Here is a 57671-nt window from a genome sequence, read left to right on the forward strand (position 1 = left end):
CTGGCTCCATACAAACTCATGATGTCGATAATGCCAACCCCACGAATTTCTAATAAGTGGCGCAAGATTTCCGCAGGCTCGCCCCAAAGGGTCACATCATCTTTAGCATAGACATCCACACGGTCATCTGCTACGATCCTATGACCCCGTTTGACCAACTCTAGACCTGTCTCACTCTTTCCAATTCCAGAGTCACCCTGAATCAAAACACCCATACCATAAATGTCCATCAAGACTCCATGAACGCTTGTCCGCTGAGCCAAACGGCTATCAAGAAATGAGGATAATTCTCCAGATAATCGGCTGGTTGCAGATTGGCCTTGCAAAACAGCAATACCTTCTTCTTTTGCGGCTCTGTACATTTCCTCTGGAATTTCCAAACCGCGCGCCACAATCACAACAGGGGTCTGGGGTTGGAACATTTGTCGTAGAACCTGGTAGCGGTTGTGGGCTGTCATAGCCATCAAATAAGACCACTCCTTCATCCCAATTAACTGGATTCGTTCTGGGGAATAATAGTCAAAATAACCCGTCATTTCCAATCCTGGACGTGAGATGTCCGATGTAGAGATTTCTTTTTGCAACAAAGCTTCCGTCGAGTACATGGGCTGAACACGAAGATTTTCAAGCAAATCTTTCACAAAAACTGTCATAAAGCCCTCCTTTTCTTTTTTCCTATTATAACATAAGCTCGCTTGACTTGAACAGTTGGAGGGACCCTTCTGGAAGTATTTTTCAGAAAGAAAAGCCCACATCCGTTTCAGATGGGGCATCTCTGTATCAGCTCATTCGTCGCCTTATTTTTCAGACGACAGGGACTCAGCTTCTTTTATTTTTCGAGGTCCCAAGCCATACTGTTCTGCTTCCCAATCCTCTCTATAAGGAAGGGCAAAACCCAAAATTAGATAGGTCAACAGTAGGCCCATTCCCAGTCTGCCCGAAAAAGCAACTAAAAACACAAAAGCCCAGCGTAGGACGGATACATTCCATGAAAATTTATCTGCCAAGCCTGCCAGAACTCCTCGCCAAACCTGACCTGTCCTTTTTCTAAAAAGCTTTAACAATCTCTTTCCCTCCTTTTAGCGTAATCGGGCTCCGATCCGTTTGAATACGGACAAAGGCAGTCTCCTGACCAGATTGATTACAAATTAGCGGACTTGCTACTTTCTTTCGATTTAATATCAACAGACCGCTTTTAGCTTCTATCTTTCCCTTGATTCCTAAATGCTTGCCAAGGTTTAGATGAATGGGAGCCATTCTGACTTGGATAGACAGGGCTTGTGAGCGACTACCATCCAAGGTCAAACGGACGTCCTGTTGTTTTTCGTCCATTTGACTATGTACTGCTATATCTTCAAAGGGAAGATAGTCCAGTCTCGCCTCCGCTTTTCCTAAATCCAAATCTAAAATGGACAACCAGGCCTCTGGCAAGGAAACCGTTAATTGGCAACTCACCGCAGAAGAATAGAATAATCCCTTATTTTCAACAAAAAATTGTGGCAAGTCCTCTTCTCTGGTCTGGCTAGGATAGACAATCTTGACCTGCAAATCATCTGATTTGGATTTACCAAAAACTACTTTTCCACTGGTCAAACGAATAAAGAGGGACTCAATTCCTTGAAACTGGTAAGCCTGTTGGCGCTTGGTCGATGAAAAGACCTTTAAACTCGGCAGAGAAAAAGATAGTTTGGTTTTTTCTTCCACAAACAACTGATTAGGACGCTCATCAAAGGTCAAAAAACAAGCCTTGGCTTCTTCCTTGGTTAAAACCCCTTTTTCATAGAGCTCCATCAAACGCTCTCTCTGTTGATAACTCATGATGTCACCTCAATTCCCTTCTAGTATACCATATTTGCCCACAAAAAAATCAGCCCAAGGACTGATTCTTACTTGTCTTGCTTCAAAGGTCCTTTACAGCGACCACATCGGTATTTTTTTAGGTCAATGCGGCGCTTGCGCTGGTAGACTTGTCCACAGGACTGGCAGCTATATACCAAACTAGGCTTAACAGCTTGTTCTATTTTGGGAGCGTAGCGCAGGCCTCCCACCGATTCCAGCAGTTGCTTGAAGTCCTTGTCCCCATGCCGATAGCCTTTCTTCTCATAGTAGAGATGGTAATGGCAGAGTTCGTGACGGACAATCTTCCGAAAGACTTCTAGGCCTTGCTCCTCCAAATGCTTGGGATTAAAGTCCAAGTGGCCATCTTTAGGAAAAAAGCGACCACCCGTTGACCTCAATCGTCTGTTCCAGACTGCGACATGCCGGAATTCCTTACCGAAGTCTTGCAGGGAAACTTCCTGCACATACTTATTCAGATCCATTTGGTTTCAAGAGGCTAAGACCGATACGGTTGCGTTTGATGTCCACTTCAGCCACCCAAACGGTTACAATTTCCCCAACGGCTAAGACTTCGCTTGGATGTGGTAAGGCTTGTTGGCGTCCATTTTTATCCCGTTTGCGTTTGATCATGCGTGAAATGTGGACCAGACCATCCTCGTGGACACCGATATCTACAAAGGCTCCAAAGTCCACAATATTACGGACCGTGCCTTGCAATTCCTGACCGACTACCAAGTCCTTGACATCCAAGACATCTTGACGAAGAACTGGTGCTTCAAAGTCATCCCGTAAATCACGACCAGGCTTGAGCAAGTCTGCGATGATGTCCTTCAAGGTTTCCTGACCGACACCGATTTTTTCTGCCGTATCTGCGATGGCAACCTGTTTTAATTTTTCCTGCGCAGCCTCATCTAAGTGGTCAATTTCTAGCAGTGCCAACAAGTTCTCTACAGCCTTGTAAGACTCAGGGTGCACGCCAGTATTGTCCAAAAAGTTAGTCGCATCAGGAATCCGCAAGAAACCAGCTGCCTGCTCAAAGGCCTTGTCACCCAGACGTGGAACCTTTTTGAGCTGCTGGCGAGAGGTCAGGGCTCCATTTTCCTCACGGTACTTGACTATGTTCTCTGAGATGGTCTTGTTAAGACCAGCCACATGAGCCAGAAGGGCTGGACTGGCCGTATTGACATTGACCCCGACCTGGTTGACCACCGTATCGACCACAAAGTCCAGGCTCTCAGACAGAGATTTCTGATTGACATCGTGCTGGTACTGGCCGACACCGATAGACTTGGGATCGATTTTGACCAGCTCAGCCAGAGGGTCTTGCAGACGGCGGGCGATGGAAATGGCAGAGCGTTTTTCCACAGGGAGGTCTGGGAACTCATATCGAGCCAGTTCAGAAGCTGAGTAGACAGAGGCTCCGCTTTCATTGACGATAACGTAAGAAACATCTGGGAAGTCCTTGAGCAAATCAGCGACGAAGGCCTCCGATTCACGGCTGGCCGTTCCATTTCCGATAGCAATGATTTCCACCTGGTATTGCCCAATCAGGTCTGCCAAGTCTTTCTTGGCCTGAGCAATTTGTCGCTGACCAGCCGGCTCCACAGGATAGATGACTTGCGTAGTCAAAAGTTTTCCAGTCTGATCTACCACTGCTAGCTTGGCCCCTGTTCGAAAGGCAGGGTCAAAACCAAGGACCACTTTGCCTTTGAGGGGAGATACAAGGAGCAGATTGCGGAGGTTTTTAGAGAAGAGCTGGATTGCGCCTTCTTCTGCTTCTTCTGTCAATTCTGTCCGGATACGGCGCTCCATAGCAGGAAGAATTTTCTTCTTGATGGCCTGCTGGATCACATCCTTGATATAGCTATTAGACTGTGGAAAACGCAGTTCGAAGAAACGGATCATTTTATCCACATTGTGTTCAAAAGAAACCTTGAGAACACCTAATTTCTCACCACGATTAATGGCCAAGGTCTTATAACCCTGCATCTTCGCCACTTTCTCAGAAAAATCATAGTAAATCTGAAAGACTTCTTTCTCATCTGCTTCTTGATCTTTTAGCTCTGAAGTCAGGCTCGAATTGGTTTGTACTTCATGATAAACCCAGGCCCGAAGCTTATTGTCTTCTGAGATAGCTTCCACCAAAATATCCACAGCACCAGCCAAACAAGCCTGAGCAGTGTCAAAGCCCTCGCAGATAAAGCCAGCAGCCTGTTCTTCCAAGTCAGCCACATTCTGCAAAATCAACCGAGCCAGTGGGAAGAGTCCAGCCTCACGCGCCACCGTTGCCTTTGTACGACGTTTTTCCTTATATGGCAGGTAGAGTTCTTCCACATCTGCCAACTTTTCCGCTTCCTCGATAGCCTGACGCAGCTGATCGGTCAACTTGCCCTGCTCTTCAATCTTGGCAAGGACAGTAGCCTTACGTTCTGCCAGTGCTGTCAGGGACTTGTCTCGGTCAATAATAGCCTTAATGACCACTTCGTCCAAGTTCCCCGTCACGTCCTTCCGATAACGAGCAATAAAGGGAATGGTGTTGCCTTCAGCCGTTAAAGATAGAACTGTATCAATCTGTTTTAAACTTACGCCCAATTCCTGAGCAATTTTCAAAAATTTTTCTTCCATAGCTTCTATTATATCATGAATGAGGAAGGTTGGAGATGATAAAAGAGTATGCTGCAATGACAACATACTCTTTTATATTAAAATTCTGCCAAATCAGGATCCAACTGTCCTTTTAGACCTGTCAATGTATCCAACTGAGCAACTGCTTCAGGACTAATCACCAAATCTTCTATCTCCAAATTAGCCTGGATATTTTCTGGGCTGGTTGATTTTGGTAAGGGTAGGAAGCCTTTTTCCAAGGACCAAGCTAGTGCTAGTTGGGCAACGCTGCAGCCTGCTTCCTTGGCTAAGTCTGCGGCTTCTTGACTTTGGAAGAGGGTTCCTGTACCAAATGGACTATAGGCCTCCAAGAGAATGCCCTTGGATTTACAGTAGTCAACTAATTCTGTCTGAGGAGTTCCTGGAGCCAGCATAATCTGGTTGACCATGGGTGTGATTTCAGCCGTTTCAAGCAAGCCTTTCAGGTGATGTTCCATAAAGTTAGACACCCCGATGGCCTTGACCTTCCCTGCTTTGTAGAGAGATTCCATAGCCTGCCAGACCTGTGCATTGCGAGTCTTCCAGCCGATGCTGTCGCGAATAGCCTTTGGATTTGGCCAGTGGATAAGGAGCAGGTCCAGATAATCCACGCCCAGCTTAGTCATAGACTCCTCAACTGATGCCAGTGTGTCCTCCACGCCAATCTTGTCATTCCAGACCTTTGTCGTCAGGAAAATGTCCTCACGTGCCACACCGCTATCTGCCAAGGCCTGACCGACACTGGCTTCATTGCCATAAATCTGAGCCGTGTCAATGTGGCGGTAGCCTGCTTCCAGAGCGTAGAGTACAGCACGGTGAGCCGCTTCTCCGTCTGGAATCTGCCAGGTCCCAAAACCAATTTTGGGAATGGTGACGCCATTTGTTAATTGATAGGTTTCCATAGAAAGCCTCCTCTTTTTTTCTTATTCTAGTATACCTTAAAATTAAAAGCCTGACAAAATTTTAGTCATATCAAAATAAGACACCCGAAGGTGTCTGCTCACATTTATCACAAAAACTTATCTCTCGAAATTGATTTTTTTCGCTAACTTATCAATTACTACTGCACCAACCAATAGGGACAGCAACTCTCCACCTGCAGTTGTCAACCAGGTCAAGAAGAATGGCAAATCATACAAGACTTTCAATTCCAAGGCAATGGTAAACATGGTCGCCGCGAAAAAGAATGAGAAATAGAAGAATGCCTTGTTAAACAAGCCACCAAATAGGTAGTCTTGCTTGTATTTTTCAAAGAGGATCACCCCAAGGCTAACAAAGATAAGGGTTGAAAGTCCACCTACAAAAAGGTCAATGACACCAAATCCAATCAAGTTAGAAATCATACAGCCGATGGTCACGGCGATGATATACTTGCGATTATAAAAAGCCAAGAAATTGAGCATTTCTGACAAGCGAAACTGAATGGCTCCGAAGGAAATGGCGTTCAAGGGCGGTGTCAGGGTAAGAGCGACATAAATAGCCGCAACAAGAGCAATCTCTGCCATATCTTTGGCAGTCCATTTAGATGTTTTCATAAAAATTCTCCTTTAGCAAGATGCTTAAAATATGCTTGGGTAAAGTGAGCAAGCCCCAAGGGTCATTGATTTCTCAACAACGTTGTCTAGTATAGCATATTTTCCCTAAAAATGATAGACTAGTTCTTATGAAAAAACTATTTTATCAACTCATACATAATGAAGTCATTCTTTATTTGATTGCAGGGGTCGCTGCAACCCTGGTCTATATGGTCACGCGAATGGGACTATTTCTAGTCATCCCGTCCATTCTCCTCGTTACCCTCTTGGCAAATGCTGTTGCCATTCTCTTTGCCTTCTGGACCAACGACCGTTTTGTTTTCAAACAAGATAGCAAGGGTTGGCCACAGCGTCTTGTCAAATTTGTATCTGCCCGTATCCTAACGCTGGTTTTAGATATGTTTTTAGCCTACTTACTGGTGCAGGCCTATCCTCAATGGATTGGACAATTCGTCAACAATGATCTTTCACTGATTAACGCGATAGCAACACTCTTTTCTCAAGTGCTGGTTATTGTGCTCAATTATTTCTTGAGTAAGTTGTTCATTTTTACAAAAAAATAGACTGGATTCTCCCAGTCTATTTTATGTTTCATCAATCTTGGTAAACCGTGTCTTTATCCTGTTATATATTGAAACAACATCTCCATCCCGCGGCGTGAATTCTTCTACTTGTAAACTTTGAAAGCTAGCATTAATGACCGCTCCGATAATGAGCACTTGTGACATAAATATAAACCAGAGCATGAAAACGAGGAAGATAACTGCTGTAACCATCCGAAAATCCAATAATTGATTGGCATAATTGTCCACATATATTGAAAAAAACTTCCCTACTGAAAACATAGTCAGTTGGACAAATGCCGCACCTGGCATTATATAGCGAATTTTTGACACCCGAACATTTGGCAAGAAAAAATACAGCATGACTAATGAAGCAAACAAAGCTAGGAAACCAACCAGCTGGGTTTGGCTAAGTAGTCCATTTAGCAGTTCATTTTCAATTTGAATAATCTGTTTTACAGAAGCAAGAATAGTTTCTCCAAAAGTTAACAGGGTCATACTTAAAAAAATGATGAATTGTAAACCAATTCCCAAAAAAATTCCAATCAGACGTCCGATAATGAAATCTCGGTGTTCGTTGATACCATAAGCTTTATTGACCGCTTTCTGTAAAATGGTCATACTTCGCGATAGTGTCCATAGAGTCGTCACAATTGAAATCCCCAACCATGATGAGGAAGGCTGGGTCAAAACAGATGTAATAAATGCCGAAACAGATGGATAAAGCCGATCTGGCACAAATTCCTCAACCACAGTCAGGATGGCATCAATATCAAAAGGAAAATAAGGCAGTAAATTAGCTAATGTTAGTAATATAGGAAAAATCGAAATTAGCAGGTAATAAGCCACCGCCACACTGGTCAAATCGATATCTGCATCACGATAAAAGGAAAAAAAAGTCGAAAAGAATGTTTTTAGACTTGCAAATAGTTTACTTTTCTTCATTCCCTCTCCTTAATATAGCCACTGATTAGTAGCTACCTTCTTCTCCTTGGCTAGTCAAAATAACTGGTCCATCCTTGGTAATGACAAACTGGTGTTCGTACTGGCAAGACAAACCGCCATCAAGTGTTTTGTGTGCCCAGCCTGTCTTCATATCGGTGTCAATTTCCCAGCTACCAGTGTTAATCATCGGCTCGATTGTTAGAACCATGCCCTCACGCAAGCGAAGACCGCGACCTTTTGTTCCATAGTGAGGAACCATTGGTTCTTCATGGAAGGTTGGACCAACACCATGACCAACCAAGTCACGAACAACACCATAGCCAAGACCTTCAGCATATTCTTGGATCGCCGCACCGATATCACCGATACGATTGCCAACAACTGCTTGCTCGATACCGCGGTACAAACATTCCTTGGTTACATCCATCAATTTTTGTACTTCATCTGAAACCTGTCCGACCGCATAGGCCCAACAAGAATCCGCACAACCGCCACGATAGGTTTGGGTGATTTTCTTCATAGCCTTGACATCATTGAAGTTTAGCTTAGAAACATCAATAACTGACTTGTCCAAAGGCTCACTGAGAACCATATCGACCTTGAGCAAATCACCTTCTTTAAGCTTGTAGTGACGTGGAAAGGCATGAGCCACTTCGTCATTCAAACCGCAACAAGTCGCATATGGATAGTCCATCAATTCACCATCAACACCAATTTGAAGTGGCAAAACATTCTTTTCCTTACACGTTTTACGGACATATTCCTCCACTTCCCACATATCCACACCTGGTTTGATAATCTCTCGCAAACCAATATGGATACCCGCTAGCACATCTCCAGCACGGTTCATTGCATCAATTTCTCGTTGTGATTTAATGGTAATCATCTTTTTCCTCTATTTCTTCTGTCAGTTGCTGATACGTTGCTTTACTTAGTCTAAACAAGCAATACTTGCGCACCTTATGACTATAGCGGTCGCTTCCCTTATAGGAACGAATGAATTGAAAACCAGCACGTTTGGCAACAGCCTGACTGGCTCGATTCTCTTCATGGGTCACCAGAGTCAATTCCCTCAATTGCAGGGAGTTAAAAGCTAGAAAGACTACTGTTTTAAGAGCTTCTGTCATCAAGCCCTTTCCTCTGAAGTCTTTCCTAAGCAAATAACCAATTTCAGCCTTGTTCCTGCCTTCCTGGATTTTTTCAAACCGAATCATCCCAATTAAGCACCCTGTTTCCTTGTCTTCCATCCCCCAGACTCCAAGAGGTGCTTGCATTCCCTCACAAACAAGGGCCTCTGTCGCTTCTTCGATATCAGGAATGGCTGGAAATACAAAGGACAGATTTTCGGGATCCGAAACCAGCTGATAAAAATCATCTACATCCAAAAACCGTAAGGGACGAAGATAGAGGCGCGGAGTCTCCATCTCTGCAAAGGCTGCAAGTTCTTTCCAAATTGTCATCTTCTACCTAAGAGGCTGGACCAGAGTCCAGCCTCAAATTTTTCTTTTGACTTAGTCTTCAATCAACTGGATATCCGCACCTAAGTCTTGTAATTTTTCAATAATGTTTGAATACCCACGCAGGATAAATTCGATATTGGTGATTTCCGTTTGGCCTTCTGCCATCAGACCAGCAATGACCATAGCAGCACCTGCACGCAAATCAGTCGCCTTCACAGATGCTCCTTTAAGTTGGTTTGGACCTTGGTAGGCAATATGGTTGCTGCGTGTACGGATATCTGCTCCCATCCGTGCCAACTCTTGCACGTGACCAACCCTCTTTTCATAAATGGTATCTGTAATACTGCCACTACCCTCTGCTTTCAAAAGAAGTGGCGTCAGAGGCTGTTGCAGGTCTGTCGCAAAACCAGGATATGGTGCAGTTTTCACGCTAACAGCTTTCAATTTCTCCTGTTTTTCAACGAAAATACTATCCTCAGAAATCGTCATCCGAACACCCATGGCTTCCAACTTAGCAATAAAGCTTTCCAAGTGTTCGTAAAGTACATTGTCAATCTGGATGCCTTCTCCAACAGCAGCAGCCAAAGCAATATAAGTTCCTGCTTCAATCCGGTCTGGAATTACCTGGTGGCGAGTACAGTGTAGGCTATCCACACCTTCGATGGTAATCACATCTGTACCAGCGCCACGAATATGAGCTCCCATGTTATTCAAAAGTGTTGCCACATCAATGATTTCTGGCTCTCGCGCAGCATTTTCAATGACCGTACGACCTTCTGCTTTCACAGCTGCCAAAATCGTATTTATAGTTGCTCCAACACTGACAACATCCATAAAAATATGGGCTCCGTGAATACGACTACCGTTGGTCGAAAGACGCATATTAGTGCCTTCATAGGTTACCTCTGCTCCCATGGCTTCGAAGGCTTTCAAATGCAAATCAATCGGACGAGGGCCGAGATCACATCCTCCTGGCAAGCCGACAACGGCTTGACCATAACGACCTAATAACGAGCCATAAAAATAATAGGAAGCGCGTAGGCTATTGATTTTACCGAAAGGCATAGGCATGTCTTTCACACCACGAGGATCGATTTCAAGAGTTTCACCATCACGCTCGACACTTGCTCCCATAGTTTCCATAATATCAATCAAACTATCCACATCCGAGATAGCCGGAACACCATCTAGAGTGACGATCCCATCTGCTAGAATAATGGCTGGAATCAAAGCAACAACTGAGTTCTTAGCTCCACTCACCGTTACATTTCCTTTTAAGGTGCGACCACCATTGATAACAATCTTTCTCATACTTTCGAATCACTTTCCTGTTTTTGCCCAAAAGGGCATACATTTCATTTTATCACAATAATACCGATTAAGCTAGATTAATGCATAAAAAGGCAACGTTTCCATTGCCTTTTTTCTTTTTTAAATGATAGTTTCAATCACCTTTTCAGCATGTTGTAGATAAGTTTCAAGTTGGTCACGCTCCAAATATGGAACACGACCATAGAAGATATGGCCCAAAACCTGACAGTCATTACTATTAAACAGCCAATCGGAAGTCAAGGTCTTCATAGCTTGGTCAATAGGCGTCAAACTGCCATCTTCATTTTGCGGTTGACCTGTAGGGGTGAAAAAGAGGGCTTTTTTCTGGGCAAAGCGTTTACGGGGCTCATCCGATTCAAAGCTATAGGCAAAACCATGTTGAAAGACACGGTCAATGTAGCCTTTCATAATTGCTGGCATACCATTCCACCAAGAAGGGAAAATATAGATGAGCAAGTCACTTTCTTCAATCAAGTTCATTTCAACTTGAACATCAGCTGGATAGGACTCTGCCTGTCGGACAAAGCGCCCATCCTCGATATGGATGGTATCTGGCCCCTTTAAAATGGGATCAAATTCCAAAGCATATAAGTCGCGAACAATCACTTCTGCTCCGCCTTTTTTCAAAACCCCTTCGACTCGTTTCACCAAGGAATGGGTAAAGCTTTCTTTTCTCGGATGTGCAAATACAATCAAGGCCTTCATCAATTCTCTCCTACTGCCCAGTATCTTATGCCTGAACGGCTGCTAGTAATTGATCTACCTTGTCCAATTTTTCCCATGGTAGGTCAATATCAGTACGTCCCATGTGACCATAGGCTGCCGTTTGTTTGTATATCGGACGTTTGAGGTCCAACATTTGAATAATACCAGCTGGACGGAGATCAAAAATCTGACGAACAGCTGCTTCTAATTTGCTTTCCGCTACTGTGCTCGTACCGAAGGTATCGATGCGAACTGAAACTGGATGAGCAACACCGATAGCATAGGCCAATTGAACTTCAGCCTTCTTAGCCAAACCAGCAGCAACGATATGTTTTGCGATATAACGCGCCGCATATGATGCGGAACGGTCCACTTTAGTCGCATCCTTACCAGAGAAGGCACCACCACCATGACGAGAGTAGCCACCATAGGTATCCACAATAATCTTACGACCTGTCAGACCTGAGTCCCCTTGCGGACCACCAATAACAAAGCGACCTGTTGGGTTGATAAAGTAGTTGGTTTGGTCATCCAGATAATGAGCTGGAATGATTTCCTTGATCACACGCTCAATCACATCCTGACGAATTTGCTCCTGGCTAACTTCTGGATCATGCTGGGTCGAAATAACGACTGTATCCACACGAACGGGTTGATTGTCTTCATCGTATTCAACTGTTACCTGTGACTTGGCATCTGGACGGAGATAAGCAATTTCACCAGATTTTCTCAACTCGGCCAAACGACGCACCAATTTGTGACTAAGTGAAATTGGCAAGGGCATAAGTTCAGGTGTTTCATCTACTGCAAAACCAAACATGAGCCCCTGGTCACCTGCCCCAATCAAATCCAGTGGATCTTGACTAGCATCTTGACGCGCCTCTAAAGCTTCATTGACACCTTGGGCAATATCTGGTGACTGCTCCACAAGAGATGGATGAACCCCAACCGACTCAGCTGAAAAACCATACTCACCCTTGGTATAGCCGATTTCGGCAATGGTATCCCTTACCACACGGTTAATATCCACATAGGCAGTGGTGGAAATTTCACCAAAGACATGTACACTACCTGTATAAACAGCTGTTTCAGCTGCCACATGGGCATCTGGATCTTCTGCTAAAATAGCGTCCAAAATCGCATCTGAAATCTGGTCAGCAATCTTGTCTGGATGTCCTTCCGATACTGACTCAGACGTAAACAACTTACGTTCTGACATAAAAATGTCCCCCTTAAAATAGAATATATGCTAGAAACTAGCGGGTTACTAAGGTTACAAAGAACTAGTCAAAGACTAGTTCTTTGCGAAAGACTCCTGTCTTAAGCAAAGGAAAATCCTATTTGCGAAAGACTCCTGTCTTGAATAAAGGAAAATTTCCAGATACTCAACGAGAAAGACAATACCAGACTGTATGAAATTAGCCTTATTTAAAGAAAATGGTTACTGAAGTGTGGTAAAGTTTTTACACTTACTACGATGTTACCAGCTTCTTTAATTGTGTTTCAAGTATTTCTGCAAATATTAACTAGTCTATAAACTACCTTTTCGGGACTTAATAACTCTTCTAGTATAGCATACTCCTTTCATTCCTACTATGCATTTAGCGAAGATATTTTAAAAAAACTTATAATATTCCTAGAAAAAAAGCCTATTTTCTATTATAATGGTTTCAATACATTTTTTAGGGGAGTGTTATGAAAGTAAAAAACGCTATTTTCCTCGCTAGTAGCTCACTAGCCCTTTTTACGAGTCCACTCGTTGCAGCTGATCAGACCAGTCAAACACTTCAGTCTGTTGAAAATGCAGCCATTTCTGTAACTGTTTCGAGCCAACAAACAGCAGACACTGTTCAATTGAGCTTATCAGGACCTAGTGATGGCAGCTTGACCAACCTTGCAACACGCTTGGTATCAACGGATGGTCAGTCAATCCCTGTCAACTTTAGCTTAGATGCCAGTGGTTTGTATGTCGCACAAGTCAGCACCAGCCAATTGACAGCGAGCGAATGGCTGCTTTATGCTACTGCAACTGACCAGCAGGGACAGGCACTTTCTTTCCAGCCAGCTGCCATTTCAATCCAATTGAACCAACCACTTGCTAGTCCTGAAGCTACGAACACTGAAACTACGGGCAGTACTTCTACTACAGCTAACGCTTCTACGTCTTCAACTACTCAAACTACTGCAACAAGTACAACGACTCCATCTTCGAATACTACAGTGGCAAGTGTTAGCACTTCTACTACTCCTGTTATTACCGAAGGCGAAAGTTCATCAACTGCAACTGGTGCAAGTCAACTTCGCACTGCTGCTCAAGCTCGTGTCGCAAGCTCTACGACAACCAGCACGTCTACAACATCTACTAAACCAAGTGGCACACTCGAAATCGTAAACCAGGACAATACTGCTGGGACATTTGAAGTAAAAGTCAGCAATGTTTCGAGCCCATTGGGACTGCAAAAAGTCCGCATCCCAGTTTGGTCAGATACCAGCGGCCAAGATGATATCAAATGGTATGATGCTAGTAAACAAGCAGATGGCAGTTACAAGGTTAAAGTGGATATTGCGAATCACAAAAATAACCGTGGCCTCTACCATGCCCACCTTTACTACCTACAAGCTGACAATAAGCTAGTGGGAGTTGGTGCAACTACGACAAATGTGGAGTACCCAAAACCTACTGGTAAGATTTCCATCAGCCAAGTCGATACCACTGCTGGGAGCTTTAAAGTGACCATCACCAATGCCTTCAGCCCAAGCGGTATTTCAGAAGTCAAAGTTCCTATTTGGGCTGCAATCAACGGCCAGGATGACATCATCTGGTATACTGCAAACAAGCAGGCAGACGGTTCTTATACGACAAGCGTAAAAGCTGCTGACCATAAAAACTCAGAAGGAACCTATCATGTCCACCTCTATTACAAACAAAACGATGGGAAATTAGTTAGTGTCGCTGCTGCAACGGCTGATTTGACCAAGCCAAAACCAAGTGCAAACGTCTCAATTGAAAATCTGGACCAAACCAAGGCTCAATTTGACGTGGTTGTAAAAAATATCGTTAGTCCGAACGGAATCAAAGCCATCCGTGTTCCTGTCTGGTCTTCTGAAAATGGGCAAGATGACATCGTCTGGTATCCGGCAATAAATCAAGGAAATGGCACCTACCGCGTAACAGTTCAAGCCAAAAACCACAAGAATTCCCTGGGAACCTACCACGCCCATGTTTACCTAACACCTCAGACAGGCAAGCAGGTCTTTATCGGATCTAGCAGCACAGTCTTGGAAGTTCAAAAGGCAAGCGGAACTGTGACCGTTTCAAGTCCTGATCCAACAACTGGTACCTTCAAGGTGCAGATTACTAATCTTAAGACTCCAAACGGAGTACAATCCGTTCTCATTCCAACCTGGACGGACGCCAAGGGCCAGGACGATATCGTTTGGCATCAAGCCACCAAGGCAACTGATGGTAGCTATTCTGTCACCATTTCACCTAGCCAACACAAGTCTGAAGATGGCAAATATATCATCCACGCTTATGTGAAAAATAGCCAGGGCAAAATGGAATTCATTGGTAGTCAGACTGCAACCATCAACCGACCAAAACCAAGTGCTAACGTCTCCATTGAAAATCTGGACCAAACCAAGGCTCAATTTGACGTGGTTGTAAAAAACATCGTGAGTCCGAACGGAATCAAAGCCATCCGTGTTCCTGTCTGGTCTTCTGAAAATGGACAAGATGACATCGTCTGGTATCCGGCAATAAATCAAGGGAATAGCACCTACCGCGTAACAGTTCAAGCCAAAAACCACAAGAATTCCCTGGGAACTTACCACGCCCATATTTACTTAACTCCTCAGACAGGCAAGCAGGTCTTTATCGGATCTAGCAGCACAGTCTTGGAAGTTCAAAAGGCAAGCGGAACTGTGACCGTTTCAAGTCCAGACCCAACAACTGGTGCCTTCAAAGTGCAGGTTACTAATCTTAAGGCACCAAACGGAGTTCAGTCGGTACTCATTCCAACCTGGACGGAGGCCAAGGGCCAGGATGACCTCGTTTGGCATCAAGCCACAAAGGCAACTGACGGCAGTTATTCTGTCACCATTTCTCCTAGCCAACACAAGTCTGAAGACGGCAAGTACATCATTCACACTTACGTAAAAAATAGTTTAGGAAAAATGGAATTCATTGGTAGTCAGACTGCGACTGTCAAACTACCAGTTGTCAAAACAACTGCATCCGTAGAAATTACAAACCTCGACCACGAAAGAGGACAGTTCGATGTCATCGTATCCAATATCACAATTGCCAACGGTTTGAAAAAAGTACAAGTTCCTGTTTGGTCTGGTATAGGTGGCCAGGACGATATCCAATGGTACGAAGCAAGCCTTCAAAGTAATGGAACCTATCTAGTAACTGTCCGAGCAAACCAGCACAAGCACTCTGCTGGTAACTATCATGCCCATGTTTATCTGACAGATACGATTAATCAGCGAACCTTTGTTGGTGCTACTAGTATCGAATTAAACTACAAGCAGCAACCATCACGGATTTTCATCGATGTAAGTAGCCACAATAATTACTTATCTGTAGAAGACTATCAGAAACTCTCTGCAAATGGAGTCGCTGGGGTTGTTGTAAAATTGACAGAAGGAACCAGCTATAAAAATCCATTTGCCCAATCTCAGGTCTCAAATGCATTAGCTGCTGGACTGAAAGTTTCAGTTTACCACTATTCTCACTTCACTTCAGCAAGTGGTGCCCGCGCTGAAGCAACCTATTTTGTTGAAGAAGCTCGAAGACTCGGTTTGCCAAACACAACCCTGATGGTCAATGATATTGAAGAATACAAGACTCGTGCAAATATCAATTCCAATATGAAGGAATGGGAAAAGAGAATGAGAGAACTTGGCTTTACCAATACCATTCATTATACAGGGGCGAGTTGGTTAGATAAAAACTCACTTGGAATTGTGGGCCCTATTGACACTTCCTTATTTGGAGCAGAGAATTTTTGGGTCGCTCAGTATCCCTATATCAATGGAATGTCACCAGAAACTGCTATTCAAATGAGCCTGCATTCACAGACTGCAGCTTGGCAGTTTACCTCAAAAGCAAAACTCCTACCTACTCATTCCAATTTCGATTTGAACCTAGACTACTCTGGACGCTTCACAAGATAATCGAACTAGACTCTATAAAAAAAGCCCCTTGGGCTTTTTTTATATAAATTCTGCTTCTGCAATCGCTTTTTTAACAGTTTCCAGTGGTAAATGAACCAACTCGCATCCTTTTTCCTTATAAAGATACTGGGCATAGTCGTCCATTCGGTATTCATTGATATAGACGACACGTTGGCAACCAACCTGTAGCAATTGCTTGGAGCAGTTGAGACAGGGAAAATGGGTAACATAGGCTGTAAAGCCATGCGGAATTCCCCTTTCCGCTCCTTGTAAAATGGCATTGACTTCCGCATGCAGGGTCCTAGCACAATGACCGTCAATCATGAGGCATTCCTGATCCAAACAATGCTCGGTTCCTGAAACAGAACCATTATAGCCCGTCGCAATGACCTTATTATCCTTAACCAAAACCGCACCGACCTTGGCCCGCTTACAGGTCGCCCGATTGGCAATCAAGAGAGCTTGGGCCGCAAAATATTCATCCCAGGCTAAACGATTTGTTGACATGACATTTCCTCTCTTCTCAATCCATCATTCCCAAGATTTCGGCTATGTCTTGGGCTGTGATAATTCCCACCAGATCTTCAGGCGAATGAATCTTTCCACTAGCTTGACGAGTAACCAAAACAGTTGTCCGTTTTCTTCCTTCAAAATGATTAATAAGCTGATAAAGACTTGTTTTAGTTGGTAAAATAAGCACCTGAATACTATCCTCCTCGCAAGCCAAGACATCAGCCAGACTGGCTTTTTCTAATTTTTCACGGATAGAGCCCGTTTCCTTGCTTGCCTTGGCCAACCAATTTGCCAGCCCCTTATCTGACACCAAACCCTGATAGGTGGTACCTGAAAAGATAGGAAATTTGGAAACATGCTCACGTTCCACAATTTCCAAGGCCTGGGTCAACTTATCCCGACTATCAAACAGAATAGGCTTGAGTTTCTGAGTCTTTTGCAAATAGGTTTCAATGGCCAGAGGTGCTTTGTACTGGGCAATAACCTTTTCCAAAACTGAAATCAACTCCTGCGAAGGTTGAGCCACTTCTTTCAAGCCAGTTCGTCTTTCATGGACCATGAGATTGCGTAACTGCCGAGCTACATAGAGATTGTCCCAGTTGGCTTGGATAGGATTGACTGGGCTTAAGTCCTTGGCCTTGGCCAACATGGAACCAACGTCCGCATGTTCCCCATCCTCAACTTGACAGACCTTGCGCAAGACCTTATCCAGGTCATTAAAGAGCTCTAAAAAACGATTTTCATTCATCTTAGTCTACCATAGTTGATTTCAAATATGCATCCACCATTCGCTCAGTCGCCTGAACAGAATCCAGATGGGTGCGTTCATAAGAATGGCTAGACTCAATCCCCGCACCAAGTAGGGCGTGCTTGACATCTGCACCTGCTCGCATAGCCGCTGAAGCATCCGATCCATAATATGGATAAATGTCTAATTTATAGGGAATACCATCTCTCTCTGCCAAGGCTACCAAGTGCTGACGGAGTTCGTAATGATAAGGTCCTGAACCATCTTTGACACAGATAGAAACTGTATACTCATCTGTCTGCTGGTCATCTCCCATTGCCCCCATATCCACCGCCAGATACTCAACCACCTGAGCAGGAATGCTGGAGTTAGCACCGTAGCCAATTTCTTCATTATTGGAAAAATAGAAATGGGTCGTGTAAGGCAGAGTCACTCCCTCTTCCTTATAAACCTTCAAAAGATGGAGCAAGATAGCAGCTGAAACCTTATCATCAAGGTGGCGGCTCTTGATAAAGCCTGTTTCTGTCACAATAGTCCTTGGATCAAAGGAGATAAAGTCACCGACTTCAATCCCTAAGGCCCGAGTCTGATCGGCACTGGTCACTTTTTCGTCCAAACGAATTTCCATATTGGACTGGTTCCTCTCGGCTGTGCTGGCATCTCGATAGACATGGACAGAGGTCTGATGCATCAAAATCGTACCAGTAAAGGTCTTGCCATTTTTTGCACAATGGATGAGGCAGTTTTCTCCTTCAATAGAAGGATAGCCAAATCCCCCTACCAAATCCATCTTTAGTCGACCGTCTGGCTTGACTGCACGGACCATGGCACCCAGTGTGTCCAGGTGAGCAGTCAGCATGCGGTGCTGCTGGTCATTTTCCCCAGGAACTGTCACCAAAACGCCACCCTTGGCGGTCTTGATAGCCTCATAGCCGAAACCTTCCACTTCTGCCTTGATGTAGTTCATTATGTCCGTCGTAAAGCCTGTTGGCGACGGTGTATTGGTTAGTTTAACGATGTAATCAAGTGTCTTCATGAAAACCTCCTTATTTGTAATCTATTATATCATGTTTTAGGACATTTTTTTGCTATAATAGGGATATGAAAACCTACCAGAAGATTTATTTACTGTTAAAAGAAAAAGATGACTACATCAGCGGAGAAGATTTGGCCCAGATATTAGGGATTTCACGGACTTCAGTTTGGAAAGCCATTCGCCAGTTAGAGGCACATGGTCTGACCATTGAGGCCGCCCGCAATCGTGGATACAAATTGGCCGAGGGAGACTTGCTTCTACCAGACTTGATTGCCGAAGAACTCCAACTCCCTGTCCACATGAAATCCGACAGCGATTCGACCCAATTGGATGCAAAACAAGGGATTGAATTGGGACATAGTAGCCCAGCCCTCTACCTGGCTCCCCATCAGAACAAGGCCAAGGGCCGCTTTGGGCGTCCATTTTATGCCTCTAAGTCAGGTGGTATCTATATGTCCCTCCGTCTTTCTCCAAATGTCCCCTTCCTTGAATTTAAGCCCTACACTATTCTGGCTGCCGCTGCAGTTGTCAAGGCTATCCAATCCCTTTGTGACCTGGATGTACAAATCAAGTGGGTCAATGACATTTATCTAGGACAGAAAAAGGTAGCTGGCATTTTGACAGAAGCCATCTCTTCTATGGAAAACCAAAGAGTGACCGATGTGATCATTGGAGTTGGTATCAATGTCCATATCGATGATTTCCCAAAAGAGCTCCAGCAATCCGCAGGCAACCTCTTTGACGACCAGCCACCATTTACCCGCAATCAGCTGATTACAGCCATCTGGAAAGCCTTTTTAGAAACCGATGAAAAAGAATTGATTGCCCTTTATAAAGAAAAATCACTTGTTGTGGGGCAACAAGTGAGCTTTGTAGAAAATCAGGTTGAATTCAGGGGAACTGCCATTGCCGTCACCGACACAGGCAATCTAGTTATCCAGCTAGATAACGGTAAAGCAAAAATGATTTCCAGTGGGGAAATTAGTCTCCTTTCTTGGTAGTTTTTTCTACCAAATGGAGAAATTTCGTCACCTTGTAGGAGAAATAAAGATTGCGACCAACAAAGACAGCATAAATAGCAGCAAAAAGATAGTCTCCTGCCAATAATGATGCATTCATAAAATAAGTCGCAAAAGCCGTCACAAGGGCTAAAAAAATAAACTGTGGAATTCTCATAGGACTAGTATAGCAAAAAATCAGCTCAAGGGCTGGTTTTTTGTTAGTTCTGAAAACAATTTCAGAAGAATGGACCAACTTTAGATACAAAAAATCACCAGCAGTTACTAGTGATTTCTAGGAGATTATGAAAAATATTTAGGATTAAATAGAGTATATCTCAATTCTAGCCTACCCACATCCGACTTAAGACGGATATTGCAACAAATCACACAAAAAAATTACGAAAACATAGAAAAATCTGAATAAAAGTTGAAGGTGGGAAATTAAGCGAACTTAGTTCGCGTCAATATGGTCCCTCGGACCTACTTCGCTTTTATATTTCTGGGCGGAGGCTTCAACAGTCTGGGAGACTGTTGAAGGTGGGGAATTAAGCGAACTTAGTTCGCGTCAACAAGGTCCCCCGGACCTACTTCGCTTTTATATTTCTAAGCGAAGATTAAAAAGGTCCGGGGGACCTTTTTAATCATATATAATTTCAACCTGTTCTGCCAAGAAGCTAAATTCTTCCGGGATTGGGCTTTCTTCTTTTTGTTCTGCCTGTTCTGGTCGTTGGCCTTTGGCTTTGAGGGAGAACTCGGCTCGAATGGTTTGCCATTCTTCCATAGCAATGGCTAAGATTTGTGGTGAAAAACCTGCTGCCTTGCTGAGAATATTCCCAAATATGGTATTAAGATTATCTCTCTTCATGGTCTGTTCCGCATTAAAGGAAGATTCAAAAGCTAGAATGGCGTGGTTTTCATTGGCAGCGACTGGTTGGGAGCCTGTTAGGAGGGCCTTGTCCGCACCTGCCAAACTTTCAATCACTTCTCCCCAAGCATTTTGCAGGCGGGTTAGATTTTCACGCGCCAGTGCTGGATTTTCCATAGCCTCTTGCAAAATGGCATGTACCTTTCCTGTATCTACTCTATACTTTTTGGCGGTTTGAGGCTTGCGAGAAACAGGCTTGACAGTCTGCGGTTGTGCGGATAGTTGAGCAAGCTTCTGCTTAAGACTGGTCACTTCTTTTTGGAGCGACTGGATTTGCTCGAGCAAGTCAGCTGGTAGCTCTGCCATTGCCCCCGAAACTGGACCTTCTTCTGCCAAGGCAATGGTCATCATCTCAGCATAAATTTTAGGCTGGGGACTAGACTTGATATCAGTTAGGGACTTGGTCACCTGGTCAATCATAGCGAAAATCCGTTGCTTTTCCAAGGACAGGTTATCCAGGAATACAGGGCTAGTGTGGGTATTTTCCCCTCCTGTCTGGACAATCAATAGATCGCGGAGGTAGTGGAGGAGGTCTGTTGCAAAACGGATCATGCTCTTTCCATTGTCGAAAATGGTAGTCAGATGGCTCAAAGCTGCTGCCGTATCTGCTTGCCGAAGGCTTGCTACATAGTCATCCAGGGCGCGCAAGCTGATTGATCCTGTGATTTCTTCTGCTATATCCAGCGTGACGGACTCTTCTGCACTCAAGCTGAGTGCCTGATCAAGGATGGACAAGGCATCCCGCATTCCCCCTTCTGCTCTTCGAGCAATCAAGGTCAAGGCCTGCTCATCATAGGAAATCCCCTCCTTGTCCAAGATAGCCATCAAGTGCTGCTGAATATCCAAAACCTTAATGGACTTGAATTCAAATCGTTGGACACGGGATAAAATAGTAGCTGGTATCTTGTGCAACTCCGTTGTCGCAAGGATAAAGACTACATTCTCCGTAGGCTCTTCCAAGGTTTTCAAGAGGGCGTTAAAAGCCCCTGTTGACAACATATGAACCTCGTCGATGATATAGACCTTATATTTGGCAAGGCTGGGAGCGTAGGTGGATTTGTCCCGAATATCTCGAATTTCATCGACACCATTGTTTGAAGCCGCATCGATCTCGATAACGTCTTCCAAACTACCTTCCGTAATGGCCTGACAGATGTAGCAGTCATTACAAGGCTCTCCCGCCTCCTGATTAGGGCAGTTCATGGCCTTTGCAAAAATCTTAGCAGCAGATGTCTTACCTGTACCTCTTGGACCTGAAAAGAGATAGGCGTGGCTAATTTTCTCCTGCTCAATGGCCTGCTTGAGTGTGGTTGCGACCACCTCCTGCCCTACCATCTCCCCAAAGGTCTGGCTGCGGTATTTCCGATATAAAGCTTGGTACATTAGCGTTTTTCTCCAAACATGGTAAAGTTCCAGTCCGTCTTTTCAACCAAAAGAGCCACAAATCTTTCTAGATATTCTTGGTCAATGGCATCATAATCGGCTACCAAGCGAGAGTCCAAGTCCAGAACACCCAAAAGCTGGTCATTCTTCGTCATAGGTACCACGATTTCAGACAAGGCTGCCGCATCGCAGGAGATGTAGTTGTCATGTAGACGAACATCGTCTACGATAATGGTCTGGCCATTGGCAGCCGACTCACCGCAAACACCTTTTCCTAGAGCGATATGAACGCAGGAAACGCCACCTTGGAATGGACCCAAAATCAATTCCTGACCGTCATACAAGTAGAAACCTGTAAAAACCGAGTTAGGCAGAGCTTGATTAAGAAGAGCCGATGCATTGGACAGGTTGGCAAGAGCATTGGTTTCGCCTTCTAAGAGAGCCTTTAGTTGGGCGAGTAAAAGTTGATAGGATGAGATTTTTTCTTGTTTAGTCATAGACATATTATAGCATATTTCTAAGCAAAATTAACATCTTTCAGGACTATCTGCCTGTCAATTTCAATAGAAAAGAAAAAACACGTAGTCTTACGTGTTTCCTTCCTGCCAATAAGATGGACGATTGCGCTCGTATTGGGTGATTAAATCCTCATACTGAAGGGTAATGCCAATATCATCCAGACCATTGATGAGTTTGTACTTCCACTCTTCCTCGATAGCAAATGCAAACTCCCCAACGTGGGTTATAATTTTTTGGTTGGGTAGATCGATAGTAATCTCCTCATCTGGCGCCAGCTGGGCCAGTTTCTGTCTAACCTCCCTCGGTTGAACGATAGGAAGCATACCATTGTTAAGCTCATTGTTGTAATGGATATCTCCAAATGATCCCGCAATTACAACCTTGAAGCCAAAGTCCGCCAAGGCCCAGGCAGCATGCTCACGAGAAGAACCCGCTCCAAAATTATCACCTGTGATGAGAATAGTTGCTTGTCGGTAGTCCTTTTTGTTGAAAATAAACTCAGGATTTTCAGTATACAGATGGTCTGTATAGCGCCAGGCATACATGAGATATTTTCCGAAACCTTTTTTATCAATCAACTTAAGAAATTGTTTGGGCAAAATCTGGTCTGTGTCAATATTGTCATTCATCAAGGGAACTGTCCTGCCCTTGTAAATAGTAAATGGCTCCATCTTTATCCTCCTACGATTTCTGTCATGGTGCGTACATCCACAAAACGCCCTGCTATGGCTGCAGCGGCAGCCATTGCCGGACTACACAGGTGGGTTTTTGCACCAAAACCTTGCCGATCTTCGAAATTTCGATTGCTGGTTGATGCACAGTGAACTCCGCCTGGGACCTTATCAGGGTTCATTCCTAAGCACATGGAGCATCCTGGATCCCGCCATTCAAAACCTGCATCTAAAAAAATTTTGTCCAGACCCAACTTTTCTGCCGCCCTTTTAACAGGTCGCGAGCCTGGAACGACAATAGCTGTCAGATTAGGAGCAATCTTTTTTCCTTTGACAAATCGTGCAGCTAACTCTAAGTCACTCAAGCGGGCATTGGTACAAGAGCCGATAAAGATATAGCCCAGATCAATATCCGCCGCAGTTTGGCCCGGTTTGAGCCCCATATAGCCATAGGCCCGTTCATCATTCATATCTGTCACTTCTGGAAAGGCTTGATCAAAGGCAACTCCCATAGAAGGATTGGTTCCCCAAGTAACCATAGGTGCTAGCTTTGAAACATCCATCACAATGTTCTTATCATAGACTGCATCTTGATCCGAAACCAAGGTTTTCCAATCCGCAATCGCCGTCTCAATATCCTTGGGTGCATGCTCTGTCGCTCGGACATAATCAAAGGTTTTTTGATCTGGATTCATCATTCCAATCTTAGATCCGAACTCGATAGACATGTTGCAAATCGTCATCCGTTCTTCCATAGATAGGGCCTCAACTGCCTCACCACGAAATTCAACAGCATAGCCAACTCCAACTCCCACACCGTATTGGGCAATCAAGGCAAGGATGTAATCCTTGGCATAGACACCTGCCTGGGGCCTTCCAGTAAATTCAACCAGCAGTTTTTTGGGTTTGACCTGCCATATGGTCTGGGTCGCAAAAACATGCTCAACTTCAGACGTTCCAATTCCAAATCCTAGGGCACCAAATGCACCGTGGGTTGCGGTATGGCTATCGCCGCACACGATAAATTTTCCAGGCTGTGTCCGCCCTGATTCGGGGCCAACCATATGGACAATTCCTTGATGCTCTGAGCCATGGGCTGCACAGTCAATGCCAAACTCTATGACATTTTCAGCCAGCTTATCCATCTGGGCCTTTGAAATTGCATCTCGAATATCAAAAATATTGACAGTTGGGACATTGTGGTCAAAGGTTCCAAAGGTCAAATCTGGCCTCCGCACTTTCCGGCCAGCATCTCTTAGCCCTTGAAATGCCTGAGGACTCGTCACTTCATGGATATAATGTTGGTCCACATACATGAGCTGGGGTTGCCCTTCTTGCCCTGTAATCACATGCCGTTCCCAGACCTTATCTAAAATGGATTGTCCAGCCATCTAGCTACCTCCCTATCCAATAAATCACCAGAATATCAATCAAGACTCCGATTGCCCAAGCTAAGCGAAAATACACCTTTTGCGTCTTGTGGCGGAAATAAGTACCACCTCCCCAAGCCCCTAGCCCACCAAAGAAGTAGGCCATCAGTAACAAGGTCTTCTCTGAAATCCGATAGGCTTGCTTACGAGCACGATGCTTATCTACACCGTAAGTTAGAAAAACAATGAAATTCCACAGACAAAGTGCCAAACTCATCATTTGTTGAATGGTCATAATTCGCTAATTATGGCGGCCAGCATATCAGCTGTCGTCGCCTTTCCTCCTAAATCTTGTGTTCGAATGCCTTTTTCAAGGCTTCTTTCTACTGCTGTTTCAATTACCTGTGCTACTTTTTCCTGTCCCAACGATTCCCGTACCATCATAGCTACCGATAAAATCATGCTGATGGGATTGGCTATGCCTTTTCCAGCAATATCAGGTGCCGAACCATGGATGGGCTCGTAGAGACTTGGCCCATTTAGAGAATGAGAAGCCGAAGGCATAACTCCCAAGCTACCAGATAAGACACTGGCTTCATCGGACAGGATATCTCCAAATAAGTTTTCTGTCACAATGACATCAAATTGAGATGGACGAGTAATGAGCAACATGGCAGCACTATCAACCAACTGGTGCTCTACCTCCACATCTGGATAATCCTGAGCCAGCTCATCGACCACCTTGCGCCAGAGTTTTGATGTCGCCAAAACATTTTGCTTGTCAATACTAGTCAGCTTTTTTCTGCGTTTTTGCGCTGTTTCAAAGGCCAGTCTGACAATGGCTTGGATTTCTTCTCTTGTGTAGGAGTTGATATCAAATGCCTTGTCTTCTTCCAGGTGATGGGTACCAAAGTAGATTCCCCCAGTCAATTCTCTCACAACTAGAAAATCCACGCCAGTTAGAAGATTGGCTTTCAAGGGTGACCGATCAGACAAACTGTCAAAAAGTTTAACTGGCCGTAAATTGGCATAGAGTCCCAACTCCTTTCTCAAGGCTAACAAGCCCTGCTCTGGTCGAATAGTTGCCTGGTCATACTGGGGACCACCAATGGCTGCCAATAAAATTGCATCTGCAGACCGAACCGCTTCCAAAGTACAGTCAGGGAGAGGATCTTGATGAACATCTATGGCCGCCCCTCCGAATAGATGGTGTTCAATTGTAAGATCCAATTGGAACCGTTCTGCGACCTCTTCAAGCACTGTCAACCCTGCTGCCATAATTTCTGGTCCGATGCCATCACCAGCCAGTGCAATAATTTTCTTAGTCATCCGTCTCTCCTATCTAGGACTGTCTTTCTCAGACAAGTTTTTTACAAAGTCACCTTCATTTTCCTTTTGAACCATGATATTAGCATGAATGTAAGCCTTAGCTGCTGCTTTCAATACATCAAAGTCGATTCCGTTGGCATTGAAAATCGTATCTGTTTGGACATTTTCAACTGAAACATTAACCGAAGCTTGGGCATCAATACCATCCGTGATGGCATCGATATTGAAGGTATCCAAACGAACTGCATGATTGAAAAACTGATCGATAGCATTGAAAATCGCTTCGACGGACCCTTTTCCATCAGCAACCAGTTCAACACTTTCCTCTTCCTGGTTGACCATGGTAACAGAGGCTGTGATGGTTTCATCCTTGTGTGACACCAATTTCAAGTCTGCAAAATGGAAGCCATCAACATTTTCAACCGTTACACCCGCTACTAGGGCACGAATATCCGCATTGGTGATCTGCTGCTTTTTGTCCGCCAGATTTTTAAACTTGATAAAGAGAGTTTGAAGTTCCACTTCATCGACGTCCAGTTGGAGTTCTTCCAATTTTTTGGCAAAAGCATGGCGACCAGAAAGTTTGCCCAAGGGGAGGGAGTTTGAAGTAAAACCAACTAGCTCTGGGGTAATAATTTCATAGGTCAATGGATTTTTCAAGACGCCATCTTGGTGAATGCCAGATTCATGTGAGAAGGCATTGCCACCAACAACCGCCTTGTTCTTGGGAATAGAAAGACCTGAGAAACGCGACACCATCTCTGAGGTATTGACCGTTTCCGCCAATCGAATCGGGCTTTGGACATCATAAAAATCAGAACGGATTTCTAACGCTACTGCCACCTCTTCTAAGGCAGCATTGCCTGCCCGCTCTCCGATACCATTGATGGTCCCTTCAATCCGACCTGCTCCATTTTTAATGGCTGAGAGCGTGTTGGCAACCGCCATCCCAAGGTCATTGTGGCAATGGGGGCTGAAGCGAATATCACGGTCGGATTTCACATGTTCAATCAAGTAACGAAAAATATAGCCGTACTCTTCCGGTGTCGTGAAACCAACAGTATCAGGAATATTGATATAGCTTGCTCCTGCATCCACAGCTGTTTGCACCACCTCCAAAAGAAAGTCCAATTCTGTCCGTGTTGCATCCTCGGGTGAAAATTCGACCACCTCAAATTTCGATCGTGCATAGGTCACATGTTCCTTGATAGCTACTAGTATCTCCTCCTTGGACTTATTGAGTTTAAACTCACGATGGATGGGGCTAGTTGCGATAAAGACATGAATTTGAGGAAATTTGGCATCTTTTAAAGCTTCATAGCAGGCATCAATATCCGACTTAACAGAGCGCGCCAAACCTGATACAGCTGTCTTGGTCAAAACCTTGGCAATAGCTTGCACCGCCTCAAACGAGTCAGGACTTGCCGCAGGAAAACCCGCTTCAATGGCAGATATCCCCCATTTTTCCAGTTGTTTGGCAATGGCAATTTTTTCCTTGATTGTAAAATGAACACCTGGTGTCTGTTCTCCATCTCGAAGACTGGTATCTAAAAATTCGATGGTACGCATACTAAACTCCTTTTCTCACGCCTAAAATAAAAACATCTCACTTGGAATCCAAGCGAGATGTGGTGCCCGCTTGGTAAGCCAAACAGGACTAATGCTTGTTAGCACTAGCCCTGGTCCCTCAACAACAAATTTTGTTTGACTGCTGAAATCATTGGCACTCTCCCTGAGATAGAATAGGTCTATTGTACTAAAAAGAAGATAGGTTGTCAAGAATTTTCTGTATTGTCTAAATTATCAGAAAATAGAACGAAAAGAAAAAGATTCAGGGATCTGAATCTCATTTCATTTTTAAGGTTTGTTTCAACCATTTAATCTGATCACGGTTTCGTGCAATGGCTCTGGTCAAGATGAGATAGTGACCATAGCGGTTTAACATGTCTTCCGGACTCGCAAAAAGATTGTTTTTTCGCTGCTCTAGGTGTTCCAAATGCTTAGAAAGTAAGTCGATTTGGGCATGGATGAGTTTAGGAATGCGCTGGTCATCCTTGTCCTTGATAAAGAATAGTTTCAAGGTAAAAATATCCTTTTGTAAGGGCAATTCATGGTTGGGTTCTGACAACCAGTTTTCCAACATTTCCAATCCTAGTTCAGTAATTCCGTACTGCTTCTCTTTCTCGTTATTAGGAACGGGATGGCAAACAATCCAGCTATCCTCTGTCATCCGTTTGAGTTCTGGATAGACTTGACTATGGGCAACTTGCCAATACTCGCCAATTTCACGTTGGACATAATCAGTAATTTGTTTTCCAGTTACCTCTGTATCCGACGTCGCAATGATGCCGAGAATGATATGAGGTAAAATCCGTTGCTTGGGCATTTTAACCACGCTCTCTTAGAATACTCTCTACCTTGGTATTGATTAAGTCAATGGCTACAATATTTGAAACGCCTTCTGGAATCACAATATCTGCATACCGCTTGGTCGGCTCAATAAATTGATGGTACATTGGTTTAACTACCGAGGTATATTGATCAATGATACTATCCAAACTACGTCCACGTTCTTCCATGTCTCTCTTTATACGACGAATAATACGAATATCGTCATCAGTATCTACAAAAATTTTGATATCCATCAAATCTCTCAACCGCTTGTCCTCTAGAACCAAGATTCCTTCAACGATGAAGACATCCTGAGGTTCTTGACGATAGGTCTTATCTGAACGAGTGTGTTGGGTATAGTCATAAATGGGAATGTCCACTGCTCGACCTGCTAAAAGTTCGCTGATGTGATAAATCATCAAATCAGTGTCAAAAGCCAGCGGATGGTCATAATTGGTTTGTATTCTTTCTTCATGGGTCAAATGCGACTGATTCTTGTAATAGGAATCGTGCTCAATCATACAAATACGGGCATCAGGGAAATTATTTAGGATGGCACGGGACACACTGGTCTTGCCTCCACCTGAACCACCAGTTACGCCAATAATAATGGGTTTTTGATTCATTATCATCTCCTTTTCTTTTCAATATTATTTTATCATGAAACATGTTATAATGAAAAGAATAATACAAGGAAAAGAGAAAATATGATCAGTTTTGGTGTCATTGGTAGCTCATTTATCAGTCAAAAGTTTATAGAAACCGCACATTCCACCCAAAAATTTCAATTGTCTGCTGTTTTTTCAAGACAATTAGATAGAGCCAAAGAGTTTGCCGCACCTTTTCAATCTGCGCAAGCTTTCGCAGATTGGCAGGAATTTTTAGCCCAGGATCTAGATGCCATCTACATCGCAAGCCCAAATGCTTTGCATTACGAGCAAGCTAAGGCTGTCCTTCTAGCAGGAAAGCATGCTATCGTCGAAAAGCCCATGGTTTGCCATCCTGACCAATTTTCCGATCTCCTTCGAATTGCTAAAGAAAACAAGGTCTTCCTCCTCGAAGCTGCTCGCAACACCTATGAAGCAGCCTTCGAATCCATTAGCGAATTCTTACAAAAACATACTATTTTAGGCGCTCAGTTTTCTTATGCCAAGTATTCCTCAAAGATGCCTGAATTACTAGCTGGAACAGACCCCAATATCTTTTCCGAAAAGATGGCTGGCGGGGCCTTGATGGACCTTGGTGTCTATGCCTTATATGCTAGCGTGACCCTCTTTGGTCCTGCACAAAAAGTCACTTATCATGCTCAGCAACTCCCTAATACTGTTGACCTCAATGGATTTGGGCACTTGGACTATGGCCACTTTCAAGTGGGGATCTTTGCTGGAAAAAATCTGACTAGCACCCTTGCAAATGAAATCTACACGGACAAGGGAACTTTGGTACTAGATAGCTGCCAACATATTCAGAAGGCTACCTTCTACTACCATGATGGAAGCCATATTGACTTGGACATTCAAGCCCCTTCCAATAACATGTTAGAAGAATGCCTTAGCTTTATCCATATCATTGAAACTAGCGACCAAACCTTGGCTGATAGCCTGATCCAACGAGCTGGAGCTGTCCATCAAGCCTTGTATGAAATGCGTAAAGTAGCTGGCATCCACTTTTCTTCCGACCCTATTTAAGCACAGAAAGGAATGGACCTTGTCCATCTCATAACCATGAAATCACATTTTCCAACAAGCTGGACCACTCAGATGGAAGAGCTTCAATTTCAAGACTTTACCCCCATTCAAGAGGCTATTTTTGCTCCAATTTCCGAAGGAAAAAACGTACTAGCACTTAGCCCAACAGGTTCTGGAAAAACCTTAGCTTATCTCTGGCCTTGTCTCTTAAAGCTAAAGCCTAAAAAAGCCCAACAATTGCTCATACTTGCGCCAAATACAGAATTAGCGGGGCAGTTGTTCGATGTCTGTAAAACCTGGGGAGAAAGCCTTGGCTTGACCTGTCAGCTCTTTTTATCTGGTTCCAGTCAAAAACGCCAGATTGAGCGTTTAAAGAAAGGACCTGAAATCCTGATTGGCACACCAGGTCGTATATTTGAGCTGATTAAACTCAAAAAAATCAAAATGATGAACGTTGAAACTATCGTCTTAGATGAATTCGATGAATTATTCAGCGATTCTCATTATCATTTCGTGGAGAAAATCAGCCACTATGTTCCAAAGAACTACCAATTTATTTACCTGAGTGCAACCAGCAAGTTTGACCCAAGGAAATTGGCGGCAGGTACCGTCACCATTGATGTCACAAAATCAGAAACTTCTACCATCGACCACTACTACATCATGGTCGAAAAACGTGATCGCCTAAACTTATTGCGTAAGTTTGCCAACCTTCCTGATTTTCGAGCCCTAACTTTTTTTAATCAATTATCAGACTTGGGTGCCAGTGAAGAGCGGCTCCAATTCCATCAAGCCAATGTCATTTCCTTGGCATCAGATGTCAATGTGAAATTCCGCAAAGTTATCTTGGAACGTTTCAAACAGGGACAATTGCATCTCCTCTTAGCAACTGACTTGGTAGCACGTGGGATTGATATCGAAAACTTAGAATGTGTTTTAAACTATGACATCCCTTTTGACAAGGCTAGCTACACCCACCGAGCTGGGCGAACGGGCCGAATGGGCAAAGACGGTATGGTCATCACCATGGTCACAAGTAACTATGAACTCCAACAACTGAAAAAATTTGCTTCGGTCCAAGAAGTCGAACTAAAAAACCAACAACTATTTAAAAAATAAGAGGCTAGTAAAACTAGCCTCTTATTTTATTGTGCTACAAGAGAATTATCTTTTGAATAATAGATACGTTGGCTGCTTAGCTGATCTCCTAAAACCTGGCTTGCAGTTCCAATCGTATACCCCTTGCTTAGCAAGTAAGATAAGACTCCATCTAAGCAATCGACTGTTGATTGGTGGATATCGTGCAACAAGAGCACACCACCTGGATGGGCTTGTGCCTGAACTTCTTTTAATATGCTTGTAGCATTCCGTGACTGCCAATCCTTTGAATCAATTGACCAGTTAATGATCGGCATCTGAATAGAAGCCATGGTCGTTGCATTGATTGCACCATAAGGAGGTCGCATCAGGCTCGGCTTAAAGCCAACAGCTGCTTCGATAGCTGATTGTGTTTGTTGGATTTCTGCTGCTACATCTGTAGCAGAAAGATTCGTCAAGTTTGGATGGCTCCAAGAATGGTTGGCAATCTCATGCCCTTCTGCTACCATTCTTTGCAGAATTGCTTCATTTCCTGCGACAGACTGTCCTAAGACAAAGAAGGTTGCCTTGACCTGGTATTTTTTCAAGATATCTAAAACAAGCGGTGTTGTGGCTGGATTTGGTCCATCATCAAATGTCAAGGCAATCATATTGCTATTTAGCCTAGCTTTTTCTTCGGCAAGATAGGTCTGATAATTTTCAAGGTCCTGACCAGTCAAATACTGACTATTGACCACAGGGAAATAGCTAGAAATCGGTAGCCCAATCTGCTCGACCAAATAAGTTTCTTTGGGTAGTAGTAAGAAAATCTGGCTATCCGAGTAAGAAAGTGTAAACTGGGTGAGGTCTGCAGATTGAAATTCCTGCAAAATTTTTGCTTTTTCTGTCGCAACAACTCCAATTTGATCCAAGTTCTCGGACAGAACTCCCTCAAATAAAGGACGGAGTGTTTCCACATCCGTTACCAAATCAGACAAATCAAACGGTTCTGCTTGGGCTGTCAACAAAACCTGTCCGACCTCTTCAACATGTTTTGATCTAATATTCGTTCCATCCATCCGGTAGTGATTACAATGTATGACATGCTTTGTCACTGTTGGAAAATCAGAAGTTTGACTCGTTGAACGTACCTCTATATAGTCTGAAATTCCTTTCTTTCCAGCTTGCTTGCCCAATTTTCCTTGGACATAAGCTTCTATTTTTGTTCTCACTGTTTCCAAAGGCTGCCCAGCTTCATTCTTAGGAATGGCCGCCGATACAATTGTAGTACCAATTTTTCCTTTCTGAATATGGGGATTATCCTGTTTTTTTAGTTGATTTTCCTGCTGTTGAATAAATTGATCCCATGTATGATATTGGTAAAGTTGAAAGGTTTTAAACCCTAAAATGACTATACAAGCCACTAATATAACATTGATTACAGCTAAGATAACTGTTTTTCTCATTCTAATCCCCTCATTTTTGTGAATATCTTAACTACTATTCTATCAAATATTTGAGGAAGTCTCAACTAAGATTTGGTAGTTTTTTTGAAAAAAATAGCTACCTTTTTCAGATATTTTTCCGCAATTTCCTCACAAAAAACCTACTCATCTGAGTAGGTTTTTTTCTAGTCTGCACGGATAACCTCGACACGGTAGCCATCTGGATCCGTTACGAAATAATAGCGTCCAGGGCTTCCTGGTAGTCCCTTGATGTCTGTCGTTGGATAACCCAAGTCCTTGTGTTTTTGATTATCCCCTTCTAGATCATCTGACGAGAGAGCCAGGTGTGAGAAGCCGTCACCAACTGTATAAGGTCCATGACCGTAGTTGTATGTCAATTCGATTTCAAATGAATCCCCTTCAAGCGCCAAATACACCAGGGTAAATTGATGGTCTGGATAGTCCTTACGGCGGGTTTCCTTGAAACCAAAGCCTTCTTCGTAGAAGCGTTGAGATGCTTCGAGATTTTCCACACGCAAACAAGCGTGTAACATTTTTTTACTTGCCATTTGCTACCTCCTTTTTTCGAGTATAGCACAGTTAGGAAAAAACTTCCATTGGCAGCACTTTTGTATTACTGCTCTTTTCGCTTCTTAGCTAGGCATAATCCTGTCAAACCAAGGAAACCAAGACCTACTAAGGTTGAAGCCACCGAATCTGTTTGACCAGTCTTCGGAAGGATTTGGCTATCCGATGTTGCTGGTGTTTGAGAGGCAGTAGCAATCAGCTTCTTCTCCCCTTTATCTGGCAAGCTACCAAGTGGTTTTTCAGCCGTCAATAGGCCTGGACCGTTTACACTGAGATGACCAAGTGGTTTTTCAGGGGTCAGTAACCCTTCTCCATTAATGGAAATATGTCCAAGTGGTAAAACTTCTGCTGTTGGAGCAGTATCAGGAACGGCGGTCACCAATTCTTCGATAGGTTGCTCTGGCTGGACAGGGGTTTCTGGTTCAGTTGGTTGCTCTGGCTGAACAGGGGTTTCTGGTTCAGCTGGTTGCCCTGGCTGAACAGGGGTTTCTGGGTCAGTTGGTTGCTCTGGCTGAACAGGGATTTCTGGTTCAGTTGGCTGGTCTGGTTGAACAGGGATTTCTGGTTCAGTTGGTTGCTCTGGTTGGATAGGTGAAACTTCTGGTCCATAGACCGAAATCTCTTTTCCAGATACAAATCCACCAACACTTGATAACCAATCAACCTTGATATATCGAGCCTTACTTCCTTCTGGCAGAAGAGCCACTTTTTCCGTGTTATTAATTGACCAAGCTATCGGTGCCGTTACTTCTGTCCACTCTTCTCCGTCAATACTGATGGATAGTTTCACACTAGTAATCGTACCATTTCCAGCATTGTTACGAGGACGATAAAGAATGTGATCAACATCTTTTTCTTGCCCTAAATCAAGAACAAGGTGACTAGGAACAGCTTGACGATTTGCCCAAGAACTATGGTAAAGTGTTGTATCGTTTCCATCGATGAAGTTTGTCAATCCAGTTCCTTCCTGATCGGCAATCGGAGTAGTCGCAAGGATTATCGGAATTTTTCTTGCAGAATCCTTAACAAGAGTTGTAAGAGTAACTACTTGAGACGCCTCAGAGGTACCAAGGATATTTTTAGCCTTCACTCGGAAACTGTAGTTGCTTTCAGGTGCCAGATTGTAGACAGTAAAGCTAGTCTGATCAGTCTGACCAACGGAGACAAAACCATCTGCCGTCTCTTGCTCAATCAGGTATTCAAAGGCCTGGTTGTCCCCAGTCCAAGTCAGGGTCGCACTACCACTTGTTATGCGGTTGGCTTGAACCGAACTCGGCACTGTTGGAACAGCTGTGAAATTCACCGCCTGACGAATTGCTGAATCTGAAATTTCCTTGATTCGAAGACCATTGCTGACTAAAATACCATCTTGCATGGTCAGATTAAGTGGACCATCTACCAAGGCTTTGAGGGTAATGCGGCCAATTTCTCCACTTCCTGTCAATTGTGGCTTGTCACCAAAGTTAACAAAGCTAAAGACAATGTTAGACTGGTTACCACGAGTACGGACATAAGAGAAGTTTTCAGCTTCTTTAGTAAAGGTTTGGTTGGCTGTTACTTGACCGACCACTTCAAACTGACTGCCATCGATCATCACAGTGCTCGTCAAGGCATTGACAGCTTCCAAGTCTGCAGCCATCAAACGGATGGTGGTTGTCTGACCAGCTGTCAAATTTAGATTGTCAGCCGTCAGATAAGTCCGACCTGCAGGATTACTTTGAGAAGGTGTGGCAATGCCTCCCTCCAATTGAACAGCTGCCACACTAATATCGTAGGCATCTATTAGACCATTTTTATTAGAGTCTGCATGACTGATATAGCCAAAGTCATTGTCTTCCGTCCGCAAGCCAGTGTAATTCAAGAAGGAGGTCTTATCGTCGTCTGAAATGCGGCCGTCATTGCTAATATCACCTGGAATCAACATGCGGCTGCCTGGTTTTTTGAAGACCAGTAATTCCTCACCTGATACAAAGTTATTTACCCCCTCTGCAATATGCATCCGAATATAGCGCACGCGCGGAACTGCAAATTTATAGGTCTTGGTCTTATTATCATTTGCCCAAACAGAGTAATACTCATCTGTAGTCCAGTTTACACCGTCTTCACTGACTTCAAAGTAGGCTTTCGTTATCCGACCATTTGCGCCAGTATCATTGCGTGGGTAGTATTCAATACGGTCCACTTCATAGGTCCCACCAAGGTCCATGTTAATGGTCGCTGGGAAGGATACTGCTTCACCCCATTGGCTGTGGAATTGGTGACCAACTTGCTTATCAAATAATTTGTCCAAGCCCTGACCACTCTGAGGTGTGATGTTGGTAGTTGACTGTATGCCTTCGATAGCATCGCTCCACGGATCTTCATTGGTTGCTACGCGCAATTCTTGGGACCAAGCTGACGCTCCTTTGGCATTAACGGCACGGATTTTGAAACTATGTTCACTGCCGTAAGCGAAATCATCAAAGGTAAAGTTGGTGCCAGTAATCCCTGTAAAGAGAGTTCCATCTCGTAATATATCGTATGAACTTGCCCCTTCTACCCCTGTCCATTGGAGGCGGATCGAGCTTGCTGAAATCCCTTCCTCTGGTGCAGTAAGACCAGTTGGTATCGTTGGAACTTGTAAGTCTGCCGGCACTTGAGTAACTGAATTTTGATGGACAAAGCCGTCAATCGTAACAACAACTGCTGCCTGGGTAACGTCTCGAGCTGCCAACTTAATCTTCAAGAGGTCATTCATTTCCACTCGAAGATTTTGAATTTCTGCACTCTTTGGATTGTAAGTTGCCATCAATGGGTTGGCATGATAGTAGAAAACATCATTGCCTGCTTCATACTCTGCCAAGCTATTTACACGTCTAAGGGGCACATTTTGATTGCCCACGCGAACAGTCACAGCATCTACATCTTCTGAAACATTGACATGAAGCTCAGTTGTTTTTTCCTTGATAAATCCTGAGAAGCTACCTTCTGTTGCCCCAATTGTCAAGACTGCTCTGCCTTTTTCATTGGAATCACCAGCCTGACTGCTTATCTCAGTTTTAGCCAATTGACCCGTCTGATAGCCAACGCTCTTGCCGTCGTCTTCAAAGAGGGTGAAGCTGGAATCCCCATGCGGATAGAATTGTATCAAGCGCTTAGTCCGGTCAATCTCACCTGGATTATTGTTGGCATCAGTCATTGGAATGATGGCACCATTTCTGACAAATACTGGAGCTTTCCAAAGCGGAGCTGCAAAGCCATTTAAGACCTGACCTCCCTTATATTTTTGACCTGAATACCAGTCAATCCACTCCTGATCCTCTCCACCTGGTAGGTAGATATTATTGCGGATGTCATCGCCATTTGCCTGCATGGCTGTATTCTTATAAACAGGTGCTACTAATAAGTTCGCCCCATACATATACTGATACTGAACATCCTTGCCATAGTTGATGACCTCGTCAGGGAATTCTATAAACATAGCACGCACGATTGGCTTCCCTGTTTCCCTCGCCTCGTGACCCAAGGAATAAGCATAAGGCATAAGGGTTGATTTTTGTTTGAGGGAGATACGGTTAATATCGGTTGTTCGATCATCAAAAGAGAATGGTGTTTTTGGTTTCGCACCCCAGCCATCCATGTTCATCAAGATGGAAGTGAATATTTTCCATTGGTAATCACGGGCATTGATAATCGGATCTGCACCACCAAATATTCCATCCATATCCGAACCAATGTTTGGATTTCCTGACAAGCCTAAGCCAATATAGGTCGGAATGTGGAAACGAATGTACTCCCATTCCCCACCAGACTGGTCACCACTCCAAATGGCCGCACTCCGCTGAGTACCGCCCCAACCATCCAAGGTGACGATAAATGGACGAGCCTGCTCAGCGCCACTTCCCTGGGTAATACGTTTGGCACCTTCGTCAATCCCGTTCAAGCCAAAGGAATAACCAGGACCAACCCAGGCAACGTCTGTCTTAATTGCCCGAATCCCTGCATCCGTTACTTCCTTATCGATATCACGATGAAGAACAACTTCCTTACTTGGATTGGTATCAACAAGGTCTGACTGAGTCCAAAGACCAACTTGAATACCTTTTGATTTGGCATAGTCCACAAATTTTTTCAAATTGGCAATATTGCCATCCAGACTATCTGTTTGGCCATAACCTGCACCATAGCCATCGTTTGGCAGGAACCAGGCAAGCGGCATATTCTGCTCTTCATAGCGATCGATAACAGCCTTGGCTGAGAAAGGATAGCTAGTGCCTTCTCCATTTAATGTTTCCTTGACTGCATTTGGCCGATCGGCTTCTGGCAAATGTTGTGGCTGGTATTCACGATACCACTTATCCCCCAGCTTTATGGCTCCACGTGTTCCTTCAGCGACTTCCACCCAGTAATCTCGGTTGTAGGCATTTAAGTGTCCCAGGTAAAGAGCATATTCAGGCAAAACAACTGGTGCTCCTGTCAATTCCTGGTAGTCTTTGATAATGGCAGTTGGACTGCTATTGATGAAGAAATAGGCATCAAAGCGCCCTTCAAGGTGCTTGGCCTCAACCTGGTCTGACTGTTCCGTTCCAAAATCATAGAAACCACGTTGGAAGGTGTTACGTAAAACACCGTAGCCATTTGTGGACCAGTAGAATGGACTTGGTGAAGCTACCCCACCATCAACCCAGTTGTTTTCGTTGACAATATTAATCTTTTGGCCCTTATGACTAAAGCGTCCATTCTGCATGCCTCCACCAAAGAAGAACTCATTTTCATCCTGGCTCAATACTTGACTAGTCTGTGTTGGAGTGATTTGGACAGGTAAAACTTCCTTAGTAACGTATTTGTTGGCAAGTCGGTCAAAAACGGACATGCGAGCCGTTGCCTTATCAAAGACAATCCAGATTTTTTCTGTTTCAAGAATGTAACGATTTTCTTCCTCTAGCATCCGACCAACCTGTTGATAGTCTTGACGATAGGCTTCCAAAGATTTCACCGTAATAGTCGCAGGGCGGTCTTCCCGACTTGGTGCTGGATGCTCTAGGAAATCACCAGTTTTATCAATATAATAACGGAAAACATGGTCGTTATAGAGGCTGACCTGAGCTTGTTCACCTGTTTGGTAGCGAATGGTCGCGATACCATTATCAAAAGTCAATCCTGTGATGGCACCAACTGCAGAAGCTGGTTTTGAAAAACTAGCATCCGCTTGATGACTGGGCAGTTCTGTAGTTGGAGAAGGACTAACTGCAGCAGGCTGATTCGCAGGGGAAAACTCCATACGCTCAACTGCAGAGTCACTTTCAAAATTGTCTGAACCAACTATAGAGTTCTCTGACAAAACAGGTACCTCTGATTCTATGGATTCAGTTCCTTCAGCAACTTCTCCAGTTTCTCCTTCTAGGTTTGCTACTGGCGAACTGTCCGTTCCTACTCCACCGACTTCTTCAGCAACTTCGCCCACTATCGACTCTCCTGAAGCCTCCTCAGGAGATAATTGGTTACTGATAGTATCATCTAACTCAAGGCCCGTCTCTGCCAAAACTGACTGACCACCGAACAGACTACAACCAATCGCGACAGAAGCCACACCAACAGCTAGACGCCGAATCGAAAAACGATAGCGCTTATCAAAAAGATATTTGGATTGTTTATTCATTTGTTCCTCCTCATTTGAAAAATGTGTAGAATTCTCTCAATCATACTATACTAAATTTTTACAATTTATTCAATATATGTATATATTTTTTACAAAAGATTTCATCATCTTTTATCAAGCAATCTAAATTAGTAAAAAACTCTGTCTATATAAGTAAACAGAGCCTTTTTGAAAATAGATGACAAGCTGATACAAGCAGACCTCCTTATTATCAAAAGAGAGCTTCTAAACGAGCATGAGAAAGCGAAAGCCTTTATTGAACTTTTCAACCCAATCCTAGTGATCCAAATGCGATGTTCAGGGGTGGAGTAAAAGCAAGCGAACACTAATCCCAGAACTGCTTCTCAACTTTCCTGTCAACTCTAGCACATTGATAGACTAGAGTGTCTAGCAATCAGGTCTGTTATTAACTGAATCCTCATTTTTACCTCGACATTATCAAAAGAGAGCTTCTAAACGAGCATGAGAATGCGAAAGCCTTTATTGAACTTTTCAACCCAATCCTAGTGATCCAAATGCGATGTTCAGGGGTGGAGTAAAAGCAAGCGAACACTAATCCCAGAACTGCTTCTCAACTTTCCTGTCAACTCTAGCACATTGATAGACTAGAGTGTCTAGCAATCAGGTCTGTTATTAACGGAATCCTCATTTTTACCTCGACCAATCGACTTCTTGTCAAATCAAAAAAAAAACACCTGAGGCAAGCCCAGGCGTTTCTTACTAACGTTTATAGGTAATATTCTTTTACAATGTTCAAGTTTTCATCCAATTCGAAAACAAGTGGTGGGAAGTTTGGAATTTCCACATCCATGATTTCGTCATCAGACAAGCCTTTGATGTGTTTTACAAGGGCACGGATGGAGTTACCGTGTGCACCTACAAACACGTTTTTGCCGTCTTTCAAAGCTGGAGCAATTTTATCTTCCCAGAATGGAAGAGCACGCTCAAGCGTTACTTTCAAGTTTTCAGCATCTGGAATAACTGCTGAGTCAAGGTGAGCGTAACGACGGTCAGTGTGTGCTGAGTGCTCATCGTCTTTTGCCATATCTGGAGGCAATACATCGTATGAACGACGCCAGATGTGAACTTGCTCATCACCGAATTGTTCTGCAGCTTCTGCCTTGTTTTTACCTGTCAAACCACCGTAGTGACGCTCGTTCAAGCGCCATGATTTTTCAACTGGTACCCACAATTGGTCCGCAGACTCAAGTGCCAAGTTCGTTGTTTTAATCGCACGTTTCAAAACTGATGTGAAAGCAAGGTCAAACTCGATACCTGCTTCTTTGATCAATTTACCAGCGTCGATCGCTTGTTGTGTACCTTTGTCAGACAAATCAACATCAGCCCAACCAGTGAAAAGGTTAGCTTTGTTCCATTCAGACTCACCGTGGCGAGCAAAAACCAATTTTACCATTAATGGATTCTCCTTTTTATTTTGAGGTTTCCCTCTGTTACCTTTCTATTTTACACAAATTTCAAGAAAAAGGCTAGTCTTTCCCATTTCTGATTACGCTTACATGTTCTTCACGCCAAAATCAGCCCTGAGACTGATTTTTATTTCCTTGTTTTTGCCAAAAAAATGGTATAATGAATGAAAGAAATTTGGAAATATTTCCTAGTCTATTGTTAGGAGTACCCATGAAAAAAGTTGCTATCGTCTCAGCCTACCGATCTGCAATCGGTAGTTTTGGAGGCAGTCTCAAGGACATTGACATCGCTGATTTAGGTGCACAAGTCCTTGAACACGCACTCAATACCAAACACATACCAAATGAAGACATTGACGAAGTGATTTTCGGCAATGTCCTTTCAGCTGGTCATGGGCAAAATATTGCCCGTCAAATCGCCCTAAAAGCTGGTCTTCCAGAAACCACTTCTGCCTACTGTGTCAATAAGGTTTGCGGATCAGGTCTCAAATCAGTCCTCCTAGCTGCCCAATCCATCATGCTAGGTGACAACGATGTCGTTGTTGCTGGAGGCATTGAAATCATGAGCCAGGCCGCCTACCTCTCCAAATCCAGCCGATTTGGCAGTAAGTTTGGTCATATTACTCTAGAAGATTCCATGTTGACAGATGGTCTGACAGACGCCTTCAATGACTACCACATGGGCATTACAGCTGAAAATGTGGCTGAGCGCTATCAAATCAGTCGTGAAGCCCAAGACGCCTTTGCATACGCTAGCCAAGAAAAAGCTGCAAAAGCGATTGCTGATGATAGATTTGTTGATGAAATTGTTCCGATTAAGCTAAAAAATCGGAAGGGTGAAACTATTTTTGCCACAGATGAGTACCCTCGTCTAACACCTCTTGAAAAATTAGCGACCTTACGGCCTTCTTTCAAAAAAGACGGAACGGTCACTGCTGCCAACGCTTCTGGTCTCAATGACGGATGTGCAGTCCTTGTGCTTATGTCTGAGGACAAGGCTAAAGAGCTAAATATCACACCACTTGCCCATATCGAAAGCTATGCTACAAGTGGTCTAGATCCGGCTTTCATGGGAATGGGGTCAGTAACTGCAAGCCAAAAGGCACTTCAAAAGATTGGTAAAACTGTTGAAGACATTGACTTATTCGAACTAAACGAAGCCTTTGCAGCCCAGTCTATTCCAGTTGTTGACCAATTAGGAATTGACCCTGCCAAGGTCAATGTCAACGGCGGTGCCATTGCACTAGGTCATCCAATTGGAGCTAGCGGCAGTCGAATCTTGGTCAGTCTGATCCATGAACTCAACAAGCAAAACAAAGAGATGGGGCTTTGTGCCCTCTGTATCGGAGGCGGTCAAGGTATTTCCCTTATCGTTTCCAATGCACAAAAACCTTAAACAATCATTTGTAAACAAAGGATAAAGTATGAACATCGGTATTGATAAAATCGGCTTTGCGGCACCCGATTATGTTTTAGATTTGGCTGATTTAGCCCTAGCCCGCAACATTGACCCCAATAAATACAAAATCGGACTTCTCCAGTCAGAAATGGCTGTTGCACCCGTCACGCAAGACATTGTCTCACTAGGAGCTCAAGCTGCTGCAGCTATCTTGACAGAAGAAGACAAACAAACTATTGACATGGTCATCGTCGGAACTGAGTCAAGCGTAGACCAGAGCAAGGCCGCTGCTGTATCTATTCATGGTTTATTAGGCATCCAGCCCTTTGCTCGCTCCATCGAGATGAAGGAAGCCTGCTACGGAGCCACAGCTGGACTTAGTTTAGCCAAGAGCCACATCGCTCAATTTCCAGACTCAAAAGTTCTGGTCATCGCTAGTGATATTGCAAAGTATGGAGTCGCTTCTGGCGGTGAACCTACCCAAGGTGCTGGTGCAGTTGCCATGTTGGTAACTGCAAACCCACGAATTTTAGTCCTCAACAATGATAATGTCTGCCAGACACGTGACATCTATGACTTCTGGCGACCAAACTATGACAAGTATCCTCGCGTTGATGGCCGCTTCTCAACAAAACAGTACACTGACTGCCTGACCACAACCTTTGATTATTACCAACAAAAAACGGGTAAGTCGCTTGACGATTTTGCAGCCATGTGCTTGCACATTCCTTTCTCTAAACAAGGTCTCAAAGGTCTGCAAGCCATTACTAAAGATGAAAAGACCCTCAACCGTTTGATAGAACGCTTCCAAGAAGCCATCGTCTATAACAAGATTGTCGGCAACATCTACACAGGCTCCATCTTCCTCTCTCTCCTTTCCCTTTTGGAAAATAGCAGAGCGCTTGAGGCAGGGAATCAAATCCTATTTTATAGCTATGGTAGTGGTGCTGTCTGTGAAATTTTCAGTGGTCAGCTGGTAGAAGGATTCCAAAATCAGTTGGAAGAAAACCGCTTAGAAAACCTCAACCAGCGCACCAAACTCAGTGTCGAGGAATACGAACGCATCTTCTTTGAAGAAGTTTCTCTTGATGAAACAGGCACTTCAGTTGATCTCCCAACAGATCCAGCACCTTTCGCCCTCATTCAAGTAGACCAACACAAACGGATTTATCGTAAATAAAAGCCAAAACGGCGCCCTTTGGCTCTCAACCAAGGGCGCTTTTCTTTAGAAATTAGAAAGAGGAAACCATGGCACAATTCTCAGGATTCTATAAAAAATCACGCCAAGAGCGAATTGACATCCTCCACCAAAACAAACCTCTGTCAGAAACGAGCTTGGACATTCTTCATCATGACGCCAATATTCCTGAATCCATTGCAGGCAAGATGGCTGAGAACCATCTGGGAACCTTTGCCCTCCCCTTCTCAGTTCTACCTGAACTTCTTGTGGATGATCAGATTTACTCCGTTCCTATGGTAACAGAAGAGCCATCTGTGATTGCAGCTGCTTCGTTCGGAGCAAAAATCATTGCTCGGTCTGGCGGTTTTACAACCACCATCCACAACCGCATCATGATTGGGCAGGTAGCACTTTTTGATGTTCCTGACCATAGCAGAGCAAGACAGGTCATTCTCGACCAAAAAGCTCGTATTTTAGAAGCTGCCAATCAAGCCCATCCATCTATTGTGAAACGCGGAGGTGGCGCTCGTAACCTGACTGTGGAAAGTAAGGATGAGTTTCTGATTGTCTATCTTCAGGTGGATGTCCAAGAAGCCATGGGTGCTAATATTCTTAATAACATGCTTGAAGCCATTAAGGATGACTTGGAAGAACTCAGTCAAGGACAAGCCTTGATGGGGATTCTGTCCAACTATGCGACCGAATCTCTGGTCACTGCCCAGTGTCGTCTTTCCATCTCCAGCCTTGCAACTAGCTCGGCTATTGCCCAAGAAACTGCACAAAAAATTGCCCTGGCTAGCAAGCTGGCCCAGGTGGACCCTTATCGAGCAGCTACCCATAACAAGGGGATTTTTAACGGTATCGATGCCGTGGTGATTGCGACTGGAAATGACTGGCGGGCAGTTGAGGCCGGCGCACATGCTTTTGCGAGTCGTGATGGGTATTACAAAGGACTCTCTACATGGTCTATCGATAGGGAGCACTTGGTCGGCTCCATCACCCTGCCTCTTCCTATCGCCACAGTAGGTGGCTCGATTGGGCTCAATCCCAAGGTGGCAGTTGCTTTTGACCTGCTCAAGCAGCCCAAGGCCCGCCAATTAGCCTCCATCATCGCTTCAGTTGGTCTCTGTCAAAACTTTGCAGCCCTGCGTGCCCTAGTCACCTCTGGCATTCAGGCGGGACACATGAAACTCCATGCCAAATCGCTTGCCCTCCTTGCTGGCGCAGAGGAGCAGGAAGTGGACCAACTGGCCCAGCTCTTGCGTCAGGAAAAACACAGCAACCTTGAAACTGCACAAAAACTATTGGAAATTTTGAGACAACATAAAAAGGAGGGATAACCTCTTTTTTAGTCGATGATTTGCTCCATACGGAACTTTTGGGACTTCATACCCAAGCGCTCGTAGAATCGAACGGCTCCCGCATTATCTGCCCATACGTCCAAGGTCAGATTGTGACAACCTTGCTCCTTGGCATAGGAAAGAGCAAAGTCATAGAATTGCTCACCGATTTTTTGACCACGTGCAGCACTCGCCACACACAAATCATTAATGAACAGGGTTTTGACCGGTTCCAAAACATCACCTGTCGCAGTTATCAGTTCGCAAAAAAGATGACCAACCACTTGACCCTCCACTTCATAAACAAAAACTGGCTTTGCTGGATTGTCCAAAAGCGCTCTTAATTCTTCCTCAGAAAATTTTTGCCCTGCACTTTTAAAAATATCTGGACGTGCCTGATGATGAACCTGTAGAATATCTTGCAAGAGATCGATTAATACTGAGATATCAGCCTGACTTGCTAAACGAATCATGTTACTTCCTCCTAGTTGATAGTATAGCATTTTATTCAAAATAGGTCTAAAGACCGATGAATATTCTGAAAATTCGATTATACTATAAGTGTATCCTAAAATTTTTCATAAATCTCCTTAAAAATCAGTCCACCAAGGCTGGTTTTTTTGATGTGTCCTTGACAACAAAGATTCACATTAAATAGATGGTATGTAAAACTACTAAAGTTTTGCCCCTTATTGACGCAAAAAGTTTTTGCTATATTTCCAATCTCCCGGAGTCACTCCCCTGACTCTTTGACGCAAAATGATTTTGCTTCATTTCCAATCTCCCAGAGTCACTCCCCTGACTCTTTGACGCAAAATGATTTTGCTTCATTTCCATCCTCCCAGAGTCACTCCCCTGACTCTTTGACGCAAAATGATTTTGCTTCATTTCCATCCTCCCAGAGTCACTCCCCTGACTCTGGGAGCCCCAAAACACTGAAAAAAGCCTACTGCACAACGTAGAAACGTTGATACAATAGGCTTTTTAATGCTGAATTATTTTACAGCGTCTTTGAGAGCTTTACCAGCTTTGAATGCTGGAACTTTTGATGCTGCGATTGTGATTTCTTTACCAGTTTGTGGGTTACGACCTTTACGAGCTGCGCGTTCGCGAACTTCAAAGTTACCGAAACCGATCAATTGTACTTTTTCACCAGCTGCAAGGTAGTCAGCTACTGCTGCAAATACTGCATCAACTGCTGCTGCTGAGTCTTTTTTAGTCAATGAAGTTGCTTCTGCAACTTTTGCAATCAAATCTTGTTTATTAGCCATTTGCTAAGTCCTCCAATAATTTTCTGAGTTATTACTCACCTTAATATAGTACCTAAAAATCTCGATTTGGTCAAGTTTTTAGTGCCAATTCTAGCTTTTTCGATAGAGATCTAGTAGGATTTGGTCATTGAATAAATCAATGGTGTTTACACGGGCAAATAGACCTAAATCATTTTCCAACTGATTCAATGCGATAACGAGTTGATTCTTATCCTTATCGACCTGAATAAAGGTTGGAAGTTTGTAATTCTTTTCTATATAGTTCAAAATTTCTTTTGTAGGAAGTGGAAGCGTGCCTGCTGAAATTTCCGAAACTTTTAATAATATATCCCCATTTTCAAGTTTAGAAGGTATGAAATAAATGTACAGTGGGATACTGGAACCTAAAAATTGATAGCTTCCTTCAAATAGTAGAAATTGAGAATTTAAATAGACTTGATAGGAAAAAGCTTCTACTTGATACTCTTCCAAGTAGCTATTCATCAGTTGGTTGAGTTCTTCTTTCGAGGTACTAAATTGCCCCACCTTTTCACCATTTTGGCTCGAAATAGTTTGGCTAGTCATTTCTTCGCGCGCAGTTGTTACTCGCTTCCAAATGACCAATACAAAGGCTAGTTGAAAGGCTAGTAAGAGTAAACAGGCCCACTTCCAAACATTAATCTTGCCATAGCTCTTTGCTTGCATCAATTTCCTCCATCATCACTTTTTTTATGACCTCATAACCTGTGTGACTAGGGTGGAAGTAATCTTCAGAGGTCAAAAGGTCTTCTAAACTCAGCTCTTCGGTCTGATCCTGGTCAATCTCGACCATATCCTGATAAATATCCACATAGTATACAGCTTTAAGACTAGTTAGAGTCTCCTGAGTGGCTTGATTCCACTCCCGAATCAACTGGTCCAATTGGTCCAAATCTGGGAAATTGACCAAAAAGGGGTTATAAAGTCCCAAAACATAAATCGGTAGGTCAGGGTTGTCTTGGCGTGCTGTCTCAATCAACTGCAACAAGCGTTTCTGATAGTCCCGAATCCCTTTTGCTACAACCTGATCATCCAAATCCGTTAAGTGTCCAACTAAGAGCTTCCGCAAGTCATTGCCACCGACAGTCAGGGTTAGTAAGTCCGCTGCTGCCAATTGTTTGGCCAGATCGGCCTCTTCCATTCGTTTCAAAATTTGCGAACTGGTATTTCCTGAAACACCTTGATTGTAGCTGGTGATATCATAGCCATAGCGATTGGTCAATTCTTGGGCTAGGAGCGGGACAAATCCTCCCTGTCCAGTTTCATCCCCAACGCCCTCGGTCAGAGAATCCCCCAAAGCCAGGTAAGTCAAACTGGGCGGCGTCAGTTTTTCCTGCCCCTTGGACAAAAGCGGAGCCCGACTGGGAACCAAAATGTTAAATAATAGCAGAAAACCTAGAAGACTAATGAAAAAGACTACTAGGTTTTCAATTATTTTCCGGCTATTCATAGCGCACTAAGATAGCCCAAGCATCCTCGCCTGTGTGAGTTTGGATGATGGAACCTGTTTCCAAAACCGAAATCGGACTAGAAACCTTATCTGCTAGTTTTTCCTTGATTTCTAGTGCGAATTGAGGTGTACCAGAATAGGAAATTCCAATCTCAGCAACAGACTTTTGGGACAGGCTCTGGCTAAATTCATCCAGCCATTTTTTGAAGGTTTTGGCTCCGCGACCTTTGACAACTGGATTCAATTGATGGTCGGTCATCTCCATAATAACACGGATATTGAGCAGGGAGCTGAGTAAACCGGTAACTCGACCGATACGCCCCCCCTTGACTAGGTTTTCCAAGGTTGAAACCCCAATAAACAATTGGGTTTTTTCTTTGATTTCTTCTAGCTTAGCCAATATCTCTTCCTTGCTCGCTCCAGACTGTGCCATTTTTGCGGCTGCTACTACTTGGAATTTGGCTGCCTGGTCTGTAAAGCCTGAATCTATAACCGTTACATCTGCACCTGAAAGACTAGCCCCTTGGCGAGCGGCTTCAACAGTTCCAGAAAGCGCGTGAGAGAGATGGATAGCGATGATTTGACTGCCATCCTTCGCTAAGTCTGAAAAAGTCTCTGCAAACAAGCCAACAGGAGGTTGGCTGGTTTTTGGTAAATTCTTGCTTTGACGCATCAATTGAAGAAACTGGCCTTCTGACAAATCCGCATCGGAATACACCACTCCATCCACCATAACTGATAGGGGAACCCGGGTGATGTCCAATTCTGTCAACAGGCTTTCTTCCATTGTCGTGCTTGAATCCGTTACAATTTTAACTCGTGACATACAACTTCCTACTTTTCTTTTCAATGAATACATCTATTATATCAAATTTCGGCCAATATTTGGAATTTTTTCAACAATGACCTAAAAGAAAAAGGACAGTGTCCCTACCCTTTTTCGACTAATTCTCTGGCTTGTGCGCGTGCTGCAGCAGATACGCTGTCGCCTGCAAGCATTTTTGCGATTTCTTCGATGCGCTCTTCCTTTTCCAACAATCGAACCCGTGAAATTGTCTTTTCTTGATCTGAAACCTTTTCAATAAAGAACTGGTGGTCCGCTATTGCAATTACCTGAGGCAGGTGGGAAATCGCCAAAACTTGGCCAAATTGCCCAATCTTGTAAATCTTTTGAGCGATAGCCTGAGCAACTCGACCAGATACCCCCGTATCAACTTCGTCGAACACAATTGCGGTCTTTCCTTCCTTGCGAGCCAAAGCGGATTTTATGGCCAACATCAGTCGGGATAATTCTCCTCCAGAAGCTACTTTTACCAAGGGTTTCAAGTCTTCACCAGGGTTGGTTGCGATGTAGAATTCCACTGTTTGGTTACCTTCTCGGTTAAACTTACCCTTGGAAAATTGCACTTGAAAGCGAGCTTTTTCCATATACAGGTCTTTCAACTCTTGTGCAATTTCTGCTTCCAATTCCTTAGCCAAGCCTTGTCTAGCTAGTTGCAACTGATCTGCCAAGGAAACCAATTGTTTTTCCAAATGTTTTAATTGGCCTTCCAAATCTTGATCCCCTTGATTTCGACCAGTTAGAAGATTATATTCTTCTGTAATCTTGTCCAAATAGTCCAAGACATGGGCCAGGTCGCCTCCATATTTCTTGGTCATGGAGTGAATCACATCCAAACGTTGCTCCAGTTGCAGTAAACGATTGCCATCAAAATCTAGATCGTCGATGATGTCTCCCAAACGCTTGGTCACTTCTTCAACAACATAGTAGGACTCTGTCAAATTTGTAGACAATTCTTTATATTCTTGGTCAAATTCTTCCAAACTTTGTAAATCATTCATGGCAGAGCGAAGATTGGATAGGCTGGAAAAATCTTCGTTGTCCAATAGAACAAAGGCATTGGTCAATGTATCTGCAATCTGCTTATGATTCAAAAGACGGTCACGTTCTTGTTGGAGCTGGCTATCTTCACCCGCCTTGAGTTCTGCCGACTCAATCTCAGCAATCTGGTACTCCAGCATCTCGATACGGGCCTTGTGTTCTAATTCATTGCGCTGTTTTTCAAGAACTAGCTTGCGCATGGTACGATAGGACTCAAAAGCCTCTTGGTAAGCTGTTTTCAAGTCCCAAAAAGCTTGGTCACCAAAACTATCCAATAAACGGATATGGTGCTGGAACTTCATCAATTCTTCTTGGTCATGTTGGCCATGAATATCAACTAAGAATTGGCCGACTTGTTTGAGGACGGACAAATTAACCAATTGACCATTGATTCGGCTGACAGATCGGCCATTTTGTAGGATTTCCCGACGGATAATCAGCTCATCGGTCACCTCAATCCCCTGTTCTTCCAATACTTGCTCCAAGGCTCTGCTTTGTTCCAAGGAAAAAAGACCCTCGATTTCAGCTTTGGGACAGCCGTGGCGGATAACATCTGTCGTCGCGCGTGCTCCAAGCATCAGGTTCATGGCGTCGATGATGATCGATTTTCCAGCGCCTGTCTCCCCTGTTAGGACGGTCATCCCCTTGTCAAAGGTCAAGGAGACTTCTTCAATTATGGCAAAGTTCTTGATTGAAATATCTAGTAACATCCTACCACATCCTTATTGTCTGTTGGATTTGCGGAAGATAATCTTCGTCTTTCACAATCAGCAAAATGCTATCATCATCAGCGATAACGCTGAAGACTTGATCTTCAAACTGTTCCAAGATTTGGCGCTTAATCACCAAGGAGGATCCTGGAACCAGGTCGATATGGATCATCCTGTCCATGCTTCTCAGGTCTAGGATTGACTTGGTTTCTGGCGATTTTTGCTTGGGCTTTGGCAAACCGTAAATGTAGGTGTTATCGGCCGTTGGAACCTTGATAATCCCCAATTCTTTAATATCACGCGAAACAGTTGCCTGTGTTGCCTGAATCCCAAAGTCTTTCAGTCGCTCTACAATCTCATCTTGGGTATCGATTGGATAGCGGACTACCAGGTCCTGTATTAATTCTAAACGTTCTTTCTTATTCATCCTTCTGAAATTCCTCATGTGCCAATTGAACCAACTGAGAAAGGTCGATCGTAGTCTCAAACTGGGCTGATTCTGATTTTTCAAGCAGGGCTAAAAATTCAATATTACCATGTCCGCCTTGAACTGGAGAAAAAGTCATGCCCTTGACTGAAAAACCTGTTGCAATAGCCATTGCAGTTACTTGCTCTAAGACCTTGAGATGGACAGCCTTGTCCTTGACAATGCCATTTTTCCCAATTGATTCCCTCCCGGCTTCAAATTGTGGTTTAACCAAGGTAACCACCTGACCCTTGTCTGCCAAAACGCCATGCAGAGCTGGCAAAATCAAGCTCAGGGAGATAAAGCTGACATCAATAGAAGCAAAGGTCGGTTGCTCTGCTTCAAAATCAGCTAACTCAGCATAGCGGAAATTATACTGTTCCATGCTGATAACCCGCTCATCCTGACGCAATTTCCACGCCAGCTGATTGGTACCGACATCAACAGCATAGACCTGCTTGGCACCGGCCTGCAACATAACATCCGTAAATCCACCTGTCGAAGCTCCAATATCAATCGTCGTCTGCCCTTCAACTGATAATTCGAAAAACTCCAAGGCTTTCTCTAATTTGAGACCACCTCGGCTGACATACTTGAGTTTTTCGCCTTTGAGCTTAAGTTCAATTCCCTCGTCAATTTTCTCACCGGGTTTATCGTAGCGTTCGCCATTGATCACCGATACAACCAGTCCCGCCATAACACCACGTTTGGCCTGCTCCCGCGTCTCGAAAAGCCCCTGTTTATAAGCTAATACATCTACTCTTTCCTTAGCCATTGATTCGTAAACTTTCTATCAATTGATACACTTCTTGCCCCTTAAAGCCATTGTTTTCTTCTAATTCCTTAAAAATGGCCACAGCCTTATTCAATGAATCCTGAACAATGAATTTGGACTCTTCTAACCCTAACAGGCTTGGATATGTTGCTTTTTCAGCCACCAAATCTTTCTGAGGCGTTTTGCCCAATTCGTCAAAATCTGCCGTTACATCTAAAATGTCATCTCGAACCTGGAAGGCATGACCAATCAACATCCCAGCTTGCCACAAGGAACCAACTACAGAGCTTGGCTGCTGCGTGATAATCCCTGCTGCATGAAATGGAAAAGTCAAAAGACGACCTGTCTTATTTTCGTGAATTTTAATTAGGTCAAAAATTTCCAGTTCCTTTCCTTCACCTAGCATGTCCAGCATTTGACCACCGACCATCCCAAAGGTTCCAGATGCTAATGACAAGAGCTGGATCAATTCAAGTAAAACCTGGTTTGGCAAATCAGCCAGAGACAGGAGGCCAAAAGCGTCCAAAAAGAGGCTATCGCCTGCTAAAATAGCTGTCGCTTCGTCAAATTTCTTATGGTTAGTAAGTCGACCTCTCCGGTAATCATCATCATCCATAGCTGGTAAATCATCGTGAATCAGGCTTCCTGTGTGTATCATCTCTAAGGCAGCGGCCACTTGGTAGTGGGCTTGCTGTAGTTCGACCCCAAATCCTTCCACGATTTGAAGCAATAAGACCGGTCGAATCCGCTTTCCACCACCATCAATCGAATACAAAATCGCATCAATCAATTCTTCTGAAACAATGGTTCCACGCTTGTAATAAAAATCGCGAATTTCCTGATCAATCCGTTTCACTTCAACCATTAGTTCATCTCCGCTTCACTGCCATCTGCCTGCATAACCTTGACCAAGGTCTTTTCAGCTTCCGCCAGTGTCTTTTGCAGGTCTTTAGACAGAATCATTCCTTTTTGAAACTCGGCAAGCGCCTCTTCCAAGGCTACATCCCCACGCTCCAATTTGGTTACAATTCCTTCTAATTCAGCTAAATTTTCTTCAAATGTTTTTGTCTTTTTGGACATGATTTACCTCCACATCAAGTTGACCATCCTTCATCTGAATGGTTAGGTGTTCACCCTTTTGTATCGTTTCCACACTATCTAAAACCCGACCATCTTGTAAAAGCATGGCATAGCCACGGGCCACAATGCGACTGGTATCGAGAGTGGTCAAGGTTTCCATAAGTTTATCTGCTTTTGCCACCTTATTATCATATATATTGGCCATATTGCTCTTCAGTAGGCGTTGCTGCTGGATAATTCTTTCTTGAAAACTCTCAATTTTTCGGCCAAAATGTAAGCCTTGTAGGCGTTGATCGAGTAACAAACTAGCCTGTTTCTGCTGGCTGTATACTTCATTCGTCCGTGTCTGCAACTGATTGGTCAAGCGGTCTAATTTTTGTAAATATCCATCGTATAAGCGTTCTGGCTGCCGAAACATGACCGACTGGCTAATTTTCTCAACCTGCCCTCTCAGAAATTTCAAGCGATTGGTCATGGCCTGATAGGCTCGATTTTCCTGCTGATTGAAATAACCCAGCAAATCTGCCTTGGTCACAGGGGTCGCCAATTCTGCTGCAGCTGTCGGAGTGGCTGCCCTGCGGTCTGCCACAAAGTCTGCCAGAGTCGTATCCGTTTCGTGACCTACACTGGAAATGATAGGAATATGTGATTCAAAAATAGCCCGAACCACTATTTCCTCATTGAAAGCCCACAGGTCTTCTATAGATCCGCCACCACGACCGACGATGAGAACATCTAAATCTTCACGCTCATTGGCTTTTTGGATATTGGCCGCTACTTCCTGAGCAGCCCCATCTCCTTGAACCTTGGTCGGATAGAGGATAATTTCCACACCAGGAAAGCGGCGGCTAACCGTTGTAATAATATCCTGAATAACAGCTCCGCTTGGGCTGGTAATGACACCGATTTTCTTAGTAAAGCGAGGCAGTTCCTGCTTGAATTCTTGTTTAAACAAGCCTTCCTGGGTCAAAATTTGTTTGAGTTGTTCAAACTTGATGGCCAAGGCACCAATCCCATCCGGCTCTGCTTTTTCAATGACGATGGAATAGGACCCACTTGGTTCATAGAGCTGAACACGGCCGACGGCATTGATCTTCATCCCTTCTTCCAGTTCAAATCCTAGCTGTTTATAGACACCAGCCCACATGGTGGCCTGAATGACAGCCTTATCGTCCTTGAGCGAAAAATACTGATGACTTGGTCGCTTACGGAAGTTGGACACTTGACCAGTCAAGTAAACACTTTCCAAATAGGGATCTCGATCAAATTTTAATTTTAAATACTTGGTCAGATGGCTAACCGACAAATATTCAACCATGCCCACTCCTTCTATACTATATCCCTACTATTATATCAAAATTTCCCTCTAATTTCCTCTTTGAAAAAACGGCTTTTTCTGATTAAAATTACTGTAAATTTTTCCGATTTACTATATAATATTGTCAAGGACTTCAAGGAGAAAGATATGAAATTAGATGATCTGAGACAAAGTAAAAACATAGAAGATCGCCGAGGGCAATCCAGTTCTGGTATGAACTATCGACAGGCAAGTGGCGGTAGCAACCTTCTCTTTAGCCTCCTCTTCTCAAGACTAGGCTGGAAGGGTAAAATAGTATTGATTCTGGTCTTTCTGCTTTTTGGTGGTATGTCTGGCTTGGGAAATCTCTTACCTGGATCGACTTCCTATAACCAATACCAGTCCAGTCAGGTAACGACCTCTGGCACCAATATCTCCGACCAAGATGCCATTTTCATGAGTAAGGTCCTGGGCTCAACTGAAGACTTTTGGACACAAGAATTTGCCAATAATGGCTATACATATAACGCTCCAACCCTGGTCTTCTACTCCGATCAGACCCAAACTGGATGCGGAATCGGGTCTTCTCAAGCAGGTCCCTTCTACTGTTCTGCAGATCAAAAGATCTATATTGATACGACCTTTTATCAAGAATTGTCCAACCGCTACAATGCCGCAGGCGACTTTGCTATGGCATACGTTATTGCTCACGAAGTTGGACACCATGTTCAGAACGAATTGGGAATCCTTGGCGCCTATCATCAAAAACGCACCCAGTTATCAGACAAGGAAGGGAATGCCCTCAACGTTCGTTTGGAACTACAAGCGGACTACTACGCTGGAGCATGGGCCAAATACGTGGAGGGGCAGGGTTTCTTAGAAGTCGGAGACATCGAAGAGGCCATGAATGCAGCCCATGCTGTTGGAGACGATACGCTCCAGCAAGAAGCTTACGGTCGTACCGTACCAGATAGTTTCACACATGGGACCTCAGCCCAACGTAAAAAATGGTTTGACCTTGGCTACACACACGGTGACTTAGCACACGGAGATACCTTCTCCGTTTCCAATCCATAAAAAATCAATCCCCAGTCCAATGACTGGGGATTTTCTGTTTCAGCTTCTAGGGAAGCACTAACTGAACTCACCTATTTTAATTTTCCACTTCTGACACATGCTTCATAGGTCTGCTCCATAAGCATGGTAATGGTCATAGGGCCAACTCCGCCCGGAACAGGGGTAATGTAGCTAGCAACTTCTGCCACTTCATCATACTTGACATCCCCGATCAGCTTGCCATTTTCATCACGATTCATACCCACATCAATCACGACTGCACCTGGCTTGATGAAATCCTTGGTCACAAAATGTCCACGGCCAATAGCAACGACTAAAATATCCGCCTGATGAGCCAGTTCTGCCAGATTTCTAGTCCGTGAATGGGCAATGGTTACCGTCGCATTAGCATCCAGCAGAAGCTGGGCCATGGGTTTTCCAACGATATTGGAACGGCCGATGACAAGAGCTGACTTACCCTCTAGATCAATCTGGTATTCCTTGAACATCTCCATAATTCCTGCTGGAGTTGACGGAATCATGACCGGATGGCCTGACCAGAATTTACCCATATTAGTCGGGTGGAAACCATCCACATCCTTGTCTGGATCAATAGCCAACAAAACTTTTTCTTCGCTGATGTGGGCAGGTAGAGGTAACTGCACCAAAATACCATGCCATTCCTCAGATTGATTGTAGCCTTCGATTAATTCCAACAATTCAGCTTCTGAAATGGTATCCGCTACTCGCACCACCTCACTCTTAAAACCTGCTGCAAGGGCTGACCGTTCTTTATTGCGGACATAGACCTGACTAGCAGGGTCTTCACCCACCAAAATAACGACCAGTCCTGGCACCAAGCCTTTCTCCTCTTTTAATTGAGCTGTTTTTTCTGCCAAGGTATCCTGCATTTTTGCGGCCAATGCTTTTCCATCAATCACAACCATCTCTTGAATTCTCCTTACTTTTTTCTTCATTATACCTTATTTTTCCCTTTTTTGATTCACTTTCTCCCCAAATTCATACAATAACACAAAAAACTCCGAACAATGTCGGAGTTATCCTACAAGACTTTAGATAAGAAATCCTTGGTCCTTTCCTCTTTGGTGTGTTCGAATACTTCTTCTGGTGTGCCATCTTCAACAATGACACCTCCATCCATGAAAAGTACTCGATCCGCTACCTCACGTGCAAAGCCCATCTCATGGGTTACGATGACCATGGTCATCCCAGACTTGGCCAAGTCCTGCATTACCGCGAGAACCTCACCAACCATCTCAGGGTCAAGGGCAGAGGTCGGCTCATCAAAGAGCAAGACATCTGGATCCATAGCCAAACCACGGGCAATGGCAATCCGCTGCTGCTGACCACCTGAAAGGCTTTGTGGATAGGCTTGTGCCTTATCTGGCAGACCAACCTTTTCAAGCAATTCCTTGGCCTTGGCTTCAGCTTCTGCCTTTGCTATGCCCTTTGTCTTAATGGGAGACAGGGTAATATTTTCCAAAACGGTCATATTTGGGAAAAGGTTAAATTGCTGGAAAACCATGCCCATTTTTTCACGCATCTTGAAAATATCATTTGATTTATCCGTAATATCAACCCCTTCAAAAGTCACCGTTCCCTTGGTCGGAACTTCCAAGAGATTCATGGTACGCAAGAATGTTGATTTTCCGGATCCAGAAGGTCCGATAATGACAACCACTTGGCCTTGTTGGATATCCAAGTCAATGCCTTTTAAAACTTCATTTTTTCCGAAATACTTATGCAAATTTCTGATTGAGATAATGGCATTAGTCATGGCCCTGACCTCCCTTGTTTAATTTCTTCTCAAAGCGTGTGATGGCGAATGTCAAAATACTGGTCATCATCAAGTAATAAGCTGCAGCAACAAAGTATGGCTCTCTAGTCAGATAGGTCATGGTTGCAACAGAACCTGCACCATTCCACAACTCAATTACTCCTATTGTAGCCAAAAGTGAACTGTCCTTGACAATGGTTACAAACTCATTTCCCAAAGCTGGAAGTATGTTTTTAATGGCCTGAGGCATAATGACATAGCGCATGGCCTGAACCGGACGAATCCCTAGCGAGTAGGCTGCTTCAAGCTGACCTTTTGGAACAGCATTGATCCCTGCCCGAATAGTCTCTGAGACATAGGCACCAGAGTTCATCGACAGAATCACAATCCCTGGAATCAAACGCGTCAAGTCAACTGATAACACTCCCAATTGAAAGGTTGGCGCAGACAGGTGCATCATCGAAAAAGCAAGCATAATCTGCACTAACATGGGTGTTCCACGGAAAATCCATACGTACAGATTTGCAAACCAAACCAAGACCTTCCACTTGCTACGCTGAGCCAAGGCCAAAAGAAGCCCTAGAATACTCCCGAAAAAGACAACAAAGAAGGCAATAATAATGGTTACTAAGGCTCCGTAATTAAAATAGCCTAAATATTTTGAAAGAAAAGAAAAATCCATTTACATACTCCTAATCAATGATTTTCATAATTATACCATGATGTGTATAAAAATTCAAATATAACGAAAAAATATTCAGAAAAAAAGCGCTTAGTCAGCGCCTTATTTTCTCTCCTAATAAAGAAGTTCGTAAATTTCCATTGCAATCAAATCAATGCTATCAAAAGTATAGGTTTCTCTTGCAGCAACGTCTCTCAATGTAAAGACAGCACCATTGACTTCATCATTACTATATGCAACCTCAGCCACAACAACACCCTCACGTTCAAAGTTGCGTTTCAAGGTTCCGCCATCACTGGCCATGGCCTGTAAACGGCTAATGATTCTCACCAAATGTGATTCCATAAAATGTCTCCTAATTCTTAGTATAGGTATATTTTACCACAATTTTGATAATTTGTAAGTATTTTAGCTAGAGAATCCCCTATTTTCCTTCTTTTTCTATTGCTTGATTTCTTGATAAAATGCAAGGAAAAAGGAGTTTCGCATAAAAAGACCTATTTTGTCAAATTAATTCACTCACTGCGTCCAAAAATGGGACAGGTATTGCCCCAAAACGAAACTTATATAAAGAGATATGGAAGATAGCAGATTCTTGCATTTTAATGGAAACTTGATATAATTGACTTATATTTGACCTTTATTGACTAATCCTTTTGGTCAGAAAACAGAAAAGAGGGAACCATATGCTTTGCCATAACTGTAAAATCAATGACGCAACCATCCATCTCTATACCAACCTAAACGGAAAACAACAACAGGTTGACCTCTGCCACAACTGCTATCAAATCATGAAAACGGATCCGAATAATGCCATTTTGAAAGGGCTTGGTGATTTAACCAACCCCAACAATATGGATCCCTTCAGCGAGTTTTTCAATCATCTTGGAGGCTATCCAGGTCAAACACCAGCAGGGAAGGCACGAAGCCAAACACCTCCTACGCAATCAGGTGGAGGCAACAATGGCAATGGTGGTCATCAGCAACCACCGCAAAAGCCAAACGGTTTATTAGAAGAATTTGGTATCAATGTCACAGAAATTGCCCGACGTGGTGATATTGATCCTGTCATTGGTCGCGATCAAGAAATTCGACGAGTGATCGAAATTCTCAACCGCCGTACCAAGAACAATCCAGTTCTCATTGGCGAACCAGGTGTTGGTAAAACCGCTGTCGTTGAAGGGTTAGCTCAAAAAATTGTCGACGGCGATGTCCCACAAAAATTGCAAGGTAAGGAAGTCATCCGACTTGATGTTGTTAGCCTTGTCCAAGGAACTGGAATCCGTGGTCAGTTTGAAGAACGCATGCAAAAACT

General features: G+C 43.8%; 55 protein-coding genes and 1 riboswitch (2 of these 56 running past the window's edge). Of the genes, 10 read left to right on the top strand and 45 right to left on the bottom strand.

Annotation, left to right across the window (positions count from 1 at the left end):
• From hprK to J5566_RS03760, 7 genes are all read right to left on the bottom strand, one after another.
• Window positions 1-653: the 5' portion of an HPr(Ser) kinase/phosphatase gene (gene hprK, locus J5566_RS03730; protein WP_208562134.1), read on the bottom strand. Its footprint begins 286 nt before the window's first position; the window shows 653 of its 939 coding nt (coding positions 1-653); the start codon lies at window positions 651-653; its stop codon lies off the left edge, out of view.
• A gap of 144 nt (window positions 654-797) precedes the next feature.
• Window positions 798-1064: a PspC domain-containing protein gene (locus J5566_RS03735; protein WP_208562135.1), complete on the bottom strand. Its 267-nt coding sequence runs from the start codon at window positions 1062-1064 to the stop codon at window positions 798-800.
• Window positions 1048-1818 carry a hypothetical protein gene (locus tag J5566_RS03740; protein WP_208562136.1) on the bottom strand — a complete coding sequence of 257 codons (771 nt, stop codon included), beginning with the start codon at window positions 1816-1818 and terminating at the stop codon, window positions 1048-1050. The genes J5566_RS03735 and J5566_RS03740 overlap by 17 nt, the downstream gene beginning before the upstream one ends.
• Window positions 1819-1886: 68 nt before the next feature.
• Complete coding sequence (locus J5566_RS03745) at window positions 1887-2321, bottom strand: SprT family protein (RefSeq protein ID WP_208562137.1); 435 nt, start codon at window positions 2319-2321, stop codon at window positions 1887-1889.
• Window positions 2308-4464, bottom strand: a complete 2157-nt coding sequence (locus J5566_RS03750; protein ID WP_208562138.1) for a Tex family protein — start codon at window positions 4462-4464, stop codon at window positions 2308-2310. Before J5566_RS03750 ends, J5566_RS03745 begins: the two co-directional genes overlap by 14 nt.
• Before the next feature lie 77 nt (window positions 4465-4541).
• Complete coding sequence (locus tag J5566_RS03755) at window positions 4542-5384, bottom strand: aldo/keto reductase (RefSeq protein ID WP_208562139.1); 843 nt, start codon at window positions 5382-5384, stop codon at window positions 4542-4544.
• Between the two features lie 117 nt (window positions 5385-5501).
• Window positions 5502-6017 carry a QueT transporter family protein gene (locus J5566_RS03760; protein WP_208562140.1) on the bottom strand — a complete coding sequence of 172 codons (516 nt, stop codon included), beginning with the start codon at window positions 6015-6017 and terminating at the stop codon, window positions 5502-5504.
• Window positions 6015-6116: riboswitch (PreQ1 riboswitch) on the bottom strand. Its footprint overlaps the gene before it by 3 nt.
• Window positions 6117-6145: 29 nt before the next feature.
• Here J5566_RS03760 and J5566_RS03765 point away from each other — a divergent pair.
• Window positions 6146-6580: a GtrA family protein gene (locus J5566_RS03765; protein WP_208562141.1), complete on the top strand. Its 435-nt coding sequence runs from the start codon at window positions 6146-6148 to the stop codon at window positions 6578-6580.
• A 21-nt stretch (window positions 6581-6601) separates the two neighbouring features.
• Here the strand turns inward: J5566_RS03765 and J5566_RS03770 are convergent, their stop codons facing one another.
• The 6 genes from J5566_RS03770 to metK all read right to left on the bottom strand — a co-directional run bounded on the left by J5566_RS03770 (window position 6602) and on the right by metK (window position 12241).
• Window positions 6602-7525: a YihY/virulence factor BrkB family protein gene (locus J5566_RS03770; protein WP_208562142.1), complete on the bottom strand. Its 924-nt coding sequence runs from the start codon at window positions 7523-7525 to the stop codon at window positions 6602-6604.
• 25 nt (window positions 7526-7550) lie between these two features.
• Window positions 7551-8411 carry a methionyl aminopeptidase gene (locus tag J5566_RS03775; protein WP_208562143.1) on the bottom strand — a complete coding sequence of 287 codons (861 nt, stop codon included), beginning with the start codon at window positions 8409-8411 and terminating at the stop codon, window positions 7551-7553.
• Window positions 8398-8985: a GNAT family N-acetyltransferase gene (locus J5566_RS03780; RefSeq protein ID WP_208562144.1), complete on the bottom strand. Its 588-nt coding sequence runs from the start codon at window positions 8983-8985 to the stop codon at window positions 8398-8400. Before J5566_RS03780 ends, J5566_RS03775 begins: the two co-directional genes overlap by 14 nt.
• Window positions 8986-9036: 51 nt before the next feature.
• Window positions 9037-10296 (bottom strand): UDP-N-acetylglucosamine 1-carboxyvinyltransferase, encoded by a 1260-nt coding sequence (locus tag J5566_RS03785; protein WP_208562145.1) that lies wholly within the window; start codon window positions 10294-10296, stop codon window positions 9037-9039.
• A 120-nt stretch (window positions 10297-10416) separates the two neighbouring features.
• Window positions 10417-11013, bottom strand: coding sequence for an NAD(P)H-dependent oxidoreductase (locus J5566_RS03790; protein ID WP_432215584.1), 597 nt, complete (start codon window positions 11011-11013; stop codon window positions 10417-10419).
• Between the two features lie 34 nt (window positions 11014-11047).
• Window positions 11048-12241, bottom strand: a complete 1194-nt coding sequence (metK, locus tag J5566_RS03795) for a methionine adenosyltransferase (protein ID WP_208562147.1) — start codon at window positions 12239-12241, stop codon at window positions 11048-11050.
• Window positions 12242-12717: 476 nt separating this feature from the next.
• Here metK and J5566_RS03800 point away from each other — a divergent pair, with 476 nt between their 5' ends.
• Window positions 12718-16203: a GBS Bsp-like repeat-containing protein gene (locus J5566_RS03800; protein WP_208562148.1), complete on the top strand. Its 3486-nt coding sequence runs from the start codon at window positions 12718-12720 to the stop codon at window positions 16201-16203.
• 39 nt (window positions 16204-16242) lie between these two features.
• Here the strand turns inward: J5566_RS03800 and J5566_RS03805 are convergent, their stop codons facing one another.
• The 3 genes from J5566_RS03805 to J5566_RS03815 are packed head-to-tail and all read right to left on the bottom strand — an operon-like array spanning window position 16243 to window position 18500.
• Complete coding sequence (locus J5566_RS03805) at window positions 16243-16710, bottom strand: deoxycytidylate deaminase (RefSeq protein WP_208562149.1); 468 nt, start codon at window positions 16708-16710, stop codon at window positions 16243-16245.
• 16 nt (window positions 16711-16726) lie between these two features.
• A complete protein-coding gene (locus J5566_RS03810; protein WP_208562150.1) occupies window positions 16727-17464 on the bottom strand; it encodes a hypothetical protein in 738 nt (245 codons plus the stop codon).
• A gap of 1 nt (window position 17465) precedes the next feature.
• Entirely contained in the window at window positions 17466-18500 is a 1035-nt protein-coding gene (locus tag J5566_RS03815; protein WP_208562151.1) for a M42 family metallopeptidase, read from the bottom strand.
• A gap of 65 nt (window positions 18501-18565) precedes the next feature.
• Between J5566_RS03815 and birA the strand changes: the two genes are divergently transcribed.
• On the top strand, window positions 18566-19501 hold the full coding sequence (gene birA, locus J5566_RS03820; protein WP_208562152.1) for a bifunctional biotin--[acetyl-CoA-carboxylase] ligase/biotin operon repressor BirA: 936 nt from the start codon (window positions 18566-18568) through the stop codon (window positions 19499-19501).
• Here the strand turns inward: birA and J5566_RS03825 are convergent.
• From J5566_RS03825 to udk, 10 genes are all read right to left on the bottom strand, one after another.
• A complete protein-coding gene (locus tag J5566_RS03825) occupies window positions 19482-19676 on the bottom strand; it encodes a DUF3272 family protein (protein WP_158455423.1) in 195 nt (64 codons plus the stop codon). The genes birA and J5566_RS03825 overlap by 20 nt on opposite strands.
• A gap of 462 nt (window positions 19677-20138) precedes the next feature.
• Window positions 20139-21809: a DNA polymerase III subunit gamma/tau gene (dnaX, locus tag J5566_RS03830; protein WP_208562153.1), complete on the bottom strand. Its 1671-nt coding sequence runs from the start codon at window positions 21807-21809 to the stop codon at window positions 20139-20141.
• Window positions 21809-22306 carry a GAF domain-containing protein gene (locus tag J5566_RS03835; RefSeq protein WP_208562154.1) on the bottom strand — a complete coding sequence of 166 codons (498 nt, stop codon included), beginning with the start codon at window positions 22304-22306 and terminating at the stop codon, window positions 21809-21811. The genes dnaX and J5566_RS03835 overlap by 1 nt, the downstream gene beginning before the upstream one ends.
• A gap of 90 nt (window positions 22307-22396) precedes the next feature.
• On the bottom strand, window positions 22397-22999 hold the full coding sequence (gene leuD / locus J5566_RS03840; RefSeq protein ID WP_208562155.1) for a 3-isopropylmalate dehydratase small subunit: 603 nt from the start codon (window positions 22997-22999) through the stop codon (window positions 22397-22399).
• Window positions 23000-23001: 2 nt separating this feature from the next.
• A complete protein-coding gene (leuC, locus tag J5566_RS03845) occupies window positions 23002-24390 on the bottom strand; it encodes a 3-isopropylmalate dehydratase large subunit (RefSeq protein ID WP_208562156.1) in 1389 nt (462 codons plus the stop codon).
• A gap of 4 nt (window positions 24391-24394) precedes the next feature.
• Window positions 24395-24664, bottom strand: coding sequence for a DUF1294 domain-containing protein (locus tag J5566_RS03850; protein ID WP_205031684.1), 270 nt, complete (start codon window positions 24662-24664; stop codon window positions 24395-24397).
• Entirely contained in the window at window positions 24661-25698 is a 1038-nt protein-coding gene (leuB, locus tag J5566_RS03855; protein WP_208562157.1) for a 3-isopropylmalate dehydrogenase, read from the bottom strand. The genes J5566_RS03850 and leuB overlap by 4 nt, the downstream gene beginning before the upstream one ends.
• A 9-nt stretch (window positions 25699-25707) precedes the next feature.
• On the bottom strand, window positions 25708-27267 hold the full coding sequence (locus tag J5566_RS03860; RefSeq protein ID WP_208562158.1) for a 2-isopropylmalate synthase: 1560 nt from the start codon (window positions 27265-27267) through the stop codon (window positions 25708-25710).
• Window positions 27268-27544: 277 nt separating this feature from the next.
• On the bottom strand, window positions 27545-28084 hold the full coding sequence (locus J5566_RS03865) for a PadR family transcriptional regulator (RefSeq protein ID WP_208562159.1): 540 nt from the start codon (window positions 28082-28084) through the stop codon (window positions 27545-27547).
• A gap of 1 nt (window position 28085) precedes the next feature.
• On the bottom strand, window positions 28086-28715 hold the full coding sequence (gene udk / locus J5566_RS03870; RefSeq protein ID WP_208562160.1) for a uridine kinase: 630 nt from the start codon (window positions 28713-28715) through the stop codon (window positions 28086-28088).
• Window positions 28716-28796: 81 nt separating this feature from the next.
• On the opposite strand from udk, the gene J5566_RS03875 reads away from it, so the two are divergent.
• Complete coding sequence (locus tag J5566_RS03875; RefSeq protein ID WP_208562161.1) at window positions 28797-29777, top strand: Gfo/Idh/MocA family protein; 981 nt, start codon at window positions 28797-28799, stop codon at window positions 29775-29777.
• A gap of 36 nt (window positions 29778-29813) precedes the next feature.
• The gene (locus tag J5566_RS03880) at window positions 29814-30896 is read left to right on the top strand and encodes a DEAD/DEAH box helicase (protein WP_208562162.1); all 1083 of its coding nucleotides are present in this window, start codon (window positions 29814-29816) and stop codon (window positions 30894-30896) included.
• Between the two features lie 26 nt (window positions 30897-30922).
• Here J5566_RS03880 and J5566_RS03885 read toward each other — a convergent pair whose 3' ends face one another.
• The 4 genes from J5566_RS03885 to J5566_RS03900 all read right to left on the bottom strand — a co-directional run bounded on the left by J5566_RS03885 (window position 30923) and on the right by J5566_RS03900 (window position 39939).
• Entirely contained in the window at window positions 30923-32320 is a 1398-nt protein-coding gene (locus tag J5566_RS03885; protein ID WP_208562163.1) for a polysaccharide deacetylase family protein, read from the bottom strand.
• A 164-nt stretch (window positions 32321-32484) separates the two neighbouring features.
• Complete coding sequence (gloA, locus tag J5566_RS03890) at window positions 32485-32868, bottom strand: lactoylglutathione lyase (protein WP_172043668.1); 384 nt, start codon at window positions 32866-32868, stop codon at window positions 32485-32487.
• Window positions 32869-32933: 65 nt separating this feature from the next.
• Window positions 32934-38525, bottom strand: coding sequence for a discoidin domain-containing protein (locus J5566_RS03895; protein WP_208562164.1), 5592 nt, complete (start codon window positions 38523-38525; stop codon window positions 32934-32936).
• Window positions 38526-39252: 727 nt separating this feature from the next.
• On the bottom strand, window positions 39253-39939 hold the full coding sequence (locus J5566_RS03900) for a phosphoglycerate mutase (RefSeq protein WP_172043934.1): 687 nt from the start codon (window positions 39937-39939) through the stop codon (window positions 39253-39255).
• Window positions 39940-40163: 224 nt separating this feature from the next.
• Here J5566_RS03900 and J5566_RS03905 point away from each other — a divergent pair, with 224 nt between their 5' ends.
• The 3 genes from J5566_RS03905 to J5566_RS03915 all read left to right on the top strand — a co-directional run bounded on the left by J5566_RS03905 (window position 40164) and on the right by J5566_RS03915 (window position 43871).
• Window positions 40164-41348, top strand: a complete 1185-nt coding sequence (locus J5566_RS03905) for an acetyl-CoA C-acetyltransferase (protein WP_208562165.1) — start codon at window positions 40164-40166, stop codon at window positions 41346-41348.
• 28 nt (window positions 41349-41376) lie between these two features.
• Window positions 41377-42531 (top strand): hydroxymethylglutaryl-CoA synthase, encoded by a 1155-nt coding sequence (locus J5566_RS03910; protein WP_208562166.1) that lies wholly within the window; start codon window positions 41377-41379, stop codon window positions 42529-42531.
• A 68-nt stretch (window positions 42532-42599) separates the two neighbouring features.
• A complete protein-coding gene (locus tag J5566_RS03915) occupies window positions 42600-43871 on the top strand; it encodes a hydroxymethylglutaryl-CoA reductase, degradative (RefSeq protein WP_208562167.1) in 1272 nt (423 codons plus the stop codon).
• A gap of 8 nt (window positions 43872-43879) precedes the next feature.
• Here the strand turns inward: J5566_RS03915 and J5566_RS03920 are convergent, their stop codons facing one another.
• The 11 genes from J5566_RS03920 to xseA all read right to left on the bottom strand — a co-directional run bounded on the left by J5566_RS03920 (window position 43880) and on the right by xseA (window position 52841).
• A complete protein-coding gene (locus tag J5566_RS03920) occupies window positions 43880-44344 on the bottom strand; it encodes a GNAT family N-acetyltransferase (RefSeq protein WP_208562168.1) in 465 nt (154 codons plus the stop codon).
• Window positions 44345-44866: 522 nt separating this feature from the next.
• Window positions 44867-45142: an HU family DNA-binding protein gene (locus J5566_RS03925; RefSeq protein ID WP_067086181.1), complete on the bottom strand. Its 276-nt coding sequence runs from the start codon at window positions 45140-45142 to the stop codon at window positions 44867-44869.
• A gap of 90 nt (window positions 45143-45232) precedes the next feature.
• On the bottom strand, window positions 45233-45826 hold the full coding sequence (locus tag J5566_RS03930; protein ID WP_208562169.1) for a YpmS family protein: 594 nt from the start codon (window positions 45824-45826) through the stop codon (window positions 45233-45235).
• Entirely contained in the window at window positions 45798-46610 is an 813-nt protein-coding gene (locus J5566_RS03935) for an SGNH/GDSL hydrolase family protein (protein WP_208562170.1), read from the bottom strand. The genes J5566_RS03930 and J5566_RS03935 overlap by 29 nt, the downstream gene beginning before the upstream one ends.
• Window positions 46603-47436, bottom strand: coding sequence for a DegV family protein (locus J5566_RS03940; RefSeq protein WP_208562171.1), 834 nt, complete (start codon window positions 47434-47436; stop codon window positions 46603-46605). Before J5566_RS03940 ends, J5566_RS03935 begins: the two co-directional genes overlap by 8 nt.
• Before the next feature lie 104 nt (window positions 47437-47540).
• A complete protein-coding gene (recN, locus tag J5566_RS03945) occupies window positions 47541-49202 on the bottom strand; it encodes a DNA repair protein RecN (RefSeq protein WP_208562172.1) in 1662 nt (553 codons plus the stop codon).
• 1 nt (window position 49203) lies between these two features.
• Window positions 49204-49629: an arginine repressor gene (locus tag J5566_RS03950; RefSeq protein WP_208562173.1), complete on the bottom strand. Its 426-nt coding sequence runs from the start codon at window positions 49627-49629 to the stop codon at window positions 49204-49206.
• Entirely contained in the window at window positions 49622-50443 is an 822-nt protein-coding gene (locus tag J5566_RS03955; RefSeq protein ID WP_208562174.1) for a TlyA family RNA methyltransferase, read from the bottom strand. Before J5566_RS03955 ends, J5566_RS03950 begins: the two co-directional genes overlap by 8 nt.
• Window positions 50436-51308: a polyprenyl synthetase family protein gene (locus tag J5566_RS03960; RefSeq protein WP_208562175.1), complete on the bottom strand. Its 873-nt coding sequence runs from the start codon at window positions 51306-51308 to the stop codon at window positions 50436-50438. Before J5566_RS03960 ends, J5566_RS03955 begins: the two co-directional genes overlap by 8 nt.
• Complete coding sequence (locus J5566_RS03965) at window positions 51308-51523, bottom strand: exodeoxyribonuclease VII small subunit (protein WP_208562176.1); 216 nt, start codon at window positions 51521-51523, stop codon at window positions 51308-51310. Before J5566_RS03965 ends, J5566_RS03960 begins: the two co-directional genes overlap by 1 nt.
• Complete coding sequence (gene xseA, locus J5566_RS03970) at window positions 51498-52841, bottom strand: exodeoxyribonuclease VII large subunit (protein ID WP_208562177.1); 1344 nt, start codon at window positions 52839-52841, stop codon at window positions 51498-51500. The genes J5566_RS03965 and xseA overlap by 26 nt, the downstream gene beginning before the upstream one ends.
• A gap of 147 nt (window positions 52842-52988) precedes the next feature.
• Here xseA and ypfJ point away from each other — a divergent pair, with 147 nt between their 5' ends.
• Window positions 52989-53897 (top strand): KPN_02809 family neutral zinc metallopeptidase, encoded by a 909-nt coding sequence (gene ypfJ, locus J5566_RS03975; protein ID WP_208562178.1) that lies wholly within the window; start codon window positions 52989-52991, stop codon window positions 53895-53897.
• A gap of 71 nt (window positions 53898-53968) precedes the next feature.
• Here ypfJ and J5566_RS03980 read toward each other — a convergent pair whose 3' ends face one another.
• From J5566_RS03980 to J5566_RS03995, 4 genes are all read right to left on the bottom strand, one after another.
• Window positions 53969-54823, bottom strand: coding sequence for a bifunctional methylenetetrahydrofolate dehydrogenase/methenyltetrahydrofolate cyclohydrolase (locus tag J5566_RS03980; RefSeq protein ID WP_208562221.1), 855 nt, complete (start codon window positions 54821-54823; stop codon window positions 53969-53971).
• A 116-nt stretch (window positions 54824-54939) separates the two neighbouring features.
• Window positions 54940-55674: an amino acid ABC transporter ATP-binding protein gene (locus tag J5566_RS03985; protein ID WP_208562179.1), complete on the bottom strand. Its 735-nt coding sequence runs from the start codon at window positions 55672-55674 to the stop codon at window positions 54940-54942.
• On the bottom strand, window positions 55667-56356 hold the full coding sequence (locus J5566_RS03990) for an amino acid ABC transporter permease (protein ID WP_208562180.1): 690 nt from the start codon (window positions 56354-56356) through the stop codon (window positions 55667-55669). Before J5566_RS03990 ends, J5566_RS03985 begins: the two co-directional genes overlap by 8 nt.
• Before the next feature lie 114 nt (window positions 56357-56470).
• A complete protein-coding gene (locus J5566_RS03995; RefSeq protein ID WP_158455487.1) occupies window positions 56471-56701 on the bottom strand; it encodes a DUF1797 family protein in 231 nt (76 codons plus the stop codon).
• A gap of 341 nt (window positions 56702-57042) precedes the next feature.
• Between J5566_RS03995 and J5566_RS04000 the strand changes: the two genes are divergently transcribed.
• Window positions 57043-57671: the start of an ATP-dependent Clp protease ATP-binding subunit gene (locus J5566_RS04000; protein ID WP_208562181.1), read on the top strand. The gene runs 1606 nt beyond the window's last position; only the first 629 of its 2235 coding nucleotides appear in the window; its start codon is at window positions 57043-57045; its stop codon lies off the right edge, out of view.

The sequence above is a fragment of the Streptococcus suis genome, from assembly GCF_017601095.1.
Classification (GTDB): domain Bacteria; phylum Bacillota; class Bacilli; order Lactobacillales; family Streptococcaceae; genus Streptococcus; species Streptococcus suis_Z.

Coding starts and splice junctions, on each gene's coding strand:
- J5566_RS03985 (WP_208562179.1), bottom strand. CDS start 55,674: ATGACTAATGCCATTATCTCAATCAGAAATTTGCATAAGTATTTCGGA.
- J5566_RS03745 (WP_208562137.1), bottom strand. CDS start 2,321: ATGGATCTGAATAAGTATGTGCAGGAAGTTTCCCTGCAAGACTTCGGT.
- recN (WP_208562172.1), bottom strand. CDS start 49,202: ATGTTACTAGATATTTCAATCAAGAACTTTGCCATAATTGAAGAAGTC.
- J5566_RS03980 (WP_208562221.1), bottom strand. CDS start 54,823: ATGGTTGTGATTGATGGAAAAGCATTGGCCGCAAAAATGCAGGATACC.
- J5566_RS03755 (WP_208562139.1), bottom strand. CDS start 5,384: ATGGAAACCTATCAATTAACAAATGGCGTCACCATTCCCAAAATTGGT.
- J5566_RS03760 (WP_208562140.1), bottom strand. CDS start 6,017: ATGAAAACATCTAAATGGACTGCCAAAGATATGGCAGAGATTGCTCTT.
- leuC (WP_208562156.1), bottom strand. CDS start 24,390: ATGGCTGGACAATCCATTTTAGATAAGGTCTGGGAACGGCATGTGATT.
- J5566_RS03785 (WP_208562145.1), bottom strand. CDS start 10,296: ATGAGAAAGATTGTTATCAATGGTGGTCGCACCTTAAAAGGAAATGTA.
- J5566_RS03990 (WP_208562180.1), bottom strand. CDS start 56,356: ATGGATTTTTCTTTTCTTTCAAAATATTTAGGCTATTTTAATTACGGA.
- leuD (WP_208562155.1), bottom strand. CDS start 22,999: ATGGAGCCATTTACTATTTACAAGGGCAGGACAGTTCCCTTGATGAAT.
- J5566_RS03955 (WP_208562174.1), bottom strand. CDS start 50,443: ATGGCTAAGGAAAGAGTAGATGTATTAGCTTATAAACAGGGGCTTTTC.
- J5566_RS03765 (WP_208562141.1), top strand. CDS start 6,146: ATGAAAAAACTATTTTATCAACTCATACATAATGAAGTCATTCTTTAT.
- gloA (WP_172043668.1), bottom strand. CDS start 32,868: ATGGCAAGTAAAAAAATGTTACACGCTTGTTTGCGTGTGGAAAATCTC.
- J5566_RS03880 (WP_208562162.1), top strand. CDS start 29,814: ATGAAATCACATTTTCCAACAAGCTGGACCACTCAGATGGAAGAGCTT.
- J5566_RS03960 (WP_208562175.1), bottom strand. CDS start 51,308: ATGGTTGAAGTGAAACGGATTGATCAGGAAATTCGCGATTTTTATTAC.
- J5566_RS03835 (WP_208562154.1), bottom strand. CDS start 22,306: ATGACTAAACAAGAAAAAATCTCATCCTATCAACTTTTACTCGCCCAA.
- J5566_RS03800 (WP_208562148.1), top strand. CDS start 12,718: ATGAAAGTAAAAAACGCTATTTTCCTCGCTAGTAGCTCACTAGCCCTT.
- J5566_RS03825 (WP_158455423.1), bottom strand. CDS start 19,676: ATGAGAATTCCACAGTTTATTTTTTTAGCCCTTGTGACGGCTTTTGCG.
- J5566_RS03925 (WP_067086181.1), bottom strand. CDS start 45,142: ATGGCTAATAAACAAGATTTGATTGCAAAAGTTGCAGAAGCAACTTCA.
- J5566_RS03740 (WP_208562136.1), bottom strand. CDS start 1,818: ATGAGTTATCAACAGAGAGAGCGTTTGATGGAGCTCTATGAAAAAGGG.
- metK (WP_208562147.1), bottom strand. CDS start 12,241: ATGTCAGAACGTAAGTTGTTTACGTCTGAGTCAGTATCGGAAGGACAT.
- J5566_RS03950 (WP_208562173.1), bottom strand. CDS start 49,629: ATGAATAAGAAAGAACGTTTAGAATTAATACAGGACCTGGTAGTCCGC.
- birA (WP_208562152.1), top strand. CDS start 18,566: ATGAAAACCTACCAGAAGATTTATTTACTGTTAAAAGAAAAAGATGAC.
- J5566_RS03915 (WP_208562167.1), top strand. CDS start 42,600: ATGGCACAATTCTCAGGATTCTATAAAAAATCACGCCAAGAGCGAATT.
- J5566_RS03750 (WP_208562138.1), bottom strand. CDS start 4,464: ATGGAAGAAAAATTTTTGAAAATTGCTCAGGAATTGGGCGTAAGTTTA.
- J5566_RS03850 (WP_205031684.1), bottom strand. CDS start 24,664: ATGACCATTCAACAAATGATGAGTTTGGCACTTTGTCTGTGGAATTTC.
- J5566_RS03885 (WP_208562163.1), bottom strand. CDS start 32,320: ATGAGAAAAACAGTTATCTTAGCTGTAATCAATGTTATATTAGTGGCT.
- J5566_RS03995 (WP_158455487.1), bottom strand. CDS start 56,701: ATGGAATCACATTTGGTGAGAATCATTAGCCGTTTACAGGCCATGGCC.
- J5566_RS03865 (WP_208562159.1), bottom strand. CDS start 28,084: ATGCCCAAGCAACGGATTTTACCTCATATCATTCTCGGCATCATTGCG.
- J5566_RS03805 (WP_208562149.1), bottom strand. CDS start 16,710: ATGTCAACAAATCGTTTAGCCTGGGATGAATATTTTGCGGCCCAAGCT.
- J5566_RS03910 (WP_208562166.1), top strand. CDS start 41,377: ATGAACATCGGTATTGATAAAATCGGCTTTGCGGCACCCGATTATGTT.
- leuB (WP_208562157.1), bottom strand. CDS start 25,698: ATGACTAAGAAAATTATTGCACTGGCTGGTGATGGCATCGGACCAGAA.
- J5566_RS03940 (WP_208562171.1), bottom strand. CDS start 47,436: ATGTCACGAGTTAAAATTGTAACGGATTCAAGCACGACAATGGAAGAA.
- J5566_RS03875 (WP_208562161.1), top strand. CDS start 28,797: ATGATCAGTTTTGGTGTCATTGGTAGCTCATTTATCAGTCAAAAGTTT.
- xseA (WP_208562177.1), bottom strand. CDS start 52,841: ATGGTTGAATATTTGTCGGTTAGCCATCTGACCAAGTATTTAAAATTA.
- J5566_RS03780 (WP_208562144.1), bottom strand. CDS start 8,985: ATGACAATTTGGAAAGAACTTGCAGCCTTTGCAGAGATGGAGACTCCG.
- J5566_RS03900 (WP_172043934.1), bottom strand. CDS start 39,939: ATGGTAAAATTGGTTTTTGCTCGCCACGGTGAGTCTGAATGGAACAAA.
- J5566_RS03810 (WP_208562150.1), bottom strand. CDS start 17,464: ATGAATGAAAATCGTTTTTTAGAGCTCTTTAATGACCTGGATAAGGTC.
- J5566_RS03775 (WP_208562143.1), bottom strand. CDS start 8,411: ATGATTACCATTAAATCACAACGAGAAATTGATGCAATGAACCGTGCT.
- J5566_RS03815 (WP_208562151.1), bottom strand. CDS start 18,500: ATGAAGACACTTGATTACATCGTTAAACTAACCAATACACCGTCGCCA.
- udk (WP_208562160.1), bottom strand. CDS start 28,715: ATGAATCAAAAACCCATTATTATTGGCGTAACTGGTGGTTCAGGTGGA.
- J5566_RS03770 (WP_208562142.1), bottom strand. CDS start 7,525: ATGAAGAAAAGTAAACTATTTGCAAGTCTAAAAACATTCTTTTCGACT.
- dnaX (WP_208562153.1), bottom strand. CDS start 21,809: ATGTACCAAGCTTTATATCGGAAATACCGCAGCCAGACCTTTGGGGAG.
- J5566_RS03860 (WP_208562158.1), bottom strand. CDS start 27,267: ATGCGTACCATCGAATTTTTAGATACCAGTCTTCGAGATGGAGAACAG.
- J5566_RS03930 (WP_208562169.1), bottom strand. CDS start 45,826: ATGCAAGCAAAGAGCTATGGCAAGATTAATGTTTGGAAGTGGGCCTGT.
- J5566_RS03895 (WP_208562164.1), bottom strand. CDS start 38,525: ATGAATAAACAATCCAAATATCTTTTTGATAAGCGCTATCGTTTTTCG.
- J5566_RS03965 (WP_208562176.1), bottom strand. CDS start 51,523: ATGTCCAAAAAGACAAAAACATTTGAAGAAAATTTAGCTGAATTAGAA.
- J5566_RS03905 (WP_208562165.1), top strand. CDS start 40,164: ATGAAAAAAGTTGCTATCGTCTCAGCCTACCGATCTGCAATCGGTAGT.
- ypfJ (WP_208562178.1), top strand. CDS start 52,989: ATGAAATTAGATGATCTGAGACAAAGTAAAAACATAGAAGATCGCCGA.
- J5566_RS03920 (WP_208562168.1), bottom strand. CDS start 44,344: ATGATTCGTTTAGCAAGTCAGGCTGATATCTCAGTATTAATCGATCTC.
- J5566_RS03935 (WP_208562170.1), bottom strand. CDS start 46,610: ATGAATAGCCGGAAAATAATTGAAAACCTAGTAGTCTTTTTCATTAGT.